Annotated in this window: 69 protein-coding genes, 1 tRNA gene and 2 other annotated features; of the genes, 67 read left to right on the top strand and 3 right to left on the bottom strand. The window is 32.4% G+C overall.

Translation table 11 applies throughout. The annotated features are described in order from the left end of the window. The first annotated feature begins 243 nt into the window (after nt 1-243). Nucleotides 244-1,158: an FAD-dependent oxidoreductase gene (locus tag Q0V24_RS06735; RefSeq protein ID WP_297519738.1), complete on the top strand. Its 915-nt coding sequence runs from the start codon at nt 244-246 to the stop codon at nt 1,156-1,158. Between the two features lie 46 nt (nt 1,159-1,204). On the opposite strand, the gene Q0V24_RS06740 is transcribed toward Q0V24_RS06735, so the two are convergent. After that, complete coding sequence (locus Q0V24_RS06740; RefSeq protein WP_297519739.1) at nt 1,205-1,432, bottom strand: glutaredoxin family protein; 228 nt, start codon at nt 1,430-1,432, stop codon at nt 1,205-1,207. Nucleotides 1,433-1,573: 141 nt separating this feature from the next. Further along, nucleotides 1,574-1,744 carry a hypothetical protein gene (locus Q0V24_RS06745; protein ID WP_297519741.1) on the bottom strand — a complete coding sequence of 57 codons (171 nt, stop codon included), beginning with the start codon at nt 1,742-1,744 and terminating at the stop codon, nt 1,574-1,576. Between the two features lie 188 nt (nt 1,745-1,932). On the opposite strand from Q0V24_RS06745, the gene Q0V24_RS06750 reads away from it, so the two are divergent. The 4 genes from Q0V24_RS06750 (at nt 1,933) to disA (ending at nt 6,086) form a co-directional block, all read left to right on the top strand. Beyond that, a complete protein-coding gene (locus Q0V24_RS06750) occupies nt 1,933-2,655 on the top strand; it encodes a GntR family transcriptional regulator (RefSeq protein ID WP_297519743.1) in 723 nt (240 codons plus the stop codon). Beyond that, complete coding sequence (nagB, locus tag Q0V24_RS06755; RefSeq protein ID WP_297519745.1) at nt 2,652-3,383, top strand: glucosamine-6-phosphate deaminase; 732 nt, start codon at nt 2,652-2,654, stop codon at nt 3,381-3,383. The genes Q0V24_RS06750 and nagB overlap by 4 nt, the downstream gene beginning before the upstream one ends. A gap of 258 nt (nt 3,384-3,641) precedes the next feature. Continuing rightward, entirely contained in the window at nt 3,642-5,015 is a 1,374-nt protein-coding gene (radA, locus tag Q0V24_RS06760) for a DNA repair protein RadA (protein WP_297519747.1), read from the top strand. Between the two features lie 12 nt (nt 5,016-5,027). Continuing rightward, nucleotides 5,028-6,086, top strand: coding sequence for a DNA integrity scanning diadenylate cyclase DisA (disA, locus tag Q0V24_RS06765; protein ID WP_297519749.1), 1,059 nt, complete (start codon nt 5,028-5,030; stop codon nt 6,084-6,086). Nucleotides 6,087-6,147: 61 nt separating this feature from the next. Here disA and Q0V24_RS06770 read toward each other — a convergent pair whose 3' ends face one another. Beyond that, nucleotides 6,148-6,543, bottom strand: a complete 396-nt coding sequence (locus Q0V24_RS06770) for a DUF1573 domain-containing protein (protein ID WP_297519751.1) — start codon at nt 6,541-6,543, stop codon at nt 6,148-6,150. A gap of 311 nt (nt 6,544-6,854) precedes the next feature. On the opposite strand from Q0V24_RS06770, the gene Q0V24_RS06775 reads away from it, so the two are divergent. The 62 genes from Q0V24_RS06775 (at nt 6,855) to Q0V24_RS07080 (ending at nt 56,140) form a co-directional block, all read left to right on the top strand. Next, nucleotides 6,855-7,970, top strand: a complete 1,116-nt coding sequence (locus tag Q0V24_RS06775; protein WP_297519753.1) for a PIN/TRAM domain-containing protein — start codon at nt 6,855-6,857, stop codon at nt 7,968-7,970. Nucleotides 7,971-7,976: 6 nt separating this feature from the next. Then, a complete protein-coding gene (gene ispD, locus Q0V24_RS06780) occupies nt 7,977-8,666 on the top strand; it encodes a 2-C-methyl-D-erythritol 4-phosphate cytidylyltransferase (protein ID WP_297519755.1) in 690 nt (229 codons plus the stop codon). A 59-nt stretch (nt 8,667-8,725) separates the two neighbouring features. Further along, nucleotides 8,726-8,907 (top strand) — a binding site (T-box leader). A 55-nt stretch (nt 8,908-8,962) separates the two neighbouring features. Further along, nucleotides 8,963-10,660 (top strand): proline--tRNA ligase, encoded by a 1,698-nt coding sequence (locus Q0V24_RS06785; protein ID WP_297519757.1) that lies wholly within the window; start codon nt 8,963-8,965, stop codon nt 10,658-10,660. 76 nt (nt 10,661-10,736) lie between these two features. Continuing rightward, nucleotides 10,737-12,134 carry a cysteine--tRNA ligase gene (gene cysS, locus Q0V24_RS06790; protein ID WP_297519759.1) on the top strand — a complete coding sequence of 466 codons (1,398 nt, stop codon included), beginning with the start codon at nt 10,737-10,739 and terminating at the stop codon, nt 12,132-12,134. Nucleotides 12,135-12,354: 220 nt separating this feature from the next. Further along, nucleotides 12,355-12,771, top strand: coding sequence for a ribonuclease III domain-containing protein (locus Q0V24_RS06795; RefSeq protein ID WP_297519761.1), 417 nt, complete (start codon nt 12,355-12,357; stop codon nt 12,769-12,771). Nucleotides 12,772-13,239: 468 nt separating this feature from the next. Further along, nucleotides 13,240-14,109, top strand: coding sequence for a 23S rRNA (guanosine(2251)-2'-O)-methyltransferase RlmB (gene rlmB / locus Q0V24_RS06800; protein WP_297519763.1), 870 nt, complete (start codon nt 13,240-13,242; stop codon nt 14,107-14,109). 17 nt (nt 14,110-14,126) lie between these two features. Continuing rightward, nucleotides 14,127-14,651, top strand: a complete 525-nt coding sequence (locus Q0V24_RS06805; protein ID WP_297519765.1) for an NYN domain-containing protein — start codon at nt 14,127-14,129, stop codon at nt 14,649-14,651. Between the two features lie 54 nt (nt 14,652-14,705). Beyond that, nucleotides 14,706-15,350, top strand: a complete 645-nt coding sequence (sigH, locus tag Q0V24_RS06810; RefSeq protein ID WP_297519767.1) for an RNA polymerase sporulation sigma factor SigH — start codon at nt 14,706-14,708, stop codon at nt 15,348-15,350. An 89-nt stretch (nt 15,351-15,439) separates the two neighbouring features. Then, nucleotides 15,440-15,515 (top strand) — tRNA-Thr (locus Q0V24_RS06815). A gap of 58 nt (nt 15,516-15,573) precedes the next feature. Beyond that, nucleotides 15,574-16,767 carry an elongation factor Tu gene (gene tuf / locus Q0V24_RS06820; RefSeq protein ID WP_297519769.1) on the top strand — a complete coding sequence of 398 codons (1,194 nt, stop codon included), beginning with the start codon at nt 15,574-15,576 and terminating at the stop codon, nt 16,765-16,767. 181 nt (nt 16,768-16,948) lie between these two features. Beyond that, entirely contained in the window at nt 16,949-17,098 is a 150-nt protein-coding gene (rpmG, locus tag Q0V24_RS06825) for a 50S ribosomal protein L33 (protein WP_297435146.1), read from the top strand. A 49-nt stretch (nt 17,099-17,147) separates the two neighbouring features. After that, complete coding sequence (secE, locus tag Q0V24_RS06830) at nt 17,148-17,378, top strand: preprotein translocase subunit SecE (protein ID WP_297519771.1); 231 nt, start codon at nt 17,148-17,150, stop codon at nt 17,376-17,378. A 37-nt stretch (nt 17,379-17,415) separates the two neighbouring features. Next, nucleotides 17,416-17,964, top strand: a complete 549-nt coding sequence (gene nusG / locus Q0V24_RS06835) for a transcription termination/antitermination protein NusG (RefSeq protein ID WP_297519773.1) — start codon at nt 17,416-17,418, stop codon at nt 17,962-17,964. Nucleotides 17,965-18,037: 73 nt separating this feature from the next. Continuing rightward, entirely contained in the window at nt 18,038-18,463 is a 426-nt protein-coding gene (rplK, locus tag Q0V24_RS06840) for a 50S ribosomal protein L11 (protein WP_297519775.1), read from the top strand. Nucleotides 18,464-18,519: 56 nt separating this feature from the next. After that, nucleotides 18,520-19,209, top strand: coding sequence for a 50S ribosomal protein L1 (gene rplA, locus Q0V24_RS06845; protein ID WP_297519777.1), 690 nt, complete (start codon nt 18,520-18,522; stop codon nt 19,207-19,209). 53 nt (nt 19,210-19,262) lie between these two features. Beyond that, nucleotides 19,263-19,386, top strand: a sequence feature (ribosomal protein L10 leader region). 33 nt (nt 19,387-19,419) lie between these two features. Continuing rightward, the gene (rplJ, locus tag Q0V24_RS06850; protein WP_297519779.1) at nt 19,420-19,914 is read left to right on the top strand and encodes a 50S ribosomal protein L10; all 495 of its coding nucleotides are present in this window, start codon (nt 19,420-19,422) and stop codon (nt 19,912-19,914) included. Nucleotides 19,915-19,975: 61 nt separating this feature from the next. Next, entirely contained in the window at nt 19,976-20,335 is a 360-nt protein-coding gene (gene rplL / locus Q0V24_RS06855; protein ID WP_297519781.1) for a 50S ribosomal protein L7/L12, read from the top strand. A gap of 281 nt (nt 20,336-20,616) precedes the next feature. After that, entirely contained in the window at nt 20,617-24,312 is a 3,696-nt protein-coding gene (gene rpoB, locus Q0V24_RS06860) for a DNA-directed RNA polymerase subunit beta (RefSeq protein ID WP_297519915.1), read from the top strand. Nucleotides 24,313-24,451: 139 nt separating this feature from the next. Continuing rightward, nucleotides 24,452-27,988 carry a DNA-directed RNA polymerase subunit beta' gene (gene rpoC, locus Q0V24_RS06865; protein WP_297519783.1) on the top strand — a complete coding sequence of 1,179 codons (3,537 nt, stop codon included), beginning with the start codon at nt 24,452-24,454 and terminating at the stop codon, nt 27,986-27,988. Nucleotides 27,989-28,130: 142 nt separating this feature from the next. Continuing rightward, nucleotides 28,131-28,370 carry a ribosomal L7Ae/L30e/S12e/Gadd45 family protein gene (locus tag Q0V24_RS06870; protein WP_297519785.1) on the top strand — a complete coding sequence of 80 codons (240 nt, stop codon included), beginning with the start codon at nt 28,131-28,133 and terminating at the stop codon, nt 28,368-28,370. A 59-nt stretch (nt 28,371-28,429) separates the two neighbouring features. After that, complete coding sequence (rpsL, locus tag Q0V24_RS06875; RefSeq protein WP_297519787.1) at nt 28,430-28,807, top strand: 30S ribosomal protein S12; 378 nt, start codon at nt 28,430-28,432, stop codon at nt 28,805-28,807. 160 nt (nt 28,808-28,967) lie between these two features. Continuing rightward, entirely contained in the window at nt 28,968-29,438 is a 471-nt protein-coding gene (gene rpsG, locus Q0V24_RS06880) for a 30S ribosomal protein S7 (RefSeq protein WP_297519789.1), read from the top strand. Between the two features lie 84 nt (nt 29,439-29,522). Beyond that, nucleotides 29,523-31,589, top strand: coding sequence for an elongation factor G (gene fusA / locus Q0V24_RS06885; RefSeq protein ID WP_297519791.1), 2,067 nt, complete (start codon nt 29,523-29,525; stop codon nt 31,587-31,589). A gap of 41 nt (nt 31,590-31,630) precedes the next feature. Further along, the gene (gene tuf, locus Q0V24_RS06890; protein ID WP_297519769.1) at nt 31,631-32,824 is read left to right on the top strand and encodes an elongation factor Tu; all 1,194 of its coding nucleotides are present in this window, start codon (nt 31,631-31,633) and stop codon (nt 32,822-32,824) included. A gap of 589 nt (nt 32,825-33,413) precedes the next feature. Next, nucleotides 33,414-33,722, top strand: a complete 309-nt coding sequence (rpsJ, locus tag Q0V24_RS06895; RefSeq protein ID WP_297519793.1) for a 30S ribosomal protein S10 — start codon at nt 33,414-33,416, stop codon at nt 33,720-33,722. A gap of 79 nt (nt 33,723-33,801) precedes the next feature. Next, a complete protein-coding gene (rplC, locus tag Q0V24_RS06900; protein ID WP_297519795.1) occupies nt 33,802-34,431 on the top strand; it encodes a 50S ribosomal protein L3 in 630 nt (209 codons plus the stop codon). 24 nt (nt 34,432-34,455) lie between these two features. Then, complete coding sequence (gene rplD / locus Q0V24_RS06905) at nt 34,456-35,076, top strand: 50S ribosomal protein L4 (RefSeq protein ID WP_297519797.1); 621 nt, start codon at nt 34,456-34,458, stop codon at nt 35,074-35,076. After that, a complete protein-coding gene (gene rplW, locus Q0V24_RS06910) occupies nt 35,076-35,369 on the top strand; it encodes a 50S ribosomal protein L23 (RefSeq protein WP_297519799.1) in 294 nt (97 codons plus the stop codon). The genes rplD and rplW overlap by 1 nt, the downstream gene beginning before the upstream one ends. A 53-nt stretch (nt 35,370-35,422) precedes the next feature. Beyond that, nucleotides 35,423-36,256 carry a 50S ribosomal protein L2 gene (gene rplB / locus Q0V24_RS06915; protein ID WP_297519801.1) on the top strand — a complete coding sequence of 278 codons (834 nt, stop codon included), beginning with the start codon at nt 35,423-35,425 and terminating at the stop codon, nt 36,254-36,256. A 72-nt stretch (nt 36,257-36,328) separates the two neighbouring features. Next, nucleotides 36,329-36,610, top strand: coding sequence for a 30S ribosomal protein S19 (rpsS, locus tag Q0V24_RS06920; protein ID WP_297519803.1), 282 nt, complete (start codon nt 36,329-36,331; stop codon nt 36,608-36,610). 28 nt (nt 36,611-36,638) lie between these two features. Beyond that, a complete protein-coding gene (rplV, locus tag Q0V24_RS06925) occupies nt 36,639-36,971 on the top strand; it encodes a 50S ribosomal protein L22 (protein WP_297519805.1) in 333 nt (110 codons plus the stop codon). Nucleotides 36,972-36,992: 21 nt separating this feature from the next. After that, nucleotides 36,993-37,652, top strand: coding sequence for a 30S ribosomal protein S3 (rpsC, locus tag Q0V24_RS06930; protein ID WP_297519807.1), 660 nt, complete (start codon nt 36,993-36,995; stop codon nt 37,650-37,652). Between the two features lie 30 nt (nt 37,653-37,682). Then, the gene (rplP, locus tag Q0V24_RS06935) at nt 37,683-38,117 is read left to right on the top strand and encodes a 50S ribosomal protein L16 (RefSeq protein ID WP_297519809.1); all 435 of its coding nucleotides are present in this window, start codon (nt 37,683-37,685) and stop codon (nt 38,115-38,117) included. Further along, nucleotides 38,117-38,323: a 50S ribosomal protein L29 gene (gene rpmC / locus Q0V24_RS06940; protein ID WP_297519811.1), complete on the top strand. Its 207-nt coding sequence runs from the start codon at nt 38,117-38,119 to the stop codon at nt 38,321-38,323. Before rplP ends, rpmC begins: the two co-directional genes overlap by 1 nt. 28 nt (nt 38,324-38,351) lie before the next feature. After that, nucleotides 38,352-38,606 carry a 30S ribosomal protein S17 gene (gene rpsQ, locus Q0V24_RS06945; protein WP_297519813.1) on the top strand — a complete coding sequence of 85 codons (255 nt, stop codon included), beginning with the start codon at nt 38,352-38,354 and terminating at the stop codon, nt 38,604-38,606. A 28-nt stretch (nt 38,607-38,634) separates the two neighbouring features. Continuing rightward, a complete protein-coding gene (rplN, locus tag Q0V24_RS06950) occupies nt 38,635-39,003 on the top strand; it encodes a 50S ribosomal protein L14 (RefSeq protein ID WP_297519815.1) in 369 nt (122 codons plus the stop codon). A gap of 25 nt (nt 39,004-39,028) precedes the next feature. Next, nucleotides 39,029-39,343: a 50S ribosomal protein L24 gene (gene rplX / locus Q0V24_RS06955; RefSeq protein ID WP_297519817.1), complete on the top strand. Its 315-nt coding sequence runs from the start codon at nt 39,029-39,031 to the stop codon at nt 39,341-39,343. A 28-nt stretch (nt 39,344-39,371) separates the two neighbouring features. Beyond that, nucleotides 39,372-39,911, top strand: coding sequence for a 50S ribosomal protein L5 (rplE, locus tag Q0V24_RS06960; RefSeq protein WP_297519819.1), 540 nt, complete (start codon nt 39,372-39,374; stop codon nt 39,909-39,911). A gap of 15 nt (nt 39,912-39,926) precedes the next feature. After that, on the top strand, nt 39,927-40,112 hold the full coding sequence (locus tag Q0V24_RS06965; protein ID WP_297435185.1) for a type Z 30S ribosomal protein S14: 186 nt from the start codon (nt 39,927-39,929) through the stop codon (nt 40,110-40,112). A gap of 30 nt (nt 40,113-40,142) precedes the next feature. Continuing rightward, a complete protein-coding gene (rpsH, locus tag Q0V24_RS06970) occupies nt 40,143-40,541 on the top strand; it encodes a 30S ribosomal protein S8 (protein ID WP_297519821.1) in 399 nt (132 codons plus the stop codon). 87 nt (nt 40,542-40,628) lie between these two features. Next, nucleotides 40,629-41,168: a 50S ribosomal protein L6 gene (gene rplF, locus Q0V24_RS06975; RefSeq protein WP_297519823.1), complete on the top strand. Its 540-nt coding sequence runs from the start codon at nt 40,629-40,631 to the stop codon at nt 41,166-41,168. Between the two features lie 22 nt (nt 41,169-41,190). Then, the gene (rplR, locus tag Q0V24_RS06980; RefSeq protein ID WP_297519825.1) at nt 41,191-41,550 is read left to right on the top strand and encodes a 50S ribosomal protein L18; all 360 of its coding nucleotides are present in this window, start codon (nt 41,191-41,193) and stop codon (nt 41,548-41,550) included. A 20-nt stretch (nt 41,551-41,570) separates the two neighbouring features. Then, a complete protein-coding gene (rpsE, locus tag Q0V24_RS06985) occupies nt 41,571-42,068 on the top strand; it encodes a 30S ribosomal protein S5 (protein ID WP_297519827.1) in 498 nt (165 codons plus the stop codon). Nucleotides 42,069-42,079: 11 nt separating this feature from the next. After that, nucleotides 42,080-42,253: a 50S ribosomal protein L30 gene (rpmD, locus tag Q0V24_RS06990; RefSeq protein WP_297519829.1), complete on the top strand. Its 174-nt coding sequence runs from the start codon at nt 42,080-42,082 to the stop codon at nt 42,251-42,253. 32 nt (nt 42,254-42,285) lie between these two features. Next, nucleotides 42,286-42,726 (top strand): 50S ribosomal protein L15, encoded by a 441-nt coding sequence (gene rplO / locus Q0V24_RS06995; protein WP_297519831.1) that lies wholly within the window; start codon nt 42,286-42,288, stop codon nt 42,724-42,726. 1 nt (nt 42,727) lies between these two features. Continuing rightward, the gene (gene secY, locus Q0V24_RS07000) at nt 42,728-44,005 is read left to right on the top strand and encodes a preprotein translocase subunit SecY (protein WP_297519833.1); all 1,278 of its coding nucleotides are present in this window, start codon (nt 42,728-42,730) and stop codon (nt 44,003-44,005) included. 24 nt (nt 44,006-44,029) lie between these two features. Further along, on the top strand, nt 44,030-44,680 hold the full coding sequence (locus Q0V24_RS07005) for an adenylate kinase (RefSeq protein ID WP_297519835.1): 651 nt from the start codon (nt 44,030-44,032) through the stop codon (nt 44,678-44,680). Further along, nucleotides 44,680-45,429, top strand: coding sequence for a type I methionyl aminopeptidase (gene map, locus Q0V24_RS07010; protein WP_297519837.1), 750 nt, complete (start codon nt 44,680-44,682; stop codon nt 45,427-45,429). Before Q0V24_RS07005 ends, map begins: the two co-directional genes overlap by 1 nt. Before the next feature lie 293 nt (nt 45,430-45,722). Continuing rightward, the gene (gene infA / locus Q0V24_RS07015; RefSeq protein WP_297519839.1) at nt 45,723-45,941 is read left to right on the top strand and encodes a translation initiation factor IF-1; all 219 of its coding nucleotides are present in this window, start codon (nt 45,723-45,725) and stop codon (nt 45,939-45,941) included. Nucleotides 45,942-45,953: 12 nt separating this feature from the next. After that, complete coding sequence (rpmJ, locus tag Q0V24_RS07020; protein WP_039312872.1) at nt 45,954-46,067, top strand: 50S ribosomal protein L36; 114 nt, start codon at nt 45,954-45,956, stop codon at nt 46,065-46,067. Between the two features lie 211 nt (nt 46,068-46,278). Continuing rightward, complete coding sequence (rpsM, locus tag Q0V24_RS07025; protein WP_297519841.1) at nt 46,279-46,647, top strand: 30S ribosomal protein S13; 369 nt, start codon at nt 46,279-46,281, stop codon at nt 46,645-46,647. 18 nt (nt 46,648-46,665) lie between these two features. After that, entirely contained in the window at nt 46,666-47,058 is a 393-nt protein-coding gene (gene rpsK, locus Q0V24_RS07030; protein ID WP_297519843.1) for a 30S ribosomal protein S11, read from the top strand. A 216-nt stretch (nt 47,059-47,274) separates the two neighbouring features. Next, nucleotides 47,275-48,222, top strand: coding sequence for a DNA-directed RNA polymerase subunit alpha (locus Q0V24_RS07035; protein ID WP_297519845.1), 948 nt, complete (start codon nt 47,275-47,277; stop codon nt 48,220-48,222). A gap of 18 nt (nt 48,223-48,240) precedes the next feature. Beyond that, complete coding sequence (gene rplQ, locus Q0V24_RS07040; protein WP_297519847.1) at nt 48,241-48,579, top strand: 50S ribosomal protein L17; 339 nt, start codon at nt 48,241-48,243, stop codon at nt 48,577-48,579. A 411-nt stretch (nt 48,580-48,990) separates the two neighbouring features. After that, on the top strand, nt 48,991-49,836 hold the full coding sequence (locus tag Q0V24_RS07045) for an energy-coupling factor transporter ATPase (protein WP_297519849.1): 846 nt from the start codon (nt 48,991-48,993) through the stop codon (nt 49,834-49,836). Next, nucleotides 49,821-50,690, top strand: a complete 870-nt coding sequence (locus tag Q0V24_RS07050; RefSeq protein ID WP_297519851.1) for an energy-coupling factor transporter ATPase — start codon at nt 49,821-49,823, stop codon at nt 50,688-50,690. Before Q0V24_RS07045 ends, Q0V24_RS07050 begins: the two co-directional genes overlap by 16 nt. After that, the gene (locus tag Q0V24_RS07055; protein ID WP_297519853.1) at nt 50,683-51,495 is read left to right on the top strand and encodes an energy-coupling factor transporter transmembrane protein EcfT; all 813 of its coding nucleotides are present in this window, start codon (nt 50,683-50,685) and stop codon (nt 51,493-51,495) included. The genes Q0V24_RS07050 and Q0V24_RS07055 overlap by 8 nt, the downstream gene beginning before the upstream one ends. A gap of 138 nt (nt 51,496-51,633) precedes the next feature. After that, a complete protein-coding gene (gene truA, locus Q0V24_RS07060; protein WP_297519855.1) occupies nt 51,634-52,377 on the top strand; it encodes a tRNA pseudouridine(38-40) synthase TruA in 744 nt (247 codons plus the stop codon). Between the two features lie 144 nt (nt 52,378-52,521). Further along, nucleotides 52,522-52,956, top strand: coding sequence for a 50S ribosomal protein L13 (gene rplM, locus Q0V24_RS07065; RefSeq protein ID WP_297519857.1), 435 nt, complete (start codon nt 52,522-52,524; stop codon nt 52,954-52,956). A gap of 24 nt (nt 52,957-52,980) precedes the next feature. Next, the gene (rpsI, locus tag Q0V24_RS07070) at nt 52,981-53,373 is read left to right on the top strand and encodes a 30S ribosomal protein S9 (RefSeq protein ID WP_297519859.1); all 393 of its coding nucleotides are present in this window, start codon (nt 52,981-52,983) and stop codon (nt 53,371-53,373) included. Between the two features lie 130 nt (nt 53,374-53,503). Next, a complete protein-coding gene (locus Q0V24_RS07075; protein WP_297519870.1) occupies nt 53,504-54,148 on the top strand; it encodes an HD domain-containing protein in 645 nt (214 codons plus the stop codon). 375 nt (nt 54,149-54,523) lie between these two features. Next, nucleotides 54,524-56,140 carry a Na/Pi cotransporter family protein gene (locus tag Q0V24_RS07080; protein WP_297519872.1) on the top strand — a complete coding sequence of 539 codons (1,617 nt, stop codon included), beginning with the start codon at nt 54,524-54,526 and terminating at the stop codon, nt 56,138-56,140. Nucleotides 56,141-56,232 lie beyond the last annotated feature (92 nt).

Genomic DNA, 56,232 nt, shown 5'->3' on the forward strand with positions numbered 1-56,232 from the left:
CCTTGGAGTTAAGTCATCAGGTATGGGAACTCAAGGAATTAGATATTCAATAGAAGCAATGTCTAGACCTAAGGCAACAGTTATTAATATACAAGAATAATAAGAGTTTAGAGAAGTCACTTTAAAGGTGACTTCTTTTTTTGCTTGTAATTAAGTAGAAAATAAATTAGAATTTAACTAAATATTAATATTTTTTTAATATTTTTTTAATTAATTTTAATAGAAGATAAGGAGTGAGTAGTGTTGAAGAACAAGATATTTGTTGATATTTTAATAATTGGAAAAAATAGAGCGGCATTTACTTCAGCAATATACTGTTCAAGGGCCAATGCAAAAACTGTTATTTTAGATAAATATTCAGAGCAGGTTATAGAGCAAAAAGAAAAAAAATCACCAAGTTTTATTACAGTCGCAGGAAATAAAGATACTGAAAGTTTGCAAATAAAAGCCGAGGAATTTGGAGTATCAGTTCAATACTTTGAGAATATAGAGAAGATGATTTTAACTAATGATACAAAGATTATTGAAACAGATAAGGTAAGTTATGTTGCAAAAGTAGTAATTATAACACTTGGAAATGAAGTAGAAAGATTTGAAATTCCGAGTGAAGAAAAGTTTAGAGAAAAAGGGATTTATTATAATGCACTGGTAAATACTGAGAAGTTTAGAGGCAAAGGTGTTGCGGTGATTGGTGAAGGGCATTCTTGTTTAGAAGAAGCTTTATATTTATCTAAGGTAGCTAGAAAAGTTGTGGTCATAAAAAGAGTCGAAACAGTAGATTGCAATAAGTTAGTATTAAGGGAAATAGAAAAGGTTAATAATATAAACATAATAAACGGGTACGAGCTAGTGGATGCTTTTGGACTTGATGAATTAGAGGGAATATATCTAAAGGATTTAGTTAGTGAAAAAAGAAAAAGATTAAAAATAGATGCTATATTTGGAAGCTTTGGTAAAAAGCCTAATTTATATGATAAGTATGTTTATTTAGAACATAGAGATGATGGGTATATAAAGGTTGATGAGAGTATGGGAACTAATATAAAAGGTGTTTTTGCAGTTGGTGCTGCTATTGAAAAAGTTTTTGATGAGATACCTAGTGATTTAAATGATGCAACAATAGCATCATTAACAGCACTTTCATATCTAGACAAATAAAAAAACTGTTGATAACTTTTAATTAAAGTTATCAACAGTTTTTTTATTAAAGATTTAAAGCTTCATCAATAGCTTTTCTATCAAATCCAACTATGATTGTTCCGTTTATATCTAAAACAGGAACTCCCATTTGTTTTGATTTAGAAACCATTTCTTCTCTAGCTTCCATATCTTCTTGTACGTTGTATGCTGTGAATTCTACTTCTTTTCTTTTTAAGTAGTCTTTTGCTTTATCACACCATGGACATATTGGAGTACTATATACTTTTATCATTAATATCACCTCATATTTTTTTTGTAAATTCTATTGTATTACTTTATTATGTGCACTTCAATAAAAAAATATTTATAGAAAGTTCTACACTTACATATATTTAGAATATATGTAAAAGTAATTATGTATTAATTATAGTGTTTAAAATTGTTTTTCTTGTGTAGATTTAGTGTCAATAGATTCATTAATTAAAAAATTATTTATAATTTCAAGGTCATCATCTTTAGGATGACTTATAAGTCTAGTTTGATGTCTAAGTGGATTTATACAAGCAATATTTTTCTCATTGAAAAAATTAATTTTAATATTCATGAAAAATCACTCCTAGTTTATAGTAGTCTAAGTATAGTATTGATTTAATTTGCCCTAGATATTCATATTTTTCTATAAATTGTTTAGAATAGAGGGTAGTGGTATAAATTAATAAATTATGAATTTTTACAACTGGTCTAGACATGTCTGGTATAGACCAGTTATAATTTACTTAGGAGGAGATTTTTATGATAGATAAAAGTAGTCTAGTCCCTGCATATGTTCAGTTAAAGTCTATTGTTTTAGATAAAATTGAAAGTGGGATTTGGAAAGAAGGCGATTTAATATCAAGTGAAAGGGAACTGTCAGATGAACATTCTATTAGCAGAATGACTATAAGGCAGGCATTAGGAGAACTTGTTCAAGAGGGATATCTTTTAAAAAAGAAAGGTAAGGGAACTTTTGTATGTAAACCTAAAGTTACTCAAAAAGATATTATGAGTTTTACAGAGATGATAGATAAATCAGGTGGAAAGCTTGAAAATATCATTTTAGAATTTGATGTTATAAAAACTCCAGAATTTTTAAAATCAGTTCTTACAGAAAAGACAGCTTATAAAATAAATAGAAATAGAATGGTAGATGGAGAGATAATAGCTAATGAACTTATATACATGCCATATTCTATTGGAAAAGAACTGAAAGAGGAAAATTTAAAATCATCTATTTATAAATATCTTGAGTCATTCCATCATAATATTAGTTACTGTGATTCAAATATCAATGCGGTATTATTGACTGATGATTATAAAAAGTTATTTAAGTTAAGAATAGAAATTCCATTGCTAAAAGTTAATAACAAGGTATATGGTTCAGAAAATGAATTGCTTTTCTTTGAAACTGCGATTTATAGGTCGGATAAATATACTTTAGAAGTAAATATATCGAAAAGAGAGGGGAAATTAAAATGAAAGTAATAGTATTAAAAAATTATGAAGAAATAAGCAGAAAAGCAGCTGAGGTTATGGCTGAGTTAGTAAATAGTAAACCAGAGGCTATATTAGGTCTTGCAACAGGTGGAACACCAGTTGGAATGTATGAGAATTTAATTGAAATGAACAAAGTTGGAAAAGTTGATTTTTCTAAAGTGACAACAGTTAACTTAGATGAGTATGTCGGATTATCAGGAGATCACAAAAAGAGTTATAGATTCTTTATGAATGACACATTGTTCAACCACATCAACATCAACAAAGAAAGAACATTTGTACCTAATGGTTTAGCAGATAACATAGAAGAAGAGTGTGCTAAGTATGATGCTAGAATAGAAGAACTTGGTGGAATAGACATGCAATTACTTGGTCTTGGTGGAAATGGACATGTTGCTTTTAATGAGCCAGAAGAGTGTTTAATAGTTGGAAGTCACTTAACAGGATTGACACAAGATACTATAGATGCAAATGCTAGATTCTTTGCTTCAGCAAGTGAAGTACCTCAAACAGCTGTAACTATGGGACTTGGTGGAATCATGCAAGCGAAGAAGATACTTCTTATAGCTAGTGGAGAAGGAAAAGCTGATGCAGTACAAGCTATGATGAGTGGAAAAATTACAACAGATTGTCCAGCTTCAATGTTACAAATGCACAGAGATGTTACTGTAATAATTGATGAAGCAGCTGCTGCTAAATTAACTAAGTAATAATTAGTTAATCAAAAGAAGGTATCTCTTTTAATAGAGGTACCTTTTTTATAATTAAAATTTATTTAATTAGCATAAGATTAATATAAAGAAGTTTTTTCTCTAATATAGTATTAACTAATATAGAAATAGCTAATAATAAGAGGTATGAAGTGTATATGTAAGATGTTTTGCAAAAATATTATAATTTTAACATATTTATATGATAAAATATTATTAGTAAGAATTTTGATACTGTTAAAGATGGAGTTGATATAAATGGCAAAGATAAAAACTACTTTCTTTTGTCAAGAGTGTGGGTTTGAATCTCTGAAATGGATGGGAAGATGCTCGGCTTGTAGTAAGTGGAATACAATGGTTGAAGAAGTAAAAGAAGTAGGTAGCAAAAGTACAAAAGGACTTGTAAATATAAGTGAAAAAATAAATTCATTAAAAAAAATAAGTGATATAAAATCAGGTGAAAAACAAAGGTTTGACACAGAAATTATAGAACTAAATAGAGTTCTTGGTGGTGGTCTTGTGAAAGGTTCTATGACTTTAATTTCAGGAGCACCTGGAATTGGTAAGTCAACATTGCTTTTACAAACTGCTAATAATATGTGTAAAAAATATGGGAAGGTTTTATATGTTTCAGGAGAAGAGTCCGAGGAGCAAATCAAAATTAGAGGAGATAGACTAGGGGTAACAGCAGAAGAATTATATATAGTTTCAGAAACAAATTTAGATGTTATTGAAGCTTATATAGACGAGTTAAATCCTGTTTTTATTATAGTTGATTCAATTCAAACTGTATTTAGGGAGAGTGTAAGTTCTGCACCAGGTAGTGTATCACAAGTTAAAGAGTGTTCAAATGCTCTGATGAGAATAGCTAAGGATAAGAATATACCATTATTTTTAGTTGCTCATGTTACAAAGCAAGGTGACCTTGCAGGACCAAGGGTTTTAGAGCATATGGTTGATACAGTTTTATCTTTTGAAGGGGAGAGAACTGAAGATTTTAGAATACTTCGAACTATGAAAAATAGATTTGGAACAACATCTGAAATTGGTGTGTTTGAGATGAGTAGTGAAGGACTAATGCAAATATCAGATCCCTCAAAAATGTTTTTAGAAGATACTACTTTTGGACAGGAAGGTTCAGCTGTGATAGGAATTATGGAAGGAACCAGACCTATACTTGTTGAAATACAATCGCTTGTCAGTGAAACAAAAGCACCAATGCCAAGAAGAACAGCTATAGGTTTTGATAATACAAGACTTAGTATGCTTCTTGCAGTATTAGAAAAAAAATTAAGAGTCCCTTTTTATAATTGTGATGTTTATTTAAATGTTGTAGGAGGGCTAAATATAGAGGGAACGACAGGTGACCTTGGAATAGCTTTATCACTATTTTCATCAAATAAAGGAGTTACAACTTCTTTAGAAAAAATGTTGATTATAGGAGAAGTTGGGTTGACAGGAGAAATTAGACCTATTTCAAACTGTGATAGAATTCTTAATGAAGCAGAAAAAATGGGGTTTGTTAATGCTGTTATACCAACTAGAAATGTAGATAAAGTAAAAGGTAAGAATAAGATAAACATAATTGGAGTAAGTACATTAAGAGAGGCAATCGCTAAGATTTATAAGTAGATAGGTGAGTATATGAGATTAGAAAGTAATAGTGAACTTAAAAATATACTAAAGATAATGAGCCCGGGTACTACTTTAAGAGAAGGGCTTGAAAATATCTTAAGAGCAAAAACAGGAGGACTCGTAGTCCTTAGTGATAAAGAAGAAGTTTTAGAAATAGTTGATGGTGGATTTAAAATAGATTCACCATATTCTCCAGCTTATATATATGAACTTGCAAAAATGGATGGAGCGCTTGTTGTGAGTTCGGATTTGAAAAGGATATTAGTTGCAAATGCGCAGTTAATGCCTAATCCAGGAATTCCAACTTATGAAACAGGAACAAGGCATAGAACAGCACAAAGAGTTGCAAAGCAAACGGGCTGTATATCAATTGCTATTTCTCAAAGAAGAAATATGATTTCAATCTATAAAGGTGATATTAAATATGTTTTAAGAGATAGTAGTATTGTCCTTTCAAAGGCGAATCAGGCAGTTCAAACGCTTGAAAGATATATTAAGGTTTTAGATAAAGTTATAAATAATCTTAATATTTTAGAGTTTCAAGATCTTGCTACATTCTTTGATGTAGTTGCGGCAATACAAAGAACAGAAATGGTTATGAGAATAGTTCAAGAGGTTGAAGGATATATTATAGAACTTGGTAATGAGGGAAGACTTATATCAATGCAACTTAATGAACTTGTTAATTGTGTAGAACAAGATGGAATACTTTTAATAAGAGATTATTGTAGAGAAAATTTAAATTATGAAACTATATATAGAGAAATTCAAAAGTTAAGTTCTGAAGAACTTATAGATTTAGAACAAATATCTAAAGTTCTTGGATTTGTAGGAAAAGGTCTTACTGAGAGTTTAGTTTCGCCAAGAGGATATAGAATAACAAATAAGGTTCCAAGAATCCCATCAACTGTAATAGAAAATTTAGTTGCACACTTTAAAAGTTTAAAAGCAGTGCTTGAAGCATCTAAAGAAGATTTAGATTTAGTTGAGGGAATAGGTGAGGCAAGAGCAAGGGCTATAAGAAATGGACTTAGAAGAATTCAGGAACAAGTATCACTTAAAAAGTGATTTTATAAGAATAAAAGGTGTAATGTAGGGCAAAATAAATTAGCCATACATACACCTTTTTTTATCTAAATGTGAAATCTCCAAGTGTGTTCATTTTTTCATTTTCTTTAAGTAAAATATCAAAAAAATTTATATTTAAAGTTTCACATAATGAAACAAAATAGAATATATTATTTCCAAGTTCATTTTCAATAACATCTCTACAATTTTCACACAAACCACCTTCAATATGTGTGTTAAGAGCATCTTTTAGTTCTGCAATTGAATCTGTATTGCAGAAATCTTGTTTTGTTGCATTTATCTTGATGCAACCACAAGAAGTTACAGCTTTACAAATAGCCCTATTAACTCTTGCTTGAGAATCTTGGTGTTTACTTAGTATATCTAAGATACTTTTGTGTCTTAGAAGGGAACTAGCTACAGTGTCCTGAAAATTATCGAATATTAAATCATTCATTCTAATTCAACTCCTTAAGTTATAGCTTGGTAATATTTATCATATAAAATAACATCAAAATTTTAAGTAAAATACACATAAAAAACACTTAGAACTTTTAATATAATATAAAACAAATAAAAGAAAATTAATAGGGGGTATAAAGTAAATAAAGATAAATTACTGTTAATAAAAGTAAGAGAGTATTAATTTTATTTATAACACTAGGCTAATGCTATGTGTTATAATTAGGTAATATAAGCAAAAAAAAATATTAAATTTATTATATATATTTTATTCGTGGCAATAATAAAAAATAGGAGGTGGTAGCTATGATTAAGAAGGTTTTTAGAGGACTTGTCACAGTGTTTGGTGTACTACTTGGTGCAGTTATAGCAGATGTATTTTTAAAAAGTCAGGTTATTGAACATATGAGTTATTTATCTAATATAGTACCAAAGGTACTTTCTTATATAGTAATATCATTAGTTTTTGGAATTATATTCTTTATTATATCCCCATATATCTACAAGGGAATTTCAAAACTTGTAGAAACAATTGAAAATAGTATCGGTAAATTAAGTGGAAGTGAAATAATATTTGGGGCAGTAGGAGCAGTTGTTGGACTTGTGATTGCTTCACTAGTATTCTTACCAATCAAAAGTCTATTAAATGATATAAGTGAAACACTTGGTGCACTTATAGGAAATATAATTTATATTTTCGCAAACATAATATTAGTTGTTATAGGTATTAATATATCTGTAAAAAGAAGAAATGAAATAATTGGGTTTTTCCAAAGTCTAAAAAAGACAGCACCTGGAAAAGAAAAGAAACCAAAAGTTCAAAAAATTAAATTACCTAAGATATTAGATACATCTGTAATTATTGATGGTAGAATATTTGATTTATGTAAAAGTGGATTCATAGAAGGGACACTTGTTATACCAGGTTTTGTATTAGATGAATTAAGACATGTATCAGATTGTTCTGATTCTTTAAAAAGAGTTAGAGGAAGAAGAGGTCTTGATATTTTAAATAAAATACAGAAAGAACTTGATATGGTAGTTGAAATTTGGGATGGTGATTTTCCGGAAATTGCAGAAGTTGATAGTAAACTTTTAAAACTTGCCCAAAAAATAGAGGGTAAGGTTTTAACAAATGATTATAATCTTAATAAAGTTGCAGAAGTTCAAGGGGTTCCAGTTTTAAATATAAATGAGTTAGCTAATGCGATAAAGCCTGTTGTTTTACCAGGAGAAGAGATGATAATTACTATTGTAAAAGATGGTAAAGAGCCATCACAAGGTGTAGCTTATTTAGATGATGGAACAATGATTGTTGTTGAAGGTGGTAGAAAGTATATGAATACTGAAATCAAAGTAGATGTAACATCTGTACTTCAAACAGCAGCAGGAAGAATGATATTTGCGAAAAAAAAGGATTAATTGATTATGAAAAATGTAGCTATAATACTAGCAGGTGGCAAAGGGAAAAGAATGAATGCACCTGTTAGTAAGCAATTTATAGAGATAGATGAAAAACCAGTTATATATTATACTTTAAAGAAATTTGAAAATTGCGTTGATATTGATGAAATAGTATTAGTATTACCTAAAGATGAAATAGATTATTTCAATAAAAATATTCAGAGTAAATATAATTTTAATATAAGTAAAATAGTTGAAGGTGGGTCAGAAAGAAGCGATTCTGTATATAATGCATTAAAAGAATTAAAAAATACAAATATCGTTTTGATACATGATGGTGCTAGAGCTTTTGTTTCAGAGGATATTATTAAAAATGGTATTAAGAATGCGAAAGAATTTGGAGCAGCAGCTCCAGGGGTTACACCAAAAGATACTATAAAGGTAAAGGATAATCTATCTTTTTCTAAAGATACACCAATAAGAGATACGCTTATAGCAATTCAAACTCCACAGTGTTTTAAGTTTTCACTAATAAGAGATTGTCATGAGAAAATAAGAAAAGAAAATGTGGTAGTAACTGATGATACTATGGTTGTTGAAAGGTATGGGAACAAAGTATATCTTTATGAGGGTGATTATAAAAATATTAAACTTACAACAGAAGAAGATTTAATACTTGCAAAAGAGTTTGTTAAGTATCAAAATGAGTCATAGAGTCATATTGACACGAATAAAATTAAGATATATAATTATAAAAAGTTAGAATTTAATATTGCAAAACATTGATGAAGACTAGTAGAAGCACATTTTCAAGAGATAGAGTCCGTGGCTGTAAGATTCTAAAACAAGCTTTGAACCTACTTCGGAGTATAGCAAAACTATCGGTTGAATACCGTTATCATGATTAGAGTACAAATTTAGGTGGTACCGCGAGAAATATAGACTCGCCCTAATATATTTAGGGGGAGTTTTTTTGTTTTTAAATATAGTTTTTAGGAGGAATTTTTAAGATGAAAATGTCAAATATGTTAATCTCTACATTAAGAGAAGTTCCAGCAGAAGCTGAAATAGAAAGTCATAAGTTAATGTTAAGAGCAGGTCTTATGAGAAAAACTGCAGCAGGGATATATAATTATATGCCTTATGGTTTAAAAGCACTTAAAAAAGTTGAAGATATAATAAGAGAAGAAATGGGCGATGCAGGAGCAGAAGAACTTTTATGCTCAGCAATAATTCCTTCTGAGCTTTGGAAAGAGTCAGGGAGATGGGATGCTTACGGTGGAGAAATGTTTAGAGTTACAGATAGAAATAATAGAGAATTCTGTCTTGGACCAACTCATGAAGAAGTTTTCACTGATATAGTTAGAGGAACTGTTAAATCATATAAGCAAGCTCCAATTAACTTATACCAAATTCAAACTAAATATAGAGATGAAAGAAGACCAAGATTTGGAGTTATGAGATCAAGAGAGTTCATAATGAAAGATGCATATAGCTTTGATATAAACCAAACTGGATTAGATAAAGCATTTGATGGAATGCATAATGCTTATGTTAATATCTTCAATAGATGTGGACTTGATGCTAAATGTGTTGAGGCTGACTCAGGTGCTATTGGTGGTTCAGACTCAGCCGAGTTTATGGTTAAGTCTTCAGTTGGTGAAGATGATATAGCTTTTTGTACTAAGTGTGATTATGCAGCTAATATAGAAAAAGCTAAAACTATAGCAGATATAGAAGAAGTAGTTGAAATGTTAGAAGTAGAAAAAGTTGAAACACCAAGTGAAAGAACAATAGAAGAAGTTGCTACATCATTAAATGTTTCTGCTAAAAATACAGTTAAAACATTAATTTTTAAGGCTGATGAAAAAACAGTTGCTGTTTTTGTAAGAGGTGATAGAGAAGTTAATGAAACAAAAGTTACTAATGCATTAGGCGAAGTACTGGCCTTAGATATGGCTAGTGACTCTATGGTTAGAGAAGCAACAAATGCTGAATGTGGATTTGCAGGCCCAATAGGAATTCAAGTAGATAAAATGCTTGTAGATGAAGAAGTTACTAAAATGTTTAACTTTGTAGTTGGGGCTAATGAAACAGGATATCATTTGAAAAATGTTAATTATAGTAGAGATTTTGAAGGAACTATTGGAGATTTCAGAAATGTAGTTGAAGGTGAAAAATGTTCTTGCTGTGATGGTACAATAACAATAGCTAGAGGAACAGAGGTTGGACATATCTTTAAGCTTGGAACAAAATACTCAGAATCTATGGGTGCTACATTTATAGATGAGAATGGTAAATCTCAACCATTCTTAATGGGATGTTATGGAATAGGTGTTACTAGAACACTTGCTTCAATAATAGAACAGCATAATGATGAGAATGGAATAATATGGCCAATGGAAATTGCACCATATCAAGTGGTAGTGGTTCCTGTTAATGCTAAAAATGAAGAGCAGATGATAGTTGCAACAGAAATATATGAAAAACTTAAAAAGATGAGATTTGATGTTCTTTTAGATGATAGAAAAGAAAGAGCGGGAGTTAAATTTAAAGATGCTGAACTTTTAGGAGTTCCTATGAGAGTTACTGTAGGTAGAGGAATAATAGAAGGTGAACTTGAATTTAAACTAAGAACTGCAGCAGAAGCTGAAGTTGTTAAAGTTACAGAAATATATGATAGAATAAATGAAGAGTTTAACAAATAAGAATGTAATTTTATAATATAATTAGTAGGGTGTAATAAATTACATTCTACTAATAAATATACAAGGAGGTAAAAGAATGAAGGTATATAATACTCTTACTAATAAAAAAGAAGAATTCAAAACTATAATTCCAGGTGAGGTTAACATGTATGTTTGCGGACCTACTGTTTATAACTTTTTCCATATAGGGAATGGTAGAACATTTATAGTTTTTGATACAATTAGAAGATATTTAGAATACAGAGGATACAAAGTTAACTTTGTTCAAAACTTTACTGATATAGATGATAAGATGATTAACAAGGCAAATGAAGAAGGGTGTACAGTAAAAGAACTTGGTGATAGATATATAAAAGAATATTATCAAGATGCTGATGGTTTAAACATAGAGAGAGCTACAGTTAATCCAAGAGCAACAGAGTTTATGGTAGAAATGGTTGAGTTTATAAAAGGACTTATTGATAAAGGTTATGCATATGAAGTAGATGGTGATGTTTATTTTAAAACTAAATCATTTGATGGATATGGAAAGCTTTCAGGGCAAGATATAGACCAACTTCAATCAGGTGCTAGAATTAATATTGATGAGAGAAAGCAAGACCCACTAGACTTTGCTTTATGGAAGTCTAAAAAAGAAGGCGAACCAGCATGGGAAAGTCCATGGGGCGAAGGTAGACCAGGATGGCATATAGAATGCTCATGCATGGCTAAAAAACTTCTCGGGGAAACAATTGATATACATGCAGGTGGATCAGATTTAGCATTTCCACATCATGAAAATGAAGTAGCACAAAGTGAAGCATTAACAGGAAAGCCATTTGCGAATTATTGGTTACACTCAGCATTTGTTAATGTTAATAATCAAAAAATGTCTAAATCATTAAATAACTTTAAGACAGCAAGAGAAACTCTTATTGAATATGATGCTGATATAATAAGATTCTTAATGTTATCAGCACATTATAGACAACAATTAAACTTTAGTGAAGATTTATTAGAATCAGCTAAAGCATCTGTTGAAAGACTATATAATGGAGTTTCAAAATTAGAAAATATCATAGATGATAGTAAAAAAGAAACTATGGATAATTCTGAGAGAGCTTACTTAAAAGGGTTAGATAAGTATAAACAAAAGTATATTCAAAAAATGGATGATGATTTTAATACAGCAGATGCTATAACAGCAATGTTTGATTTAGTAAAAGATATAAATACAAATATATCAATTGAAAATTCAAAAGAATTAGCAGAAGCAGCATTACTACTATTAAGAGAACTTGGGGCACCTCTTGGAATATTACAAGAATCAACTAAAGTTAACTTAAATAGTGAAATAGATGCATTAGTTCAGGAAAGACAAGAAGCTAGAAAAAATAAGGATTTTGCAAAATCTGATGAAATAAGAGATGAACTTAAAGCTAGAGGAATTGTACTAGAAGATACTCCACAAGGGGTTAGATGGAAAAAGCTTTAATGTAAATTAAAACTTAGGACTGTCTCAAATGAGATGGTCCTTATTTATTAGATATGAAAAATAAAAGTTTCTAAAGATAAAAAATAGCTATTATACAAAATAGATAAAGATTATACTCAAATTTTGTAAAGTCAAATATTGAGTTATTGCAACAATAAATATATAATTTATATTAATAGAAGCAGATTCTTAAAAATGTTTTTATTTAAGGAGAGATAAAATGTTAGATACAATGTTATTTAAAGAATACACAACACAAGAAGCAAGAATGTTCAATCCACTTCAATTAGCATTAATAGGTGATGGAGTATATGAGGTTTATGTAAGAAACTATGTTTTTAATAAGAATCAAGGGTTATCAGCACATAAAATTCATGTAGAAGCAATCAACTATGTAAAAGCGCAGGGGCAAAGTGACATAATGAAAATATTGGAACCTATCCTTACAGAGGATGAGATTTATATTTTTAAAAGAGGAAGAAATACAAAATCAGCAACAGTTCCTAAAAATGCAAACGTAAGAGATTATAGAGCCGCGACAGGAATGGAAGCATTAATAGGTTATTTATATTTAACTAATCAACAAGAAAGATTAAGAGAATTAATAGCAAAAGGAATATCAGAACTAGTGAGATAGATGTGAATTAAAAATTAAATTATTTTAGTACACATTAAAACTAAAAAAAATTAATAGCATGAGTAGTAAAATTATGTTACAGTGCAGTAGGTATAGATGGTATAATGAAGAACCTAGGATAGAAAAATATCCAAATATATTGATATCATAAGGAAATTAATTAAAAAATAGAGCATATTAACTTTATATTTGCATTAAAAGTAGTATTGAGTAAAATATAAAATTACACTTAGTACTAGTAAAAAGCAAAAGAGGTGTAAAGTTAAAATAACGTTAATGAGGCTAGCATCAATGAAAAATGATGAAGAGGCAAAATTATATTTGTAAACTCTATGGAAAGTGCTCATAAATCTTATGCTGAATTATCAGCGAGATTAAAATTAAAGTACATAGATTAAAGAGAAAAATTTCACCTAAAGGGCGTAATGACCTGTGGTAAGAATAAAAAAAGAAAAGAGGAATTTTAAAATGACAAAATCAGAAAATAGATCAAGACAAATGAGACAATATCAAAAGGATTTAGAAAAAGTTCAAAGAAGAGAAAGATATGAAGAAAAAGCTGCTGCAGCGGCATTAGTAGAAGGTAAAATTGAAGGAAGAGAAGATTTAGTTGAAGGAAGAAATGCTGTAATAGAACTTCTTAAATCAGGAAGAACTACAGTAGAGCAAATTTTCATAGCTAAAGGAAAAATGGAAGGTTCAATAACTAAAGTGATAGGACTTGCAAAAGATTTAAAAGTAGTATTAAAAGAAGTTGATAGAAAAAAACTTGATTCAATGAGTGAAACAGGAGCTCACCAAGGTGTAATAGCCCAAATAACACCATTTGTATATAGTGAAGTTGATGAAATACTTGCATTTGCAGAGTCAAAAGGTGAAGCACCATTTATCATAATACTTGATGAATTAGAAGATCCACATAATCTTGGATCATTAGTAAGAACAGGAGAACTTTGTGGAGTTCATGGAATAATAATTCCAAAAAGAAGAAATGTAGGCGTTACAGGGACTGTATATAAAACAGCAGCAGGTGCAATAGAGCATATGAAAATTGCAAAAGTAACAAATGTAAATAATGAGATTGATAAGTTAAAAGCTAAAGGTGTCTGGGTATATGGTTCAGATATTAGAGGTGGAGACTATAGCTACAACACAGATTTCTCAGGTCCATGTGCTTTAATCATAGGGAATGAAGGAAAAGGAATGTCAAAATTGACAGCTAAAAAATGTGATAAATTAGTAAAAATTCCTATGGTTGGAAAAATAAACTCTTTAAATGCCTCAGTAGCAGGTGGTATAATAATGTATGAAATCTTAAAATCAAGACTAATAAAGTAGTAATACGGAGATTACTGGTGAAAATTGTATTTATAGATGCATATAATGTTATAAATAGTTGGCCGATTTTAAAAGAACTTATCAAAGGTGATGAACTTGAAAGTGGAAGAGTAAAACTTATTGAAAAAATTGAGAATTACTCTTCATTTAAAAATTGTAAAGCTTATGTAGTATTTGATGCACATAAAGTAAATAATATTGAGGAAAAAGAAGAGTTTATAGGGAAAAATAAAAAAGTAAGTGTTGTATATACAAAAGGTGGAGAAACAGCGGACTCTTATATAGAAAGAAGAGTTGATGAATTAGGTAAAAAATATGACGTATTAGTTGTAACATCAGATAACCTAGAACAGCAAACGGTATTTCAAAGAGGAGCAAATAGAATGCCTTCACTAGAATTTTATAATGAAGTTATAAAAGTAGAAGAAGTAATAAGAGAGAGAACAAACAAAAGCACTGGTGCAAATAGAAATCTATTAGGTGATAGCATAGATGATGAGGTTGCAAGAGCATTAGATAAATTTAGAAAAAGTGATATGTAAATGATTTTCTAAAGGATAGAATATTTTTATAATATGGTCTAAGGGGGAGTGCATATGGAAACAATGGGGAATTTGGGAGTAAAGGAAAAAGTACTCTTAGATAAAACAGATGAAGAGATCGTTCTAGAAGCAAAACAAGGAAATAATATTGCACAAGAGTTTATTATCACAAAGTATGAGCAATTTATAAGAGCAAAAGCAAAATCATATTTTTTAATAGGTGCAGATAAGGAAGATATATATCAAGAAGGTATGATAGGTCTTTATAAAGCAATAAGAGATTTTAAGTATGATAAGGAGAGTTCTTTTAGAGCATTTGCAGAGCTTTGTATTACAAGACAGATAATTACAGCAATAAAAACAGCAACTAGACAAAAACATATACCTCTAAATACATATGTTTCTCTTAATAAACCAATATACGAAGAAGATTCAGAAAGAACACTTTTAGATGTAATAGATGGATTAAGAATTACAGACCCAGAAGCTTTGATAATAGGACAAGAAGAAGTTGCAGATATAGAGCAGAGAATTAAGATGGTTTTATCTGGCTTAGAAATGGAAGTTTTGAACTCATATTTAGATGGGAAAAGTTATCAGGAAATAGCTCAGGATCTAGATAGAGAAGCAAAATCAATAGACAATGCACTGCAAAGAGTTAAGCGTAAATTAGAGCGCTCTTTTAATGAAAAAAAGTAGTTATACTTTTAGTAAATATTATTGACAAAAATAAGTATTAGTAGTAAAATCTTTAAAGTATAGAGATAAATTAAAACAAGTATAAAGTTGCTCATGTGGCTCAGTAGGTAGAGCGTCGCCTTGGTAAGGCGGAGGTCGTCGGTTCAAATCCGATCATGAGCTCCAAAAATTGTAAAACGGAAAACACTAGGCAAAGTTTATTTAATTAAAGGAGGAATTTATAATGTCAAAGGCTAAATTCGAAAGAAGTAAACCACACGTAAACATTGGAACAATTGGACACGTAGACCACGGTAAAACAACATTAACAGCTGCTATAACATCAGTATTAGCGGTAAGAGGTGGTGCTCAAGCGTTTAAATACGATGAGATAGATAAAGCACCAGAGGAAAAAGAAAGAGGAATCACAATCAACTCAGCACACGTTGAGTATGAAACAGATAACAGACACTACGCACACGTAGACTGTCCAGGTCACGCAGATTATGTTAAGAACATGATCACAGGAGCTGCACAAATGGATGGAGCAATCCTAGTATGTTCAGCTGCAGATGGTCCAATGCCTCAAACAAGAGAGCATATCCTTCTTGCATCAAGAGTTGGAGTTGATCACATAGTAGTATTCTTAAACAAAGCTGACATGGTTGATGACGAAGAGTTATTAGAGTTAGTAGAAATGGAAGTTAGAGAATTATTAAGTGAGTATAGTTTCCCAGGAGATGATATTCCAGTAATAAAAGGATCAGCTTTAAAAGCATTAGAAGCACCAGCAGATGCTGAGGCAATAGCACCAATCTTAGAGTTAATGGACGCAGTAGATAGCTACATCCCAACACCTGAGAGAGCTACAGATTTACCATTCTTAATGCCGATTGAGGACGTATTCACAATCACAGGAAGAGGAACTGTTGCAACTGGAAGAATCGAAAGAGGACTTCTACACGTAGCTGATGAAGTAGAAATAGTTGGATTAAAAGAAGAAAGCAGAAAAGTTATAGTAACAGGAATAGAAATGTTCAGAAAGTTACTTGATGATGCTCAAGCTGGAGACAACATAGGAGCTCTTTTAAGAGGAGTTCAAAGAGCTGATATCGAAAGAGGTCAAGTTCTTGCTAAAGCTGGAACAATTAATCCACACACACAATTCATCGGTCAAGTGTATGTACTTAAAAAAGAAGAGGGTGGAAGACATACTCCATTCTTCGATGGATATAGACCACAATTTTACTTTAGAACAACAGATGTTACAGGATCAATCAAACTTCCTAACGGAATGGAAATGGTAATGCCTGGAGACCACATCGATATGGATGTTGAATTAATACACCCAATCGCTATGGAAGAAGGATTAAGATTTGCTATCAGAGAAGGTGGAAGAACTGTAGGTTCAGGAGTTGTTACAACAATAAAAGCGTAACAATCCCCTGTACTTAAACTGAGCAATCTCAATAATGTAGGACTGGGTTAATTAACCTAGTCCTTTACATAGTCGAGGTTTGTTGACATAAACATAGTTTTATGATAGTGTTATTAATGCGAATAAAGTCAAGAAAATAGACTATTTTACTTGATATATAGGAAAACTGGAGGTGCTGAACGTGAGAGTAAAAGTAACTTTAGCATGCACAGAGTGTAAGCAAAGAAATTATAGTACAATGAAAAATAAAAGAAATAACCCAAACAGAATTGAAATGAACAAATATTGCAAATTCTGTAAAAAACATACTCTTCATAGAGAAACTAAATAATAAGGATCTTCCTTATTATTACTCATAGGGTGTTAAGGATGTGAAACAAATGGCTGCAAATGGAAAGGTAAAGGATACAACTGCTAAAGCAGTAGGACCTATTCAATTTCTAAAAGAGGTTAGGGCCGAAGTTAAAAAAATAACTTGGCCATCTAAAGAAGAAGCTAAAAAAGCAATAATAGCTGTCCTTGTGGTTGCTATTGCTGCAATAATTTTAGTTGGTAGCGTAGATTTTGTATTTAAAAACCTCTTTGAATTTATATTCAAACTTAATTTATAAGGAGGTTTAAAGGCTTTAACAGCGCCTTAAATTTAATATGAGTGAAACATCAAGATGGTACGTAGTACACACATATTCTGGTTATGAAAACAAAGTAAAAGCTACTATTGAAAAAACAATAGAAAATAGAAATATTAACGGCTTAATCTTTGATATGCAAATTCCTATGGAAGAAAGCACAGAAGAGAGAGACGGGAAGATTAAAACTACTTTGAAAAAGAAATTCCCAGGATATTTATTAGTTAATATGGTAATGACAGATGAATCATGGTATGTCGTAAGAAATACTAGAGGAGTTACAGGCTTTGTAGGCCCGGGATCAAAACCAGTACCTCTTACTGATGAGGAGGTAGCATCAATGGGTATACTTGAAAATGATGATGAAACAAGCAGCATTGGAAGATATATTGATGTTAACTTGGAGGTAGGAGAATCAGTTAAAGTTATTTCTGGAGCGTTAAGCGATATGATGGCTACAATTCAAGAAATAGATTTAACTAAATCTAAGGTTAAGGCCTTAGTAGATATGTTCGGAAGAGAAACTCTTGCTGAACTAGATTTTAACCAGTTAGAAAAATTAGATTAAACAATTTTGACGAAAGTCTTAATTAAGTGGGAGGGGAAACCCCGAAATTACCACAGTATAGGAGGAATAACTCATGGCTAAGAAAGTAACAGGAATGATTAAACTTCAACTTCCTGCAGGAAAAGCGACACCAGCACCACCAGTAGGACCAGCTTTAGGTCAACACGGTGTTAATATTATGGGATTCTGTAAAGAATTCAATGCAAAAACTTCAGATAAAGCTGGATTAATAATACCAGTAGTTATAACAGTATATCAGGATAGATCATTTAGTTTCATACTAAAGACTCCACCAGCTGCTGTTTTAATTAAGAAGGAATTAGGATTGAAAAGTGGATCAGGAGTTCCAAACAAAACTAAAGTTGGAACATTAACTCAAGAACAAGTTAAGAAGATCGCTGAAATTAAAATGCCAGACTTAAATGCAGCTACGGTAGAAGCCGGAATGAAAATGGTAGCAGGTACTGCAAGAAGTATGGGTGTTACAATAGAAGAATAAGAATCACATAAAAAGTGGGAGGTAATTACCGCTATTACCACATAGGAGGATTAACAATGGGAAAGAATTATGTTGAAAGTGCAAAATTAGTAGATAAGAATGCATTATATACTCCAGCAGAAGCTTTAGAGCTTGCTGTTAAAACTGCAAAAGCTAAATTCGATGAAACAATTGAATTACACGTAAGATTAGGTGTAGATCCAAGACATGCTGACCAACAAGTTAGAGGTGCAGTAGTACTTCCACACGGAACTGGTAGAACAGTAAGAGTTTTAGTTTTTGCTAAAGGTGCTAAAGCTGAAGAAGCTAAAGCAGCAGGAGCAGATTTCGTAGGAGCTGAAGATTTACTTCAAAAGATCCAAGGCGAAAACTGGTTCGACTTTGATGTTGTAGTTGCAACACCAGATATGATGGGTGTAGTTGGAAGATTAGGAAGAGTGTTAGGGCCTAAAGGTTTAATGCCAAACCCTAAATCTGGAACAGTTACATTTGATGTAACTAAAGCTATTGAAGATATCAAAGCAGGTAAAGTTGAATATAGAGTTGACAAAACTGCTATCGTTCACTGCCCAATTGGTAAAAAATCATTCGGAGACAAGAAGTTAGAAGAAAACTTCAAAGCTTTAATGGAAGCTTTAGTAAAAGCGAAACCAGCTGCTGCTAAAGGACAATATCTTAAATCAGTTTCAGTTTCATCAACAATGGGACCTGGAGCTAAAATAAATCCATCAAAAGTTTTAGATTAGTATAAATTAACTATTGACTTATAGTTAATAATTAATTATAATAAAACTTGTCAAAAAGTGAATAAAAGTTTCCGTAGACCGTAGGTACTGTTAAGTATAACGCATGCAACCTACCGAGGGATTGATTTATATATTAAGTCTTCCTATGTCTACGGGGAGACTTTTCTTAATATATTAAGCAGTTTTTAACTGTGAGGAGGTGGACACACAGTGAACAAGAATAGACAACTAAAAGAAGCAAAAGTTGCTGAAATTAGAGAGAAATTAGAAAAAGCTCAAGCTGTAGTTCTTGCTAACTATCAAGGTTTATCAGTAGAACAAGATACTGAATTAAGAAAAACTTTAAGAGAAGCTGGTGTTGAATATAAAGTATATAAAAATACTTTAGTAATACTAGCAGCTAAAGAGTTAGGCCTTGAAGGTATAGTAGAATTCTTAGAAGGACCAGTTTCAATAGCATTCGGATATGAAGATGCTACTGCTCCAGCTAGAGTTTTAAATAATTTTGCTAAAACAAGCAAAAAGTTAGAATTAAAAGCTGGTATCGTGGATGGAATAATCTATGATTCAGAAAAAATCAAAATACTTGCAGAGATTCCTTCAAAAGAAGTTCTTATTGGGAAACTTCTTGGAAGCATCAAGTCTCCAGTATCAAACTTTGCATACTTATTAAGTGCAATTAAAGATCAAAAAGACGCAGAGTAATAAACAACAAGTTAAAAAATAAAAAAATAAATTTATGAAAGAAATTTCGGAGGTGCTAATAATGACAAAAGATCAAATAATAGAAGCAATCAAAAATATGACAGTTTTAGAATTAAACGAGTTAGTAACAGCTTGTGAAGAAGAATTCGGAGTAAGCGCTGCTGCTCCTGTAGCTGCAGCTGGAGTAGCTGGAGCTACTGCAGAAGAAAAGACTGAGTTTGACGTAGTACTAGTAAGTGCTGGATCAAGCAAAATTAAAGTAATCAAAGTTGTAAGAGAAATTACAGGATTAGGATTAAAAGAAGCTAAAGAAATAGTTGATGGAGCTCCTAAAACAATTAAAGAAGCTATAGCTAAAGATGCTGCTGAAGAAATGAAAGCTAAATTAGCAGAAGTTGGAGCTGAAGCAGAGGTTAAATAATCTCCTTTAGTTTGAATTTACAAAATAAGAGGTGCTGAATAGTACCTCTTTTTTTTTAGGAATATTTAATTATAGCACTGTTGACATAAAAGAAGCGCTATGGTACTATAATTAAATGTATTATTATTGTAGATAAGTATACGCAAAATCTAAAAAAATATGAATAAAATTTAAAGTTTTGGTTATACTAAAGAGATGATATTGTATGCAGTCCGAAAGCAAAAGTCCTTAGGGAAAGTGCGCTTTTGGGTTATTTTATTTTATACGAGGGGTGAATGTTGATGGTACATCCTATCCAAGTTGGAAAAAGAACTAGAATGAGTTTTGCCAAAGTTGAAGATGTTGCAGAAATGCCTAATTTAATAGAGGTACAGCTAGAGTCTTATCACTGGTTTTTAGAAGCAGGTTTACAAGAGGTTTTTGATGATATCAATCCTATTGCAAACTTTACAGGGAATTTAGTACTAGAGTTTGTGGGTTATAATCTTGATATGGATAATATCAAGTATACAGTAGAAGAATGTAAAGAGAGAGATGCTACATATGCAGCTCCTTTAAAAGTTACTGTAAGACTTCAAAATGAAGAGACAGGAGAAATAAAAGAGCAAGAGGTGTTCATGGGAGATTTCCCATTAATGACAGATCAGGGAACTTTCATCATCAATGGTGCTGAAAGAGTTATTGTATCTCAATTAGTAAGATCACCAGGCGTTTATTACAATTCAAACATAGATAAGAATGGTAAGAAATTATTTGGGGCTACAGTAATTCCTAATAGGGGTGCTTGGTTAGAATATGAAACTGATTCAAATGATATAATCTATGTAAGAATAGATAAAACTAGAAAACTTCCAATATCAGTCCTTGCAAGAGCAATGGGACTAGGTAGCGATCAAGAGTTATTAGATTACTTCGGAGAAGAAGAGAGATTTAAAGCTAGTATTGAGAAAGATAATACAAAGACTAAAGAAGAAGGATTACTTGAGATTTATAAGAGATTAAGACCAGGTGAACCACCTACAGTGGATAGTGCTGTGTCACTTATTGACTCTTTATTCTTTGACGCTAAAAGATATGATTTATCAAAGGTTGGAAGATATAAATTTAACAAAAAATTAGCAGTAAGTTTAAGAATTGCTAATAAAATATCTGCTGAAGATATAATTGACCCTTCAACAGGAGAAATTCTTGTTGCTAAAGGTGAAAAAATATCAAGAGAGATATCAGAAGAAATACAAAATGCTGGTATTAACTCAGTTGATCTTTTAGTAGAAGACAGAGTTATAAGAGCTATAGGTAACCACTTTGTAGATATACATAAGTATGTAAACTTTGATATATCAAACTTGAAAATCAAAGAATTAGTGCATTACCCAACTCTTAGAGAAATACTAGATACTGTTTCAGATGAAGCTGAATTAAAAGTAGAGTTAAAGAAAAATATAAATAGACTTATACCTAAGCATATAATCAAAGATGATATATTTGCTACTATAAGTTATGAAATGGGTCTTGCTTATGGAATTGGTGAAAAAGATGATATTGATCACTTAGGAAATAGAAGATTAAGAAGTGTTGGAGAATTACTTCAAAACCAATTTAGAATTGGGTTATCAAGAATGGAAAGAGTAGTTAAGGAAAGAATGACTATTCAAGACCAAGAATCAATAACACCTCAACAATTAATCAATATAAGACCAGTTGCAGCAGCTATAAAAGAATTCTTTGGTAGTTCACAGTTATCTCAGTTCATGGATCAAACAAATCCATTATCAGAGTTAACTCATAAAAGAAGATTATCAGCATTAGGACCAGGGGGTCTTTCAAGAGAAAGAGCTGGATTCGAAGTTAGAGATGTTCACTATTCACATTATGGTAGAATGTGTCCAATTGAAACTCCAGAAGGACCAAATATCGGTCTTATAAACTCATTAGCAACATATGCTAAGGTTAATGAATATGGATTTATGGAAACGCCTTACAGAGTTGTTGATAAGGCAACAGGTGTTGTTACTAGTGAAATAAGATATTTCACTGCTGATGAAGAAGATAGTTATTTAATAGCACAAGCAAATGAACTTATTGGTGAAGATGGAACTTTCTTAGATGATAGAGTTACTGCGAGAGTTAGAGAAGATGTAGTAATTGTACCTAAAAAAGATATAGATTTAATGGATGTTTCTCCAAGACAGTTAGTATCAGTGGCTACGTCAATGATACCATTCTTAGAGAATGATGATGCATCAAGAGCACTTATGGGATCAAACATGCAACGTCAAGCAGTTCCATTATTAAAACCACAAGCACCTATAGTAGGGACAGGAATAGAATTTAGAGCGGCGGTTGACTCTGGAGTTTTACCAAAAGCTAAAAATGCTGGAACTGTTGATTATGTTAGTGCAAATGAAATAAGAATCAAGAGAGATTTTGATGGTGGAATAGATGTATATAGACTTCTTAAATTTAAGAGAAGTAACCAAGGTACGTGTATTAACCAAAAACCTATTGTTGATAAAGGTGAGAAAATTGCTTTAGGGCAAGTTTTATCAGATGGACCTTCAACAGATTTAGGAGAGATAGCTTTAGGTAAAAACATTAGAATGGGATTCATTACATGGGAAGGATATAATTATGAGGATGCTATGCTAATTTCAGAAGAATTAGTTAGAGAAGACGTATTTACATCAATCCATATTGAAGAGTATGAATGTGAGGCTAGAGATACTAAATTAGGACCAGAAGAGATAACAAGAGATATTCCTAATGTAAGTGAGGATGCTCTTAAAGACATAGATGAAAGAGGTATCATTAGAATTGGTGCGGAGATAAGAGCTGGTGACATTCTTGTTGGTAAAGTTACACCTAAAGGTGAAACAGAATTAACAGCTGAAGAAAGATTACTTCGAGCTATATTCGGTGAAAAAGCTAGAGAAGTAAGAGATACTTCATTAAAAGTTCCTCATGGAGAGTCAGGTATAATAGTTGATGTTAAAGTATTTACAAGAGAAAATGGGGATGAATTATCACCAGGTGTAAATGAATTAGTAAGATGTTATATTGCCCAAAAAAGAAAAATATCAGTTGGAGATAAAATGGCTGGGCGTCATGGTAATAAAGGGGTTATTTCAAGGGTATTACCTGAAGAAGATATGCCATTCTTACCAGATGGTAGACCATTACAGATATGTCTTAATCCACTAGGGGTTCCATCACGTATGAACATCGGTCAAGTACTAGAGGTTCACTTAGGATGGGCTGCAAGTGCATTAGGTTGGCATATAGCTACTCCAGTTTTCGATGGTGCTACTGAAGCTGATATCGAAAGGTATTTAGAAGAAGCAGGCTATAATGTTGATGGTAAAACAAGCTTAAGAGATGGTAGAACAGGTGATGAATTTGATAGTAGAGTAACAGTTGGAATAATGTATATTCTTAAACTTGCTCACTTAGTTGATGATAAGATTCACGCAAGATCAACAGGTCCATACTCATTAGTTACACAACAACCATTAGGGGGTAAAGCTCAGTTTGGAGGCCAAAGATTTGGAGAAATGGAAGTTTGGGCGTTAGAAGCATATGGTGCGGCTCATACATTACAAGAGATTCTAACTGTTAAGTCAGATGATGTTGTAGGCAGAGTTAAAACTTATGAGGCTATTGTAAAAGGTGAAAATATTCCAGAGCCTGGTGTTCCAGAATCATTTAAAGTTCTTATTAAAGAGCTTCAAGCATTATGCTTAGATGTTAGAGTGCTAAATGACTCACAAGAAGAGATGAAACTTAAAGAAGCAGTTGAAGATGAAACTGAAGATTTAGAAGTGAATATTGAAGGTAATGAAGAAACTAAAACAGTTAAATCAGAATCTGATGATAGTTATATAGATGAAACAGAAATTGAAGAAGAAGAAGTGGATTATGAAAGTCTAGATATGGAAGACTTTAATTCAGATTTAGAAATCGAAGATTTCGACGAGTAAAATTAATTTCTAATATATAAAAGGTTAATTCTGCTGACCTTGACTAGCAGAAAATATTCTAAAAAAGAATATTCCCCTACTAAAATTTTTAGTGGGGGATTCTTAAACTAACATATTAATATGAAGGGAGGATACACCCTTGTTTGAATTAAATAATTTTGACGCTTTACAAATAGGGCTAGCATCTCCAGAGCAAATTAGAAATTGGTCTAGAGGTGAGGTTAAAAAACCTGAAACAATAAACTATAGAACTTTAAAACCAGAGAGAGATGGTCTTTTCTGTGAGAGAATATTTGGACCAATCAAAGACTGGGAATGTCACTGTGGAAAATATAAAAGAGTAAGATATAAAGGTGTAGTTTGTGATAGATGTGGAGTTGAAGTGACTAAGTCTAAAGTAAGAAGAGAAAGAATGGGTCACATTGAACTTGCAGCACCAGTATCACACATATGGTACTTTAAAGGAATTCCATCAAGAATGGGATTGATTATGGATATGTCACCTAGATCTTTAGAAAAAGTTTTATACTTTGCTTCATATATAGTAATTGATCCTAAGGAAACAGGGTTATTAAAGAAACAACTTCTTAATGAAAAAGAATATAGAGAAGCTTGTGATAAATATGGTGAAGAAAACTTTGAAGCTGCTATGGGGGCAGAGGCTGTTAAAAAGCTTCTTGCTGCAATTGATTTAGAAAGAGGTTCAGTTGAACTTAAAGAAGAGTTAAAGCAAAGCACAGGTCAGAAAAAAGTTAGAATAATAAGAAGACTTGAAGTTGTAGAATCATTTAGAAAATCAGGAAATAAACCTGAATGGATGATTGTGGATGTAATTCCAGTAATCCCGCCAGATTTAAGACCTATGGTTCAATTAGATGGTGGTAGATTTGCAACATCAGATTTAAATGATTTATATAGAAGAGTTATAAATAGAAATAACAGACTTAAAAAGCTATTAGATTTAGGTGCTCCTGATATAATCGTTAGAAATGAAAAGAGAATGCTTCAAGAAGCAGTAGATGCTTTAATAGATAACGGTAGAAGAGGAAGACCAGTAACAGGACCAGGTAATAGACCACTTAAGTCATTATCAGATATGTTAAAAGGAAAGCAAGGTAGATTTAGACAAAACCTTCTTGGTAAGAGGGTTGACTATTCAGGAAGATCAGTTATTGTTGTTGGACCTGAATTAAAGATGTACCAATGTGGACTTCCAAAAGAAATGGCTTTAGAGTTATTTAAACCATTTGTTATGAAAAAGTTAGTTGAAGAAGGTATTTCACACAATATTAAGAATGCTAAGAGATTAGTAGAAAGAGTAATGCCACAAGTATGGGATGTTTTAGAAGAAGTAATTGCAGATCATCCAGTATTACTTAACCGTGCACCTACACTACACAGATTAGGAATTCAAGCATTCCAACCTGTTTTAGTAGAAGGTAAAGCAATTAAGTTACATCCATTAGTATGTACAGCATATAATGCAGACTTTGATGGAGATCAAATGGCTGTTCACGTGCCTTTATCAGTTGAAGCGCAAGCAGAAGCTAGATTCTTAATGCTAGCAGCTGGAAATATAATGAAACCTTCAGATGGTAAACCAGTATGTGTACCTACACAGGATATGGTTCTAGGAACTTACTATTTAACAATAGATAAGGATGGAGCAGAAGGTGAAGGTAGAAGTTTCTCTAGTCTTGATGAAGTTATAATGGCTTATGAATTAAAGCAGATAGGAATTCATGCTAAAATTAATGTAAAAGTTGAGAGGGAAATTAATGGTGAGTTAAGATCAGGAATTATTAAAACAACACCAGGTAAGGTTATTTTTAATGAAACTATTCCACAGGACCTAGGTTTTGTAAATAGAGAAGATGAAAATGAAATGTTTAACTTAGAAGCAGATTTCTTGATAACTAAGAAAAGTTTAAGTACTATAATAGATAAATGTTATTTAAAACATGGTGCTACACAAACTTCTGTAATGTTAGATAAGATAAAAGCAACAGGATATCACTATTCATCAATAGGAGCTATTACTGTAGCTGCTTCAGATATGATAGTACCAGCAAAAAAGTATGATTTACTTAAAGAGGCTGATGAGACTGTTGAAAAAATAGAGAAAATGTATAGAAGAGGTCTAATTTCTGATGAGGAAAGATATGAAAGAGTTATCGAAAAATGGACTAATACAACTGAAGAAGTTGCGAATACATTAATGGCAAGTCTTGATAAGTTTAACCCTATATTTATGATGGCAGATTCAGGAGCCAGAGGATCTAAAGCACAGATCAAGCAGCTTGCTGGAATGAGAGGACTTATGGCAGCGCCTTCTGGTAAAATCATTGAGCTTCCAATCAGAGCTTCATTTAGAGAAGGATTAGATGTATCAGAGTATTTCATATCAACTCACGGAGCTAGAAAAGGTAATGCAGATACAGCACTTAAGACTGCTGACTCAGGTTACTTAACAAGAAGACTTGTTGATGTAAGTCAGGATGTTATAGTAAGAGAAGAAGATTGTTTTACTGATGATGGAATGTATGTAGCTGAAATTAAAGAAGGTACAGAAACTATCGAAGGATTAGAAGAAAGATTAAAAGGTAGATATTCAGCCGAGAATATTTATCATCCAGTGACAGGTGAACTATTAGCAGCAAATGATACTTATATGGGATCAGAAGTAGCAGCTAAAATAGCAGAAACTGGTATTGAAAAAGTTAAGATAAGATCAGTATTTAGATGTAAATCTAAATTTGGAGTTTGTTCTAAGTGTTATGGTATGAATATGGCAACAGCTGAAAGCATAAATATTGGAGAAGCTGTTGGTATAGTTGCTGCACAATCAATTGGTGAGCCAGGAACACAACTTACAATGAGAACTTTCCACACTGGTGGAGTTGCTGGGTCAGATATTACACAAGGTCTTCCAAGGGTTGAAGAGCTATTTGAGGCTAGAAAACCTAAAGGATTAGCTATTGTATGTGAAGTTGATGGTACAGTGAGAGTAGAAGAAACTAAGAAAAAGAAAATAGTTTATGTTATGACTGCAGATGGAGAAGAATACACATATGATATTCCTTTTGGTTCAAGAGTAAAAGTATTTGATGGTAATCCTATCGAAGCTGGAGATGAAATAACAGAAGGTTCAGTTAACCCACATGATATCATGGCTATCAAAGGGGTTGAAGGAGCTAGACACTATCTTCTTTCAGAGGTTCAAAAGGTTTATAGACTTCAAGGTGTTGATATAAATGATAAGCATTTAGAAGTAGTTGTAAGACAGATGACAAGAAAATTTAAAGTAACAGAATCAGGAGATACAAATTTACTGCCAGGTGTAATGATTGATATGTTTGATTTCCATGGAGAAAATAAAAGAGTTGCAGCTTTAGGTGGCGAAATAGCTAAAGGAGACCAGGTTCTACTTGGTATTACAAAAGCTTCACTTGCTACAGATAGTTTCTTATCAGCAGCTTCATTCCAAGAAACAACAAGAGTTCTTACAGATGCAGCTATAAAAGGAAAAATAGATCCATTAGTAGGGTTAAAAGAAAATGTTATTATTGGTAAATTAATTCCAGCTGGTACAGGTATGATGAAGTATAGATCAGTTAAATTAAACACAGATACTGATTTAGAAGAGGATGAAGTTGTAAATATCATTGAAGATTAAGATATTAAATTATTGACATAGGTGTTTTAAAATGATAAAATACAATTTGTGTGAATAGCAAAAAGTACTACTAGATTTAATTTATCTACTTAACTCGATACTTTTCGAGCAAGTTTATTAGTGAATTTAAAGGAGATAAAAGATGGTAGAAAAACTTTTTGGAATAAAAGTGATTGGTGTAAAGCAGTCATTAAAAGTTATTAAAGTAAATAGTAAGGTAGTTCTTTATATTGCAGTTGATGCAAATGAAAAAATTACAGATGTTATTAAAAAAATAGCTATTGAAAAAAGTATTGATATAATATATATTGATACAATGAAAAAATTAGGTTTGATGTGTGGAATTGATGTTAAAGCATCTGCAGCACTTAGACTTAAATAACCGAGTTAACATCATATTTATATATAGAATGTTATGAAATAAATCAGGAGGTGAAAAGTATGCCAACAATTAACCAATTAGTAAGAAAAGGCAGAAAGACATTAGTGTCTAAATCAACTGCACCAGCACTTAAAGAGTGTCCACAAAGAAGAGGGGTATGTACAGTTGTTAAAACTATGACTCCTAAAAAGCCTAACTCAGCTTTAAGAAAAGTTGCAAGAGTTAGATTAACAAACGGATTCGAAGTTACAGCTTACATTCCAGGTGTAGGTCACAACTTACAAGAGCACAGTGTTGTTCTTATAAGAGGTGGAAGAGTAAAAGACCTTCCTGGTGTTAGATACCATATTGTCAGAGGAGCATTAGACTCAGCTGGAGTAGCTAACAGAATGCAAGGAAGATCAAAGTACGGTGCTAAGAGACCTAAGCAAAAATAGTATTTTAGCTTAAACTTAGTTTAAGTGCGATGACTTCATTTTATAAAGATTACAATATAGTTTATATAGATAGAAGCATGCACTTTACGACAAAATAAGTAATTCAAGTTATGTCGAGTACCGATGAACTTAAATTGAAATTGTTAAGGAGGGAAGAAAAGTGCCAAGAAAAGGACATATTGCAAAAAGAGAAGTATTACAAGATCCAATGTATAAGTCAGTAACTGTTACTAAGTTAATAAACGGAGTAATGTTAGACGGTAAAAAGGGAGTAGCACAAAAAATATGCTACGACGCTTTTGAAATTATTGCTGAGAAATCAGGAAGAGATGCTGTTGAAGTTTTTGAAGATGCTTTAAACAACATCATGCCTTTATTAGAGGTTAAAGCTAGAAGAATAGGTGGTGCTAACTACCAGGTTCCAATAGAAGTAAGACCAGAGAGAAGACAAACTTTAGGATTAAGATGGTTACTTATAGCTACTAGAAAAAGAGGCGAAAAGTACATGAGAGAGAGATTAGCCGCAGAATTATTAGATGCATCTAATAATACTGGAGCAGCTGTTAAAAAGAGAGAAGATACTCATAAAATGGCAGAAGCTAACAAAGCATTCGCTCACTACAGATTCTAATATTAATTACAAAGCTGTTTTGGTAAAGCCAAAACAGTTTTGTTGAATTTAAAAATAACCATAGATTGAGAGGAGGAAATTCCAATGGCAAGAAAATACCCATTAGAAAAATTCCGTAACTTCGGAATAATGGCTCATATTGATGCTGGTAAAACAACAACAACAGAGCGTATACTTTTCTATACAGGAAAAAATCATAAAATAGGTGAAACACATGAAGGTGCGGCTACAATGGACTGGATGGTTCAAGAGCAAGAAAGAGGTATAACAATTACTTCTGCAGCAACAACATGTGAGTGGAAAGGTTATGAATTAAACATAATCGATACTCCAGGACACGTAGACTTTACAGTAGAGGTTGAAAGATCATTAAGAGTACTTGATGGTACGGTTACTGTATTAGATGCTAAAAGTGGAGTTGAACCTCAAACAGAAACAGTTTGGAGACAGGCAGATAAATATGGAGTTCCAAGAATGATATATGTTAATAAGATGGACGCTACAGGTGCAGACTTCTTTAATTGTATTAATTCAGTAAGAGAAAGACTAAGAACAAATGCTATTGCTATACAAATTCCAATAGGAAAAGAGCAAGAGTTTAAAGGAATGATAGATTTAATTAAAAATGTAGCTGTAATTTTTAATGATGACTTAGGTCAAGATATATTTGAAGGTGAAATTCCAGCAGAGTATAAGGAACAAGCAGAAGAGTATAGAACAATGATGATTGATGCTATAGCTGAAACAGATGAAGACCTAATGATGAAATATTTAGAGGGTGAAGAAGTAACTGAGGAAGAATTAAAAGTTGCTTTAAGAAAAGCTACAATAGCAAATGAAATAGTACCAGTTATTTGTGGTTCATCATATAAAAACAAAGGTGTTCAAAGAATGATTGATGGGGTTGTTGATTTCTTACCTTCACCATTAGACATTGAAGCTATTAAAGGAACAACTTTAGACGGTGTTGAAGATAGGAGAGAAGCTTCAGATACTGCACCATTAGCAGCATTAGCATTTAAAATTGCTACAGATCCTTTTGTTGGGAAATTAGCATTTACAAGAGTTTACTCAGGAGTATTAACTAGTGGATCATATGTTCTTAACTCTACTAAAGAGAAAAAAGAAAGAATTGGTAGACTTGTTAAGATGCATGCTAACTCAAGAGAAGAGATAGAATCATTAGAAGCAGGAGAAATTGGAGCTGTAATTGGATTAAAGAACACTACAACAGGTGACACTTTATGTTCAGAAAAAGAGCCTATAATCTTAGAGAGTATGGACTTCCCAGAACCAGTTATCTCAGTTGCTATTGAGCCTAAAACAAAAGCCAGTCAAGAAAAAATGGGATTAGCATTAGCTAAATTAGCTGAAGAAGATCCGACATTTAAGACTTGGACTGATCAAGAAACAGGTCAAACAATCATAGCCGGTATGGGTGAGCTTCACTTAGATATCATAGCTGATAGATTACAAAGAGAATTCAAAGTTGAATGTAATGTTGGAGCACCACAAGTTGCATACAAAGAGACAATCAGAAATGAAGTTAATGCAGAAGCTAAGTATGCTAAACAATCAGGTGGTAAAGGACAATACGGACATTGTAAAATTATTATGTCACCACACGATGGAGAATATATATTTGAAAATGCTGTTACTGGTGGATCAATTCCAAGAGAATACATCCCTGCTATAGACAATGGTATTAAAGAAGCTTCAGCTACAGGTATTATAGCTGGATATCCAGTTATAAACTTTAAGGTTAAAGTTTATGATGGATCATATCATGATGTTGACTCATCTGAAATGGCATTTAAAATAGCTGGATCAATGGCATTTAAAAATGCTATGGCAAAAGCTAGCCCAGTATTACTTGAGCCAATAATGAAAGTTGAAATAGTTATGCCAGAAGAATATATGGGAGATGTTATTGGAGATGCTAACTCAAGAAGAGGTAGAATCGAAGGTATGGAAGCTAGAGGTGGAGCACAAGTTGTTAACACATTTATTCCACTTTCAGAAATGTTTGGATATGCAACTACGTTAAGATCAAGAACTCAGGGTAGAGGAACTTATTCAATGGAATTTGATCATTATGATGAAGTACCTAAGAGTGTTCAAGAAGAAGTTGTTGGAAAAAGATCTAAATAAGATTTTAAATTAAATATAGTTAATTAAAGGAGGAATTTATAATGTCAAAGGCTAAATTCGAAAGAAGTAAACCACACGTAAACATTGGAACAATTGGACACGTAGACCACGGTAAAACAACATTAACAGCTGCTATAACATCAGTATTAGCGGTAAGAGGTGGTGCTCAAGCGTTTAAATACGATGAGATAGATAAAGCACCAGAGGAAAAAGAAAGAGGAATCACAATCAACTCAGCACACGTTGAGTATGAAACAGATAACAGACACTACGCACACGTAGACTGTCCAGGTCACGCAGATTATGTTAAGAACATGATCACAGGAGCTGCACAAATGGATGGAGCAATCCTAGTATGTTCAGCTGCAGATGGTCCAATGCCTCAAACAAGAGAGCATATCCTTCTTGCATCAAGAGTTGGAGTTGATCACATAGTAGTATTCTTAAACAAAGCTGACATGGTTGATGACGAAGAGTTATTAGAGTTAGTAGAAATGGAAGTTAGAGAATTATTAAGTGAGTATAGTTTCCCAGGAGATGATATTCCAGTAATAAAAGGATCAGCTTTAAAAGCATTAGAAGCACCAGCAGATGCTGAGGCAATAGCACCAATCTTAGAGTTAATGGACGCAGTAGATAGCTACATCCCAACACCTGAGAGAGCTACAGATTTACCATTCTTAATGCCGATTGAGGACGTATTCACAATCACAGGAAGAGGAACTGTTGCAACTGGAAGAATCGAAAGAGGACTTCTACACGTAGCTGATGAAGTAGAAATAGTTGGATTAAAAGAAGAAAGCAGAAAAGTTATAGTAACAGGAATAGAAATGTTCAGAAAGTTACTTGATGATGCTCAAGCTGGAGACAACATAGGAGCTCTTTTAAGAGGAGTTCAAAGAGCTGATATCGAAAGAGGTCAAGTTCTTGCTAAAGCTGGAACAATTAATCCACACACACAATTCATCGGTCAAGTGTATGTACTTAAAAAAGAAGAGGGTGGAAGACATACTCCATTCTTCGATGGATATAGACCACAATTTTACTTTAGAACAACAGATGTTACAGGATCAATCAAACTTCCTAACGGAATGGAAATGGTAATGCCTGGAGACCACATCGATATGGATGTTGAATTAATACACCCAATCGCTATGGAAGAAGGATTAAGATTTGCTATCAGAGAAGGTGGAAGAACTGTAGGTTCAGGAGTTGTTACAACAATAAAAGCGTAATAATTTCCATTATGTAATGATAGAGTTTCAACCTACTGAACAAGGGTTTTATTTGAAGTCTATTAGTTGGATGCGCAGTCCAATTAGTAATTTCAAATAATAAAAGTTTAATGTATATACAAAGAGGCTTAATTTAAGAAAAAAATATTATAGCGCAATAAATATTTTTATTTTTTAAACTGAGTTGTTCATAAAAGGCCTGAAGAAGGATAGATGATATATCATCTATCCTTTTTTTTGTTGTATAAAGATGAATTTAAAAAATAGGAAAATATTCTTCTTGAAAAAAAAAAAAATATTGTATTATATAAGTAGTAATAAAAATTTTGGTTTAAAAAAAGAGTAAAAAAAAACTTGAAAAACTTGAAAAGACATAGTATAATAAAGAAGTTGCAAAACAAACAGCGATGAATTAAGAGGTTGCCGAACTTCCGGGTTATTCTTAATGAGTATGTTAGGATCTAGAATCCAACGACAGGGGTTTTGTATTGGTATCTTTTTGAAAAAAAAGAAACACCAGGGACAGTTTACAGAACAACGCTGTTGTGCGTTAAAGAAGTAAAACGTACATGAAAAGGAGGGAAACTAAATGTCAAAGCAAAAAATAAGAATCAAATTAAAGGCTTTTGATCACACAATATTAGATCAATCAGCTGAAAGAATAATTGAGACAGCTAAGTCAACAGGAGCTAAGGTTATAGGACCAGTGCCTCTTCCAACTGACAAAGAGATAATTACTATCTTAAGAGCGGTTCACAATTATAAAGACTCAAGAGAGCAATTTGAAATCAGAACACACAAAAGATTAATCGATATAGTTAATCCATCACCTAAAACAGTTGATGCATTAATGAGATTAAACTTACCAGCTGGTGTTGATATCGAAATTAAATTATAATATAATTTTAAAATTGTATTAAAATAGACTATTATGAATGCGTAAGCAATCCGCTAATAAGTTTGGGAGGTGTAGCAATATGAAAAAAGCTATAATTGGTAAAAAAATCGGAATGACTCAAATTTTCGATCAAAATGGAAAAGTTGTTCCAGTAACAGTAGTAGAAGTAGGTTCTAACGTTGTTGTTCAAAAGAAAACAACAGAAGTTGATGGATACCAAGCTATACAAGTAGGATTTGGAGAAGTAAGAGAAAAATTACTTAACAAGCCTAAAAAAGGTCACTTAGCAAAGGCTGGAGTTTCATTAAGAAGAACTCTTAAAGAATTTAGAATAGATGATATATCAACATATAATGTTGGAGATGCCATCAATGCTGATATCTTTGAAGCTGGAGAAAAAGTAGATGTATCAGGAATTTCTAAAGGTAAGGGATTCCAAGGTGTTATTAAAAGATGGAATCAGGCTACAGGTCCAATGACTCACGGGTCAAAATTCCATAGAGCACCAGGTTCAATGGGAGCTGCATCAGACCCATCAAGAACTTTCAAAAACAAGAGAATGCCAGGACATATGGGAGCTGTTAACAGAACTGTATTAAACCTTGAGGTTGTTAGAGTTATGGCTGACAAGAATGTTATCTTAATAAAAGGTGGTATTCCAGGACCAAACAAGAGCACAGTAGTTATCAGAAACAGCGTTAAGGCGTAATTTCTGTAGAAAGGAGGAAACAAAATGCCTACATTAGGATTATTTAATAAAGAAGGACAAAAAATTGAAGATATTCAATTAAATGAAGTAGTATTCGGAGCAGAAGTTAACGAAGCAGTATTACACCAAGTTGTAGTTGCTTTATTAGCTAACAAAAGACAAGGAACTCAATCAGCTAAAACAAGATCTGAAGTAAGAGGTGGAGGAATCAAACCTTGGAAGCAGAAAGGTACTGGAAGAGCTAGACAAGGTTCTATAAGATCACCTCAATGGGCTGGTGGTGGAATTGTATTTGCACCTAAACCAAGAAGTTACAGAAAATCATTACCTAAGAGTATGAGATTAGTAGCTATGAGATCAGCATTATCAAACTTAATAGTTGAAGATAAAATGGTTGTTTTAGATAGTTTAGAATTCGATGCTCCTAAAACAAAAGAAGCTATTAAAATATTAAATGCTTTTGAAGCTAAAAAAACATTAGTTATTACTTTAGAATCTAATGAAAATGTTTATAAGTCATTCAGAAATGTTGAGGGTGTAGCAGTACTTCCATTAAACAACATTAACGTATATGATTTATTAAAATATGCTAAAGTTATGATTACTAAAGAAGCTGTAAATAAAATTGAGGAGGTGTACGCATAATGAAATTAACAAGCCATGATATAATAAGAAAGCCAGTTATAACTGAAAAAAGTATGGCAGCTATGGCCGAAGGTAAATACACTTTCACAGTTCATGTTTCAGCTAACAAAGTTCAAATAAAGAACGCTGTTCAAGAAATATTCAACAATGTTAAAGTTGCTGATGTTAAAACAATGAAATATGATGGAAAAACTAAGAGAGTTGGCGTTCACATCGGAAAAAGAGCAGGATTTAAGAAAGCAGTAGTTACATTATCAGAAGGAACTATTGAATTTTTTGAAGGAATGCAATAATATAAACCGGTAGTGGCTGAGGCCAGAGAAGGATTAATAAGGAGGCATTTATAATGGCAGTTAAAAAGTTTAACCCTATAACACCTGCGAGAAGACAGATGACTGTTGCTTCATTTGAAGAATTAACAACATCAGTTCCACAAAAATCACTTCTTGTTTCAATGAAGAGAAAAGCTGGAAGAAACTCACAAGGTAAAATAACTGTAAGACACCGTGGTGGTGGAACTAAAAGAAAATACAGAATTATAGATTTTAAAAGAAATAAAGATGGTATACCTGCAAAGGTTGCTACAATAGAATACGATCCAATGAGATCAGCTTATATTGCATTAGTTGTATATGCAGATGGAGAAAAGAGATACATACTTGCTCCAATAGGATTAAAAGTTGGAGATGTATTAGTATCAGGAGAAGGTTCTGATATAAAAACTGGTAACTCAATGAAGTTACAGCATATGCCAGTTGGTACTACTGTTCATAACATCGAGCTTCAAGCTGGTAAGGGTGGACAATTAGTAAGATCAGCAGGAACTTCAGCTCAGTTAATGGCTAAAGAAGGAAAATATGCAACATTAAGATTACCATCAGGAGAAATGAGATATGTTAGAATAGAGTGTAGAGCTACTATTGGTACAGTTTCAAATCCAACACATGATATAATTAATATCGGTAAAGCTGGTAAGAAAAGACACATGGGCATAAGACCTACAGTAAGAGGATCAGTAATGAACCCTTGCGATCACCCACATGGTGGTGGAGAAGGTAAGAGCCCAATTGGTAGACCAAGTCCAGTTACTCCTTGGGGTAAACCAGCGCTTGGATACAAGACTAGAAAGAATAAAAAATATTCAGATAAATTCATCATTAAGAGAAGAAACGACAAGTAATTTGAAGAGACGAATTAGTTCTCTTCAAGTGTTAGTCGCTTGAAAATAATGATATGAAGGGAGGCAATTCTAGTGAGTAGATCAACAAAAAAAGGACCATTTATTAAAGCAGGTCTTTTAAAGAAAATTGAAGATATGAACCAAGCTGGCGAGAAAAAAGTTATCAAAACTTGGTCAAGAAGCTCAACTATATTCCCACAAATGATAGGACATACAATTGCTGTTCACGATGGAAGAAAGCATGTGCCTGTTTATGTTAGTGAAGATATGGTTGGACACAAATTAGGTGAATTTGTATTAACAAGAACTTATAGAGGTCATATTAATACAGAAAAAACATCAAAGAGAAGATAATTATACGCCTAGAAAGGAGGAACCTTAAATGGAAGCTAGAGCTATAGCTAAGTATGTAAGAATGTCTCCAATGAAAGTGGGAGTTGTTCTTGGATTAATTAGAGGTAAAAATGTAAATGAAGCCTTTGCTATATTAAAGTATACTCAAAGAGAAGCGGCTAGAGTAATTGAAAAAGTACTTAAGTCAGCTGTTGCAAACGCAGAGCATAACAATGAGTTAGATAGAGCAAACCTTATCGTTTCTGAAGCATTTGTAGGTCAAGGACCAACATTAAAAAGATTCAGACCACACGCACAAGGTAGAGCATTCAGAATAAATAAAAGAACAAGTCACGTAACTGTAGTAGTTAAAGAGGCTTAGTTAAAAAAGGAGGGAATAAGAGTGGGTCAAAAAGTAAATCCTCACGGACTAAGAGTTGGTATTATCCAAGGTTGGGACGCAAAGTGGTACGCTGATAAAAAGAATTTTGCAGATAATCTTGTAGAAGACCAAACAATAAGAAAATTCGTTAAAAAAGAACTTTACACAGCTGGAATTTCTAAAATAGAAATTGAAAGAGCTGCTAAAAGATTAAAGTTAAATATATATACAGCTAAACCTGGTGTAGTCATCGGAAAAGGTGGATCAGGAATCGAAGCTCTTAAAAAGAAAGTAGTTGCATTAGTAGCTCAAAAAAATGTTTTGATAAACATTGTTGAAGTTAAAAGTGCAGATACTGATGCACAATTAATGGCTGAAAACATAGCTTTACAATTAGAAAAGAGAATTTCATTCAGAAGAGCAATGAAACAATCAATTCAAAGAGCAATGAGATTAGGTGTTAAAGGTGTTAAAACTGCATGTTCAGGAAGATTAGGCGGAGCTGAAATTGCTAGAACAGAACAGTATCACGAAGGAACAATTCCATTACAAACATTAAGAGCTGATATTCATTATGGATTTGCAGAAGCAAATACAACATATGGAAAAATTGGAGTTAAAGTTTGGGTTTATAATGGAGAAGTTCTTCCAACTAAAAAAGTAGAGAAAGCTAACGCATAGTAAGCATAGCAAGAAAGGAGGACGACAGTCATGTTAATGCCTAAAAGAGTTAAGCATCGTAAGGTACAACGTGGTAGAATGAAGGGTAAAGCTACAAGAGGAAACTTCTTAGCTTATGGAGATTTCGGTATCCAAGCTAAAACTTGTGGTTGGATCACTAGTAACCAAATTGAATCTGCGAGAATAGCAATTAATAGATTTATAAGAAGAGGCGGAAAGCTTTGGATAAAAGTATTCCCTCATAAGCCTGTAACAGCAACACCAGCTGAAACTAGAATGGGTAAAGGTAAAGGTTCAGTTGAATACTGGGTAGCGGTTGTTAAACCAGGTAGAGTATTATTTGAATTATCAGGTGTAGATGAAGACGTAGCTAGAGAAGCTATGAGACTTGCTTCACACAAACTTCCTGTAAAGACTAAGTTCGTTACAAGAAAAGATTTCGAGGAAATGGGTGGTGAAGAATAATGAAAGCTAGAGAGATAAAAGAATTAAGAACAAGTAATCCTCAAGACTTAAAAGTTAAGTTAAATGACCTTAAAGCTGAGTTATTCAATTTAAGATTCCAATTAGCGACAGGTCAATTAGAGAACCCAATGAGAATTAGGGAAGTTAAAAAATCAATAGCTCAGATTAAAACTATTATTAGAGAAGAAGAGCTTAAGGTTCAATAGTAATTCCTAAAAGGAGGTAACAACTACCATGGAAAGAAATTTAAGAAAGAAAAGAATAGGTACAGTTGTTTCAGATAAGATGGATAAAACTATCGTTGTTGCGGTTGCTACAAAGGTAAGACATCCGTTATATGGAAAAACTGTTAACAAAACAACTAAGTTCAAGGCTCATGATGAAAATAATGAAGCTAAAATAGGAGACAAAGTTGTAATTATGGAAACTAGACCTTTATCTAAAGATAAAAGATGGAGACTAGTTGAAATTGCAGAAAAGGCTAAATAAGTCTTAAGTCTGAAAGGAGGGTAATTTCATGATACAAGTACAAACTAGACTAAAAGTCGCTGATAACTCAGGTGCTAAAGAAATTATGTGTATTAGAGTATTAGGCGGTTCTAAAAGAAAATACGGAAACATTGGAGACGTAATAGTTGCTAGTGTTAAATCAGCAACACCTGGTGGCGTAGTCAAAAAAGGTGAAGTTGTTAAAGCTGTTATTGTAAGAACAGTTAAAGGTGTTAGAAGAGCTGATGGATCATACATCAAGTTTGATGAAAATGCTGCAGTAATAATCAAAGATGATAAGCAACCAAGAGGAACACGTATATTTGGACCTGTTGCTAGGGAGCTAAGAGATAAAGAATTTAATAAGATCTTATCATTAGCACCAGAAGTTCTATAATTAAAGGATTAGGAGGTGTCTAAAGATGAAAGTACATGTTAGAAAACAAGATAAAGTTTTAGTAATATCTGGTAAGGATAAAGGTAAAATAGGCGAGGTTCTTGCTGTAAATCCTAAAAAAGGAACAGTTACAGTTAAAGAAGTTAACGTTGTTAAAAAACACCAAAAGCCTAACAGAGAAAACATGCAAGGTGGAATTATAGAATTCGAAGCGCCAATAAACAGTGCAAAAGTTATGCTTTACTGTGAAAAGTGCAAGAAGGCTACAAGAATAAGCCATAAGCTATTAGAAGATGGCGCAAAAGTAAGAGTATGTAAAAAATGTGGAGAAACATTCTAAGAAAAATTGAAAGGAGGTACTTTACACGATGTCAAGACTACAAGAAAGATACGAAAAAGAAGTAGTTCAAGCTATGATGGAAAAATTCGGATATACAAATATTATGGAAGTTCCAAAGCTTGAAAAAATCGTTATAAACATGGGTGTAGGAGAAGCTAAAGATAACGCTAAAGTTTTAGAGTCAGCAGTTGCAGATTTAATTCTTATTGCAGGACAGAAGCCAATCTTAACAAGAGCAAAGAAATCAGTTGCTAACTTTAAAATAAGAGAAAATATGCCTTTAGGATGTAAAGTAACTTTAAGAAAAGTTAAAATGTATGATTTTGCTGAAAAATTAATGACAATAGCTCTTCCAAGAGTTAGAGATTTTAGAGGAGTTTCTGCTAAATCATTTGATGGTAGAGGAAACTACTCAATGGGTATTAAAGAGCAGTTAATATTCCCTGAAATAGAATATGATAAAATAGATAAAATAAGAGGAATGGATATAATCTTCGTAACAACTGCTAACACAGACGAAGAAGCAAGAGAATTATTAAGATTCCTTGGAATGCCATTCGCTCAATAATAAGGAGGGTTTGACATGGCTCGTAAAGCAATTATCGAAAAGTGGAACAAAGAACCTAAGTACAAAACAAGAGCTTACACAAGATGTAGATTATGTGGAAGACCACATTCTGTATTAAAAAAATTCGGAATTTGCCGTATCTGCTTCAGAGAATTAGCTTATAAAGGTGAAATTCCTGGATGTAGAAAGGCAAGTTGGTAACAACTACAAAATGAAAGGAGGCGGAAAATAATGGTTATGACAGATCCTATCGCAGATTTACTTACTCGTGTAAGAAATGCAAACGCTGTTAAACATCAAGTAGTAGAGGTTCCTTCATCAACAGTTAAGAAGGCAATCGTTAATTTATTATTACAAGAAGGATATATTAAAAGTATTGAGGAATACAATGATGGTGTAGTTCCAATGCTTAGATTATCACTTAAATATGGTATGGATAACGAAAGAGTTATCACTGGTTTAAAGAGAATATCAAAACCAGGTTTAAGAGTATACTGCAAAAAAGACGAAGTTCCTAAGGTATTAAATGGATTAGGAATAGCTATAATATCAACATCAAAAGGACTTGTAGTTGATAAAGAAGCAAGAAAGTTAGAATTAGGTGGAGAAGTTATTTGTTACGTTTGGTAATTTAGAAACTTTGGACGATTTTAATATATAATAGATTGAAGCAATGAATTGAATTTACGGATCAAAATATCACAGGAGGTGGCGAGTATGTCAAGAATTGGTAGATTACCTATAGCTATACCTGCTGGAGTAACTGTTACTGTAACACCAGAGAACGTTGTTACAGTAAAAGGTCCTAAGGGTGAGCTTACACAAACTATGAGCACAGCGATGAGCATTGTAGTTGAAAATAACGAAGTTGTTGTTACAAGACCAAGTGATAACAAAACTCACAGATCTTTACATGGATTAACAAGATCTTTAGTAAACAACATGGTTGTTGGAGTTAACGAAGGTTTCTCTAAGACTTTAGAGTTAAACGGAGTTGGATACAGAGCTCAATTACAAGGAAAAAAACTTGTAATGAACTTAGGATTCTCACATCCAGTAGAAGTAGAACCAGTAGATGGTGTTGAAATCAAAGTAGACGGTACTACAAAATTAATAATTTCAGGATGCGATAAACAGAAGGTAGGAGCAGTTGCTGCTAGTATCAGAAAGTGGAGAAAGCCAGAGCCATATAAAGGTAAAGGTATTAAGTACGCTGGAGAAGTTGTAAGAAGAAAAGAAGGTAAAACAGGTAAGTAATAATTAGAAAGGAGTGAGTCTTATGTTCAAAAAGGCAAACAGAAAAGAAGCTAGAGCTAAGCGTCACTTAAGAGTTCGTGGTAAGATATCAGGAACTCAAGAAAGACCTAGACTTGCAGTATATAGAAGTGAAAAAAACATATATGCTCAAATCATAGATGACGTTAATGCTGTAACATTAGTATCTGCATCAACAATTGAAAAAGGTTTCGAAAAAGTTGGAAGCAACAAAGAAGCTGCAGCAATAGTTGGAGAGATGATTGCTAAGAAGGCATTAGAAAAAGAAATCACTGAAGTTGTATTCGACAGAGGCGGATACATATATCATGGAAGAGTTGAAGCTTTAGCAAAAGCAGCTAGAGAAGCAGGTCTTAAATTCTAGGAAGAAGGAGGGAAAACGTAATGAGAATCGATCCTAGTACATTAGAACTTAAAGAAAAAGTTGTAAACATTGGAAGAGTTACTAAGGTTGTTAAAGGTGGTAGAAACTTCAGATTCAGTGCATTAGTTGTTGTTGGAGATGAAAACGGACATATTGGTGTTGGTACTGGTAAGTCTATCGAGATACCTGAAGCAATCAGAAAAGGAATAGAAGATGCTAAGAAAAACTTAGTTTCAGTTGCTATAGTTGATGGAACAGTTCCTCACAGAGTGTCAGGAATATTCAGCAAAAGTAACGTGTTAATCATGCCAGCTTCAGAAGGAACAGGAGTTCTTGCTGGAGGTCCAGCAAGAGCTGTACTTGAGTTAGCAGGAATAACAGATGTAAGAGCAAAATCATTAGGGTCAAATAACCCAAGAAATATGGTTAAAGCTACAATTGCAGGTTTAGCAAGTTTAAGAACAGTTGAAGATATTGCTAAATTAAGAGGAAAATCTGTAGAAGAAATATTAGGTTAGGAGGGAATAGCATGTTAAAGATTACTTTAGTTAAGAGTCTAATAGGTAGAAAAAAAAGCCATATTGCTACAGCGAATGCCCTTGGACTTAAGAAAATAGGAAAATCAGTTCAACATGAGGGAACACCTCAGATCAAAGGTATGATTGCTAAAATCACTTACATGATTAATGTTGAAGAAATATAATAAATAAAATATAAGAGGAGGTGTAGTTAACTATGAAACTTCATGAGTTAAAACCAGCACCAGGAAGTACTAAAGCTCCTAAGAGATTAGGTAGAGGTACAGGTTCAGGTACAGGTAGAAATGCCGGAAAAGGTGAAAAAGGTCAAAATTCTAGATCAGGTGGTGGAGTTAGACCAGGATTTGAAGGTGGTCAGATGCCATTATACAGAAGACTTCCTAAAAGAGGATTCACTAACCCATTCACAAAACATTTTGCTACAATAAATGTTGATAGACTTAACATCTTTGAAGATGGTACAGTTATTACTCCTGAGTTATTACTTGAGAGAAGAGTAATCAGCAAAATTATGGACGGAGTTAAAATTCTTGGAAACGGAAACGTTGAGAAGAAATTAACAGTTAAAGGTTGCAAATTCTCAAAGCAAGCAGCTGAAAAAGTTGTTGCATTTGGAGGAGAAGTTGAGGTGAACTAGTATGCTATCAACCCTACGCAATGCCTGGAAAGTTCCAGATCTTAGAAAAAAAATCTTATGGACTGTATTCTTAGTTGTAATTTTCAGGATGGGAAGTCATATTCCTGTTCCTGGAATTGATACAATACAATTAAATAAGATGATGAATTCAGAAGGATTGTTAGGTTTCTATAACCTTATATCTGGAGGATCACTTGCAAGATTTAGTATCTTTGCTCTTGGTGTTGTTCCATATATTAATGCTTCTATTATTATGCAATTATTAACAATTGCAATTCCTCAGCTTGAACAATTATCTAAAGAAGGTGAGGATGGACGTAAGAAAATCCAAAATATCACTAGATATGCATCTATATTTATAGGAATTGTAATGGCTGTAGGAACTTATTTGTTAATGTATAAGAGTAATGCATTAAAAGAAACTAATCTTATGAGTATATTACTTATTATTGTATCCTTAGTAGTTGGATCAACATTCCTTATGTGGCTTGGAGATCAAATTACTGTTAAAGGTTTAGGTAATGGTGTATCATTAATAATATTTGCTAATATTATTTCAGGATTACCTATGACAGGAGTTCAGATTATGGATTTAGGCAAAAATGGCGCTGTCGGATTTGTCGAAATTACAATGTTTGTTCTTGGATCATTAGCACTACTTTGTGGTGTTATTATACTGTCATTAGGGGAAAGAAGAATTCCTGTGCATTATGCAGGGAAATCTGTGGGAAATAAAGTTTACAAGGGACAAAATACTCATATTCCATTAAGTATTATTGGATCTACTGTAATAGCAATTATTTTTGCTATGTCAGTTATGGGATTCCCTGGAACTATCGCAAGATTTTTCCCAGACAATAGTTTTGCTGTTTGGATTACAAGTTCTAACTTTAGTCCATTCAACTATAAAGAACCATTGTATCCAATATGTTATGCATTATTAACAATATTCTTCACATGGTTTTACACTCAAATAACCTTTAAACCTGAGGAAATGGCTGAAAATATGCACAAGTCATCGGGATTTATTCCTGGTATTAGACCTGGTAAAGAAACAGCGATTTACCTTGAAAAACTTTTAAACAGAATGGCTTTCTTCGGAGGAATATTTGCGGCAATAATAGCTGTTTTACCAGTTATAGTTGCTAATTATACAAACTTCCAAGGGGTTGAGTTTGGAGGTACCTCATTATTAATTTTAGTTTCTGTAGCATTAGAAATGATGAGACAATTAGAGACTCAATTAACAATGAGACATTATAAAGGATTTCTTAAATAAGAAAGATTATGGAGATGAATGCCAGTGAAAATAGTTTTATTAGGTCCTCCAGGAGCTGGTAAAGGAACACAGGCGAAATCAATAAGTAATAGATATGCAATACCTCATATTTCAACAGGAGACATTTTTAGAAAGAATATTTCTGAAAATACACCTTTAGGAATTGAAGCTAAGAGCTACATGGATAAAGGTTTATTAGTTCCTGATGAAGTAACAATTAATATGGTTAAGGATAGATTAACTATTGATGATTGTAAAGAGGGTTATTTATTAGATGGTTTCCCAAGAACTGTAGAGCAGGCAACTGCTTTAGAGGGGTTTCTAGCAAATAGAGGAGAAAAGATAGATACAGCTCTTTTAATAGAAGTTCCATCAAGCTTTATACTTGAGAGAATGACAGGAAGAAGAGTCTGTCCTTCATGTGGAGCTAGCTTCCATGTGAAGTTTAATCCAACAACTCTTGAAGGAAAGTGTGATTTATGTGGTAGTGACATAATACAAAGAAAAGATGACACTGTGGAAATAGTGAATGATAGACTTTCTGTGTATGAAGCACAAACACAACCACTTATTGATTTCTATGGAAATAGAGAGCAACTTTCAAAAGTAGATGGGACAAAAGCAATTAATAAGGTCTTTGAAGATATTTGTACTATCTTGGGGAGCGATAACTAATGATTTTAATTAAAAATGATTTAGAAATTGCTCTTATGAGAAAGGCAGGGAAAATAGTTGGTGAAACTTTGAACTTGCTTGGAAAAAATATTAGACCGGGTATCACAACTGCAGAGTTGGATAAAATTGCTGAAGAATTTATAACTAAGCAAGGAGCAAAACCGTCCTTTAAAGGACTGTATGGCTTCCCAGCTTCAGTTTGTATATCTGTAAATACTACAGTGGTTCATGGTATACCTGGAGATTGTATTCTTAAAGATGGCGATATAGTTTCTGTTGATTGTGGCGCATGTATCGATGGTTTCCATGGTGATGCAGCAAGAACATTTCCAGTAGGAAATGTTAGTACAGAAGCTAAGAAGCTTATAGAAGTTACTGAAAGTAGTTTCTTTAAAGGGATAGAAAAAGCTCAAATTGGAAATAGATTAACAGACATATCTAATGAAATACAAAAGTATGTTGAAGCTCAAGGGTTTTCAGTAGTTAGAGATTTTGTTGGTCATGGGATAGGCAGAGATGTCCATGAAAGTCCTAATGTTCCCAATTTTGGAAAACCAAGGAAAGGTCCGAAACTTGTAAAAGGAATGGCCTTAGCTATTGAACCAATGATTAATATTGGTAAATATGATGTTAAAACATTAAGTGATGGGTGGACTGTAGTTACTGCTGATGGATCATTAGCAGCACATTATGAGAATACTATTGCAATTTTACCAGAAGGACCAGAAATACTTACATTAGTTAAGTAGTTCATGCATATTTTAGTGCTTAGTTATAAATTCATATTATGATATTTATGACTTGGTAATCATTAATGTGAAAACTGCAAAACTTAATTGGCAGGTTCAGTTGTATGGTAAGATAAGAAGGTTATACTTCTATAATGTACAGATATGATTAAATTATTGCTGATGAGTAATTTGTATTTTTAATACTTACAGATGTGATCGATGGCGAGACTTACTCAATTCTTTCACACATATAAATATTTTATAATAAATAATAAAGCTTAAAGGCACTGTCAAGGAGGTTTGATTACCTTATGTCAAAAGAAGATGTAATAGAAATGCAAGGTGAGGTTTTAGAATCTTTACCAAATGCAACTTTTAGAGTTAAATTAGAGAGTGGACAAGAAATAAATGCCCATATCTCAGGAAAATTAAGAATGAACTTTATAAGAATTCTACCAGGTGATAAAGTTACTTTAGAACTTTCACCATATGATTTATCAAGAGGTAGAATTACTTGGAGAGCAAAATAAGGAGGGTTACCGATGAAAGTAAGACCATCAGTTAAGCCTATTTGCGAAAAGTGCAAGGTTATAAGAAGAAAAGGAAGAGTAATGGTAATCTGTGAAAATCCTAAGCACAAGCAAAAGCAAGGCTAATAAATTTTAACCTTAATAATATTTAGTTATATTAGAGAAGTTAATTTTATTGACTTTTTCTAAAAACTCAAATATGATTATATAGGCGTTCTGTTAAGAATTTATATTTAGTAGCTTAGTACTAAATATAGTAGCCTAGAATTTAATTAATATATTTTAGAAAATAAATGATTGAATACAATCAGCATTTCAAAATCAGGAGGTGTAATTAATGGCAAGAATAGCAGGTGTTGACCTACCAAAAGAAAAAAGAGTTGAGATAGGTTTAACTTATATATACGGTGTAGGATTATCAACTTCACAAAAGGTTCTTAAAGAATTAGGAATAGATTGTGATATTAGAGTTAAGGATCTTTCAGAAGAGCAAGTTAACGAGATAAGAACATACGTAAACAATAACTTTACAGTTGAGGGTGACCTTAGAAGAGAAGTTAAATTAAACATTAAAAGACTAATAGAGATAGGATCATACAGAGGTGTTAGACATAGAAGAGGTCTTCCAGTAAGAGGACAAAAAACTAAAACTAACGCTAGAACAAGAAAAGGTCCTAAAAAGACTATGGCTAATAAGAAAAAATAATTAAGGAGGTAAGACGTAATGGCTCAAAAAGTTAAAAAAACTAGAAGAAAAAGAGATAGAAAAAACGTTGAACATGGTGCAGCGCACATACAATCAACATTCAACAACTCAATAGTTACTTTAACTGACGAAAGAGGAAATACATTAGCATGGGCAAGTGCTGGTGGACTTGGATTTAAAGGTTCAAGAAAAAGTACTCCTTTCGCAGCTCAAATGGCAGCAGAACAAGCAGCAGAAGCCGCTAAAGAGCACGGTTTAAAGAGCGTTGAAGTTTATGTAAAAGGACCAGGTGCTGGTAGAGAAGCAGCTATAAGAAGCTTACAAGCAGCTGGATTAGAAGTTACTTTAATTAAAGATGTAACTCCAATTCCTCACAACGGTTGTAGACCACCAAAAAGAAGAAGAGTATAATTTAATTTCTTAATTTATAGAAATGGTTATATAATGTATGCCCTAACTTAAGGGTATGTGTGAAATTTCTTTAGAAAAGATAGGTACTATACAATGAAGGTATAATGATTGAATTATACATGCAAATAGTAATTAATCTTAAAGGAATGACTTTTTAAGATGGATCAGTTGCCCTCAGAATAAGGTTGCCATTTTAATATTAAGGAGGGTTTGCGAATGTTAGAAATCGAAAAGCCAGTTATTCAATGTATAGAGTCAAATGAAGATGGTACATATGGTAAATTTGCCATTGAGCCACTTGAAAGAGGATATGGAACTACTCTTGGGAATGCATTAAGAAGAATATTACTTTCTTCTTTACCAGGTGTTGCTCCAACTTCTGTTAAAATAGACTCAGTTCTTCATGAATTTTCAACAATTAGTGGAGTTAAGGAAGATGTTACTGAAATAATATTAAACCTTAAATTACTTGCACTAACTATGGAAGGTGAAGGACCAAAAACTATCTATATAGATGCAAAAGGACCAGGTGTGGTTACAGGAGCTGATATAACAACAGATGGTGATGTAGAAGTTATCAATAAGGATTTAAAAATTGCTACTTTAGATGAAGATGGTAAATTGTATATGGAGATAACTGTTAATAGAGGTAGAGGTTATGTTACTCAAAACAAGAACAAAACTGAAGAACTTCCATTATCAGCAATAGCTATAGATTCTATATATACTCCTGTAAAGAGAGTTAATTTTTCAATAGAAAATACTAGAGTTGGTCAAATCACAGATTATGATAGACTTACACTTGAAGTATGGACTAATGGAACAATTAAAATAGAAGAAGCAATATCTTTATCAGCAAAGATTCTTATCGAGCACTTTAAACTATTTATGACTTTAACTGATAACACAAATGACGTTGAAATCATGATAGAAAAAGAAGAAGATAAAAAAGAAAAAGCCTTAGAAATGACTATCGAAGAGCTTGATTTATCAGTTAGATCATATAACTGTTTAAAAAGAGCCGGTATCAATACAGTTCAAGAGCTTGCAGCTAAGAGCATGGATGATATGATGAAAGTTAGAAACCTTGGTAAGAAATCACTTGAAGAAGTTGAGAAAAAGCTTATCGAGCTAGGTTTAAATTTAAAAGTTAATGAAGAATAAGAGTTAGGAGGTATAGCAATGGGAACTCGTAAGTTAGGTCGTCCTACTGACCAAAGAAGAGCAATGTTAAGAAACTTAGTAACAAGTTTTTTAAAGCACGGAAAGATTGAAACAACTGTAACTAGAGCAAAAGAAACTAGAAGTATAGCAGAAAAGATGATAACTCTTGGAAAAAGAGGAGATCTTCACGCTAGAAGACAAGTTTTAGCTTTCGTAACAGAAGAAAGTGTTGTTAAAGATTTATTTGATAACATAGCTCCAAAGTACACAGAAAGAAACGGTGGATATACAAGAATGTATAAAATCGGGCCTAGAAGAGGTGACGGAGCAGAAACAGTTATACTTGAATTAGTATAATTTGCTTGTGGGGATTAAGCGTGAGCTTAATCCCCATTTTTATAAAAATGAGATGCTATACAAATAAAATTTCATTAAAAATAGCTATATAATCGCAAAATTATATAATTATAGTGTAGGATTTGTATCTGATGAGATTATAATTATACGGAACGTGATTAAAATTATGTAATTTAAAACTTAATAATAAGTAAGTTATGTCTATTTATAAAATAATACTAATTATAGTTTTATTTTATAAGTAGATATTTTTTTAAAAATTTTTAATAAAAAATACACTTTGTTAAGTTGTTCAATCTTGGAGTTTCAAATATAATAGTAATTAGTTTGGATATTTTTAGAATTAAAAAAATTTAGAAATGAGAGAATATTAATAATATAATTCCAATTATATTATAGGGAGGTGTAGTTATGTCAGATGTTATGGTTAAGGCTGAAAAAATAACTTTTAAATATGAAGGCGATGAAGAGAAACCAACTAAAATAGCTTTGAATTCTGTTTCTATGGAAGTGGTAAAAGGAGAGTTCCTTGTTGTATTAGGACATAATGGGTCTGGAAAATCAACTATTGCAAAGCATATGAATGCATTGCTTTTACCAAGCGAAGGTAAGATGTTTATTGATGGTATGGATACTATTGAGGATAGTCTTTTATGGGATATTAGAAGTAAGGCTGGTATGGTTTTTCAAAATCCAGATAATCAGTTAGTTGCAACTATAGTAGAAGAAGATGTTGCTTTTGGACCAGAGAATTTAGGGGTTGAGCCTGCGGAAATTAGAAGAAGAGTTGATGAGTGTTTAAAGAAAGTTGGAATGTATGATTATAGAAAACATGCACCACATCTTTTGTCAGGGGGACAAAAACAAAGAATAGCAATTGCTGGGATACTTGCAATGATGCCACAGTGTATTATTTTAGATGAACCTACTGCTATGTTAGATCCATTAGGAAGAAAGGAAGTTCTTGAAACTATAAAAGATATTAATAAAAATTTAGGGATTACTATAATTCTTATTACACATTATATGGATGAAGCAGCGAAAGCTGATAGAGTTATCGTTATGGATAAGGGAGAAATAAAACTTGAGGGGAATCCACGAGAAGTATTTTCTAATGTTGTACAAATTAAGGAAATAGGGCTTGATGTACCACAAGTTACAGAGCTTGCTTATGAACTTAAAAAGGAAGGTATCGATATTTCTACTGAGATATTAAATATAGATGAGATGGTGAATGAGTTATGTCAATTAAGATAGAAAATTTAAAACATGTTTATATGCCTAAGAGCCCTTTTGAAAAGATGGCTTTAAATAATATTAATCTAGAGATAAAGGATGAAGAGTTTGTTGCACTTATAGGTCATACTGGATCTGGAAAGTCGACTCTTATTCAACATTTAAATGGTCTTTTAAAAGCAACAGAGGGAAAGATAGTAATTGATGGTATAGATTTAGGTGCTAAAAAGACTAAACTTACTGATATAAGAAAGAAAGTAGGGCTTGTATTTCAGTATCCTGAATATCAGCTTTTTGAGGAAACTATAGAAAAAGATATTGAGTTTGGTCCAAGAAATATGGGATTAGATAATGAAACTATAACTAAGAGAGTTAAGAAGTCTATGGAAATGGTTGGTCTTGATTATGAGGAGTATAAGGATTTATCACCTTTTGACTTATCAGGAGGACAAAAGAGAAGAGTTGCGATAGCAGGTGTAGTTGCTATGCAACCACAAATTCTTATCTTAGATGAACCTACAGCAGGTTTAGATCCTAAGGGAAGAGATGATATTCTAGCTCAGATAAAAATATTACATCAAGAGTATAAGATGACGATAATTTTAGTTAGTCATAGTATGGAAGATGTAGCAAAAATAGCAACTAGAGTTATTGTTATGAATAATGGTGGGGTTGAGCTTGATGGAACTGTTAGTGAAGTTTTTAAAGAAATAGATATTCTGGAAAAAATTGGTTTAGGAGTACCGCAGGTAACATATCTTATTAGAGAGCTTAGAAAAAAAGGTTTTGATATATCAGATGATATATTTACTATTGAAGAGGCTAAAAAAGAACTTTTAAAGTTATTAAAGAATAAGGGGGGATTAGATGCTTAAGGATATTACAATAGGTCAATATATACCTGGAGATTCTTTTGTGCATAAGTTAGACCCTAGAACAAAGATTATACTTACAATCCTTTATGTAATAAACTTATTTTTAGTAGGTAAATTATATGGGTATGGATTTTCAATTTTATTCTTGATACTTGCAATAGTTATATCAAGAGTTCCGTTTGGTTTTATCTATAAGGGATTAAAGCCTATATTTATATTGATAATTATAACTTCGATATTTAATATTTTTATGATTAAGGGAACACCAGAAACTTTAATCTGGAAGTGGAAGTTCTTTGAGATATATCAAGATGGTATTATAATGGCTGTTAAGATGGTTTTAAGGTTAATACTTCTTATTATGGGGACATCAATTTTAACTCTTACAACATCACCTATAGAGCTTACGGATGGGATTGAAAATTTACTTAATCCACTTAAGAAGATTAAGTTCCCAGCACATGAACTTGCTATGATGATGACAATTGCGTTAAGATTTATACCTACACTTATTGATGAAACAGATAAGATTATGAAAGCTCAAAAGGCTAGAGGTGCTGATTTTGAATCAGGAAATATAATGCAAAAAGCAAAGAGTTTAATACCACTTTTAGTACCGTTATTTATTAGCTCATTTAGAAGAGCTGATGAACTTGCTATGGCAATGGAAGCAAGATGCTATAGAGGTGGAGAGGGTAGAACAAGAATGAAGAAGTTAAAATATACTGCAAGAGACGGAGTTGCTTATGCAGGAATAGTTGTTTTAATAGGTTGTACTGTTTTACTTAGAGTAGGAATTATATAAAGTTAAAGCTTTGATAACTTAAATTATAAGTTATCAAAGCTTTTTTTATTTGTTTAAGTTTGATAAATTTATTATAATTTTAAGAGTTAGTAAATTATAAATTTTGAAATAGATAATTTAAGAGATAGGGAGATAAAAATGAGAAATATAAAACTTAAATTAGAGTATGATGGTACTGATTTCTTTGGGTGGCAAGCACAAAAAGAAGGAAGAACTATTCAGCAAACTTTAGAAAAGGCTATAGAGAAGTTAACTGGAGAGAAAAATATTGAGGTTTTTGGGAGTAGTAGAACTGATTCTGGTGTACATGCAAAGGCGTATATAGGTAATTTTCATACAGCATCAAGTATACCAGCAGAAAGATTTAAAGAGGCTATAAATACAAAATTGCCAAGTGATATAGTAGTTTTAGAGTCAGAAGAGATGGAAAATGGTTTTCATTCAAGGTATATGTCAACAGGTAAGACCTACTGTTATACTATTTTGAATAGACGAGAAGCGCCTGTGATAGGAAGAAATTATGTTTATAGTTATATGGGGCCTTTAGATATAAATGCTATGAAAGAGGCTTGTGTTCCTTTTATAGGTAGGCATGACTTTGAAGCTTTTAAAAGTCAAGGGAGTTCAGTTCAAACATCAGTTAGAACTATTACGGATTTACATATAGAGACAGAAAGAGATTTAATTAAAATTTATATATCAGCTGATGGATTTTTATATAATATGGTGAGGATAATTGCAGGAACTTTATTAAGAGTTGGAGCTAGGAAGATAAAATCAGAAGAAATACTAGAAATAATACTTTCAAAGGATAGAACAAGAGCGGGGAAATGTGCACCAGCTAGGGGCTTATGCTTAGAGGAAGTTTTTTTTGGAAATTAAAGAAAAAAGTTGACACACCCGTATGCGTGTATTATAATGGTATTTGTTTGTAAGAGAAGATTGTGTATAAGACAAAGGTCTTGACATACATAGAACTAATAAATTAAATGAAAAATATTTGAGAATTCTAAGGAGGGAAAAATCATGAAATCATACATTGCTAACGCACAAACTGTTGAAAGATCATGGTACGTAGTTGATGCTGCTGGAAAGCCACTAGGAAGAGTTGCTAGCCAAGTTGCTTCAATATTAAGAGGAAAACATAAACCTACATTCACACCTAACTGTGACTGTGGAGATTTCGTTATTGTTATAAACTCAGAGAAGGTAGTTTTAACAGGTAAGAAATTAGACCAAAAAATGATGAGAAAACACAGCTTATATCCAGGTGGATTAAAAGAGACACCTTATAGAGTTGTTTTAGAGAAAAAACCTGAATTTGCTTTCGAAGAAGCTGTAAGAAGAATGTTACCTACAGGTGTTCTTGGAAGAAAAATGTTCAGAAAACTTAACGTTGTTAAAGGTTCAGAGCACGGATTCGCAGCACAAAAACCAGAAGTACTTGAATTAAAGTACTAATTTAAAAATAAGGAGGGAATTCAAATGGCAAAGGTTCAATACATGGGAACTGGTAGAAGAAAATCATCAGTTGCAAGAGTAAGATTAGTACCTGGAGAAGGTAATGTAATAATAAATAAAAGAGATATCCAAACATACTTTGGATTAGAAACTTTAAGAATGATCGTTAACCAACCATTAGTTTTAACAGAAACTAAAGACAAATATGACGTTTTAGTTAATGTTCACGGTGGAGGAACAACAGGTCAAGCTGGAGCTATCAGACACGGTGTTTCAAGAGCTTTATTAAAAGCAGACGAAACATTAAGAGCTGAATTAAAGAAAGCTGGATTCTTAACAAGAGACTCAAGAATGGTTGAGAGAAAGAAATACGGTAAGAAAAAAGCTAGAAGATCATCACAATTCTCAAAAAGATAATCTTCTTCTTATGGAGAGAGGTATATACCTCTCTTTTTTTTATGCAATTTTATATTTTGAGTTTAGTCTTTGATTTAAAGAGCATTTAAATTATAATAAAGATATATATAAATTATAGGAGGGATATTTAGTGAATAAAGATTTAGTAATAGAAAATACTATTGAGTTTGTACGAGATAAGTTTTGTGATGAAGGGTCAGGACATGATTGGTTTCATATAGAAAGGGTTTATAACAATGCATGTTACATAGCAAAAAAGGAAGAGGCAGATGAATATATAGTAAAGCTTACTGCACTTTTACATGATGTAGACGATTGGAAATTCTCTGATGATAATAAAACAAGTACAACTACAGTAGAGAAATTTTTAAAAGAGCAAAGCGTAGATATTTTGGATATCAAAAAAATAACTACTATAATTAAAACTATGTCATTTAAGGGCGGCGTTGTAGATTCAACTCAAAATACTATTGAGGGAATGATTGTACAAGATGCTGATAGATTAGATGCTATAGGTGCTATTGGAATTGCTAGAACATTTACTTATGGGGGATATAAAGGGAATTTAATGTATGACCCTAATATAAAACCACAAGAGTTTAAAAATTTAGATGAAGTTAAGAAGAAAAATACAACAGTTAATCATTTTTATGAGAAGTTGCTTAAGTTAAAAGATTTAATGAATACAAAAACAGGTGTAGAATTAGCAAAAGAAAGACATGAATATATGGAAAGTTTTCTTCAAGTTTTTTATAAAGAATGGAATATGGAGTAATTTATTAAGAATAAATTTGAAAAATAAACTTTGAGAATAGGATTTTCATGAATATGTTAATTAAAATAGAGGGTTCTAACTGGTAATGTTAAGAAATGTTAAGAAAGTATAAATAGAAAAGCAGGGTTTGATTGAAAAACCCTGCTTTTTGCATGTTAAAATAGTCAAATATAGGGCGATTTTCATTAAAAATTAAAAAAAATAAAGAGTTTTTAAAATTAAAAGGGAATAAATGGGTCCTGTATTAAGTTTAGGTTAAGTTAGCTTCAAACCACTTAACAAGGGGGTATATATAGGGTAAACTTTTAATTATAAGAAGGAAATAATATTAAAATTTATAGAGATAAAATTAATTAGTGAAGGGGAGATATAATCTTGAAGGATGCATTTTTTACTGCAATTGAGTTATTAGGAGGTTTAGGACTTTTCTTATATGGTATGAAAATCATGGGAGAGGGCCTAGAAAATTCAGCAGGGGACAAGCTGAAAGGAATCTTAGAAAAAATAACAAAGAATAGATTTATAGGTGTTCTTGTAGGAGCTGCAGTTACTGCAATTGTTCAAAGTTCATCAGCAACAACGGTAATGGTTGTTGGCTTTGTTAACGCAGGTCTTATGAACTTAATCCAGGCAGCTGGAGTTATCATGGGAGCAAATATAGGTACAACTATTACAGCTCAACTTGTAGCATTTAAGCTTACAGATTATGCACCACTATTTATAGCGGTAGGAGCTATAATAGTAATAGCTGCTAAGGCTAAAAAAAGAAAAGAACTTGGAAATATTATTTTAGGATTTGGACTTTTATTTATGGGGATGGCGGCAATGAGTTCAGCAATGAAACCACTTGCTAGTTCACCAGTATTTAAGCAATTAGTACTTTCAATTGGAGATAATACTTTAATAGGAATAATAGTTGGGCTTGGAATGACAGCAGTTCTTCAAAGTTCATCAGCTACAACAGGAATTTTAATATCACTTGCTACAGCAGGTGCTATCAATATAGAAGCAGCACTTCCAATTTTATTTGGGTGTAATATAGGAACATGTGTAACTGCATTACTTGCTTGCATAGGTACAACTATTACAGCTAAGAAGGCAGCTATAATTCATTTATTATTCAATGTAATTGGGACGCTTATATTTATACCATTCATTGGTATGCTTGGAGATTTAGTTCAATATTTAAGCCCAGGTGAAGTTGCAAGACAGGTCGCCAATGCACATACAGTCTTTAATATTGCAGCAACTGTAATTATCTTCCCATTTATGGGTCTAATTATTACATTTGTTAATAAGATGATTAAGGGTGAGGATGATATAGAAAAAGTAGGACCTAAGTTTATAGATGATAAGATTCTTGAGACACCTGTAATTGCGGCAGGACAAGTTATTAAGGAGACTATCAGAATGGCTAATAAGGCTAAAAAGAATTTAGAGCTTAGTAAGAAAGCTTTTGATACTAAAGATGAAAAGCTTGTTAAAAAGGTTTATGAGAATGAAGAGATAATTAATGTATTAGAAGAGGCTATAACAAGATATTTAGTTAAATTATCTAAGCGTGATTTATCAAATAAAGAGAGAAATATAGTAGCAGCAACATTCCACATAGTTACAGATATTGAGAGAATTGGTGACCATGCAGAGAATGTAGCAGATTTAGCATTACAAAGAAGCATAAAGAACTTAAATTATTCACCAGAAGCATTAAAAGAACTTGATATAATATATGGAGATACAATTGCAGCACTTGATGCTTCAATAATAGCTTATGAAGAGAGAAATATTCAAAAAGCAGAGTCTGTATATAGTATAGAAAATAGAATTGATGCCCAACAAAAAGAGTATAGAAATAATCATATTGCAAGACTTAACGAGGGTAAGTGTAGTGCATATGAAGGAGCTATATTCATGGATCTTTTAAGTAACTTTGAGAGAATTGGAGATCATGCTACTAATATAGCTGATAGTGTAATTCAAAATACTAAATAGTAATTTACAGGGGTAGCAAAAGCTGCTCCTGTTTTTTTGTTAAATAATGTGTAGATGAAGAGGTAATACTAATATAGAAATTTAAATTTACT

The sequence above is a fragment of the uncultured Clostridium sp. genome (genome assembly GCF_947039605.1).
Classification (GTDB): domain Bacteria; phylum Bacillota; class Clostridia; order Clostridiales; family Clostridiaceae; genus Sarcina.

What these genes read in the sequence shown, in the direction of transcription:
- rplX (WP_297519817.1), top strand. Translation starts at nt 39,029, where the DNA reads ATGAAAGTACATGTTAGAAAACAAGATAAAGTTTTAGTAATATCTGGT.
- rplL (WP_297519781.1), top strand. Translation starts at nt 19,976, where the DNA reads ATGACAAAAGATCAAATAATAGAAGCAATCAAAAATATGACAGTTTTA.
- rlmB (WP_297519763.1), top strand. Translation starts at nt 13,240, where the DNA reads ATGACAAAATCAGAAAATAGATCAAGACAAATGAGACAATATCAAAAG.
- ispD (WP_297519755.1), top strand. Translation starts at nt 7,977, where the DNA reads ATGAAAAATGTAGCTATAATACTAGCAGGTGGCAAAGGGAAAAGAATG.
- rplC (WP_297519795.1), top strand. Translation starts at nt 33,802, where the DNA reads ATGAAAAAAGCTATAATTGGTAAAAAAATCGGAATGACTCAAATTTTC.
- rpsL (WP_297519787.1), top strand. Translation starts at nt 28,430, where the DNA reads ATGCCAACAATTAACCAATTAGTAAGAAAAGGCAGAAAGACATTAGTG.
- Q0V24_RS06770 (WP_297519751.1), bottom strand. Translation starts at nt 6,543, where the DNA reads ATGAATGATTTAATATTCGATAATTTTCAGGACACTGTAGCTAGTTCC.
- rplF (WP_297519823.1), top strand. Translation starts at nt 40,629, where the DNA reads ATGTCAAGAATTGGTAGATTACCTATAGCTATACCTGCTGGAGTAACT.
- Q0V24_RS06750 (WP_297519743.1), top strand. Translation starts at nt 1,933, where the DNA reads ATGATAGATAAAAGTAGTCTAGTCCCTGCATATGTTCAGTTAAAGTCT.
- rplK (WP_297519775.1), top strand. Translation starts at nt 18,038, where the DNA reads ATGGCTAAGAAAGTAACAGGAATGATTAAACTTCAACTTCCTGCAGGA.
- Q0V24_RS06870 (WP_297519785.1), top strand. Translation starts at nt 28,131, where the DNA reads ATGGTAGAAAAACTTTTTGGAATAAAAGTGATTGGTGTAAAGCAGTCA.
- sigH (WP_297519767.1), top strand. Translation starts at nt 14,706, where the DNA reads ATGGAAACAATGGGGAATTTGGGAGTAAAGGAAAAAGTACTCTTAGAT.
- map (WP_297519837.1), top strand. Translation starts at nt 44,680, where the DNA reads ATGATTTTAATTAAAAATGATTTAGAAATTGCTCTTATGAGAAAGGCA.
- rplD (WP_297519797.1), top strand. Translation starts at nt 34,456, where the DNA reads ATGCCTACATTAGGATTATTTAATAAAGAAGGACAAAAAATTGAAGAT.
- rplR (WP_297519825.1), top strand. Translation starts at nt 41,191, where the DNA reads ATGTTCAAAAAGGCAAACAGAAAAGAAGCTAGAGCTAAGCGTCACTTA.
- rpmD (WP_297519829.1), top strand. Translation starts at nt 42,080, where the DNA reads ATGTTAAAGATTACTTTAGTTAAGAGTCTAATAGGTAGAAAAAAAAGC.
- rpmJ (WP_039312872.1), top strand. Translation starts at nt 45,954, where the DNA reads ATGAAAGTAAGACCATCAGTTAAGCCTATTTGCGAAAAGTGCAAGGTT.
- rpsE (WP_297519827.1), top strand. Translation starts at nt 41,571, where the DNA reads ATGAGAATCGATCCTAGTACATTAGAACTTAAAGAAAAAGTTGTAAAC.
- disA (WP_297519749.1), top strand. Translation starts at nt 5,028, where the DNA reads ATGAGATTAGAAAGTAATAGTGAACTTAAAAATATACTAAAGATAATG.
- infA (WP_297519839.1), top strand. Translation starts at nt 45,723, where the DNA reads ATGTCAAAAGAAGATGTAATAGAAATGCAAGGTGAGGTTTTAGAATCT.
- rpmC (WP_297519811.1), top strand. Translation starts at nt 38,117, where the DNA reads ATGAAAGCTAGAGAGATAAAAGAATTAAGAACAAGTAATCCTCAAGAC.
- rpsJ (WP_297519793.1), top strand. Translation starts at nt 33,414, where the DNA reads ATGTCAAAGCAAAAAATAAGAATCAAATTAAAGGCTTTTGATCACACA.
- rplN (WP_297519815.1), top strand. Translation starts at nt 38,635, where the DNA reads ATGATACAAGTACAAACTAGACTAAAAGTCGCTGATAACTCAGGTGCT.
- secY (WP_297519833.1), top strand. Translation starts at nt 42,728, where the DNA reads ATGCTATCAACCCTACGCAATGCCTGGAAAGTTCCAGATCTTAGAAAA.
- rpsI (WP_297519859.1), top strand. Translation starts at nt 52,981, where the DNA reads ATGGCAAAGGTTCAATACATGGGAACTGGTAGAAGAAAATCATCAGTT.
- rplP (WP_297519809.1), top strand. Translation starts at nt 37,683, where the DNA reads ATGTTAATGCCTAAAAGAGTTAAGCATCGTAAGGTACAACGTGGTAGA.
- Q0V24_RS06785 (WP_297519757.1), top strand. Translation starts at nt 8,963, where the DNA reads ATGAAAATGTCAAATATGTTAATCTCTACATTAAGAGAAGTTCCAGCA.
- rplV (WP_297519805.1), top strand. Translation starts at nt 36,639, where the DNA reads ATGGAAGCTAGAGCTATAGCTAAGTATGTAAGAATGTCTCCAATGAAA.
- rplB (WP_297519801.1), top strand. Translation starts at nt 35,423, where the DNA reads ATGGCAGTTAAAAAGTTTAACCCTATAACACCTGCGAGAAGACAGATG.
- Q0V24_RS07055 (WP_297519853.1), top strand. Translation starts at nt 50,683, where the DNA reads ATGCTTAAGGATATTACAATAGGTCAATATATACCTGGAGATTCTTTT.
- Q0V24_RS07045 (WP_297519849.1), top strand. Translation starts at nt 48,991, where the DNA reads ATGTCAGATGTTATGGTTAAGGCTGAAAAAATAACTTTTAAATATGAA.
- Q0V24_RS06965 (WP_297435185.1), top strand. Translation starts at nt 39,927, where the DNA reads ATGGCTCGTAAAGCAATTATCGAAAAGTGGAACAAAGAACCTAAGTAC.
- rpsK (WP_297519843.1), top strand. Translation starts at nt 46,666, where the DNA reads ATGGCTCAAAAAGTTAAAAAAACTAGAAGAAAAAGAGATAGAAAAAAC.
- tuf (WP_297519769.1), top strand. Translation starts at nt 31,631, where the DNA reads ATGTCAAAGGCTAAATTCGAAAGAAGTAAACCACACGTAAACATTGGA.
- rplO (WP_297519831.1), top strand. Translation starts at nt 42,286, where the DNA reads ATGAAACTTCATGAGTTAAAACCAGCACCAGGAAGTACTAAAGCTCCT.
- rplM (WP_297519857.1), top strand. Translation starts at nt 52,522, where the DNA reads ATGAAATCATACATTGCTAACGCACAAACTGTTGAAAGATCATGGTAC.
- rplQ (WP_297519847.1), top strand. Translation starts at nt 48,241, where the DNA reads ATGGGAACTCGTAAGTTAGGTCGTCCTACTGACCAAAGAAGAGCAATG.
- Q0V24_RS07050 (WP_297519851.1), top strand. Translation starts at nt 49,821, where the DNA reads ATGTCAATTAAGATAGAAAATTTAAAACATGTTTATATGCCTAAGAGC.
- nusG (WP_297519773.1), top strand. Translation starts at nt 17,416, where the DNA reads ATGAGTGAAACATCAAGATGGTACGTAGTACACACATATTCTGGTTAT.
- secE (WP_297519771.1), top strand. Translation starts at nt 17,148, where the DNA reads ATGGCTGCAAATGGAAAGGTAAAGGATACAACTGCTAAAGCAGTAGGA.
- tuf (WP_297519769.1), top strand. Translation starts at nt 15,574, where the DNA reads ATGTCAAAGGCTAAATTCGAAAGAAGTAAACCACACGTAAACATTGGA.
- Q0V24_RS06775 (WP_297519753.1), top strand. Translation starts at nt 6,855, where the DNA reads ATGATTAAGAAGGTTTTTAGAGGACTTGTCACAGTGTTTGGTGTACTA.
- rpoB (WP_297519915.1), top strand. Translation starts at nt 20,617, where the DNA reads ATGGTACATCCTATCCAAGTTGGAAAAAGAACTAGAATGAGTTTTGCC.
- rplW (WP_297519799.1), top strand. Translation starts at nt 35,076, where the DNA reads ATGAAATTAACAAGCCATGATATAATAAGAAAGCCAGTTATAACTGAA.
- rpsH (WP_297519821.1), top strand. Translation starts at nt 40,143, where the DNA reads ATGGTTATGACAGATCCTATCGCAGATTTACTTACTCGTGTAAGAAAT.
- fusA (WP_297519791.1), top strand. Translation starts at nt 29,523, where the DNA reads ATGGCAAGAAAATACCCATTAGAAAAATTCCGTAACTTCGGAATAATG.
- Q0V24_RS06745 (WP_297519741.1), bottom strand. Translation starts at nt 1,744, where the DNA reads ATGAATATTAAAATTAATTTTTTCAATGAGAAAAATATTGCTTGTATA.
- radA (WP_297519747.1), top strand. Translation starts at nt 3,642, where the DNA reads ATGGCAAAGATAAAAACTACTTTCTTTTGTCAAGAGTGTGGGTTTGAA.
- nagB (WP_297519745.1), top strand. Translation starts at nt 2,652, where the DNA reads ATGAAAGTAATAGTATTAAAAAATTATGAAGAAATAAGCAGAAAAGCA.
- cysS (WP_297519759.1), top strand. Translation starts at nt 10,737, where the DNA reads ATGAAGGTATATAATACTCTTACTAATAAAAAAGAAGAATTCAAAACT.
- Q0V24_RS06795 (WP_297519761.1), top strand. Translation starts at nt 12,355, where the DNA reads ATGTTAGATACAATGTTATTTAAAGAATACACAACACAAGAAGCAAGA.
- rpsQ (WP_297519813.1), top strand. Translation starts at nt 38,352, where the DNA reads ATGGAAAGAAATTTAAGAAAGAAAAGAATAGGTACAGTTGTTTCAGAT.
- rpsM (WP_297519841.1), top strand. Translation starts at nt 46,279, where the DNA reads ATGGCAAGAATAGCAGGTGTTGACCTACCAAAAGAAAAAAGAGTTGAG.
- Q0V24_RS06740 (WP_297519739.1), bottom strand. Translation starts at nt 1,432, where the DNA reads ATGATAAAAGTATATAGTACTCCAATATGTCCATGGTGTGATAAAGCA.
- Q0V24_RS07035 (WP_297519845.1), top strand. Translation starts at nt 47,275, where the DNA reads ATGTTAGAAATCGAAAAGCCAGTTATTCAATGTATAGAGTCAAATGAA.
- rplA (WP_297519777.1), top strand. Translation starts at nt 18,520, where the DNA reads ATGGGAAAGAATTATGTTGAAAGTGCAAAATTAGTAGATAAGAATGCA.
- rplE (WP_297519819.1), top strand. Translation starts at nt 39,372, where the DNA reads ATGTCAAGACTACAAGAAAGATACGAAAAAGAAGTAGTTCAAGCTATG.
- truA (WP_297519855.1), top strand. Translation starts at nt 51,634, where the DNA reads ATGAGAAATATAAAACTTAAATTAGAGTATGATGGTACTGATTTCTTT.